This is a genomic window from Vibrio sp. ABG19 (genome assembly GCF_029962385.1).
GTDB lineage: Bacteria > Pseudomonadota > Gammaproteobacteria > Enterobacterales > Vibrionaceae > Vibrio > Vibrio ostreae.
In genome coordinates this window covers 1,092,722-1,149,046 of record NZ_CP071708.1, presented here as the reverse complement: position 1 = coordinate 1,149,046, position 56,325 = coordinate 1,092,722, and the positions used below count along the sequence as shown (strand labels likewise).

Annotated in this window: 52 protein-coding genes, 2 tRNA genes, 2 rRNA genes, 1 pseudogene and 1 riboswitch (2 of these 58 only partly in view); of the genes and pseudogenes, 40 read left to right on the top strand and 17 right to left on the bottom strand. The window is 52.1% G+C overall.

Annotated features, from left to right (window positions below):
• The 3 genes from yihI to hemN form a co-directional block, all read left to right on the top strand.
• Positions 1-324, top strand: partial view of a Der GTPase-activating protein YihI gene (gene yihI, locus J0X00_RS11500; RefSeq protein WP_136487310.1) — the 3' portion only. The gene continues 246 nt to the left of window position 1, outside the view; the window shows 324 of its 570 coding nt (coding positions 247-570); its start codon lies beyond the left edge, outside the window; it ends in the stop codon at positions 322-324.
• Positions 325-333: 9 nt separating this feature from the next.
• On the top strand, positions 334-822 hold the full coding sequence (locus J0X00_RS11495) for a DUF2489 domain-containing protein (RefSeq protein WP_282478077.1): 489 nt from the start codon (positions 334-336) through the stop codon (positions 820-822).
• 139 nt (positions 823-961) lie between these two features.
• The gene (gene hemN / locus J0X00_RS11490) at positions 962-2,350 is read left to right on the top strand and encodes an oxygen-independent coproporphyrinogen III oxidase (protein ID WP_218562594.1); all 1,389 of its coding nucleotides are present in this window, start codon (positions 962-964) and stop codon (positions 2,348-2,350) included.
• Positions 2,351-2,470: 120 nt separating this feature from the next.
• On the opposite strand, the gene J0X00_RS11485 is transcribed toward hemN, so the two are convergent.
• The 4 genes from J0X00_RS11485 to hemC are packed head-to-tail and all read right to left on the bottom strand — an operon-like array spanning position 2,471 to position 6,544.
• The gene (locus J0X00_RS11485) at positions 2,471-3,652 is read right to left on the bottom strand and encodes a heme biosynthesis HemY N-terminal domain-containing protein (protein WP_136487313.1); all 1,182 of its coding nucleotides are present in this window, start codon (positions 3,650-3,652) and stop codon (positions 2,471-2,473) included.
• On the bottom strand, positions 3,652-4,854 hold the full coding sequence (locus J0X00_RS11480; protein WP_282478076.1) for a uroporphyrinogen-III C-methyltransferase: 1,203 nt from the start codon (positions 4,852-4,854) through the stop codon (positions 3,652-3,654). The genes J0X00_RS11485 and J0X00_RS11480 overlap by 1 nt, the downstream gene beginning before the upstream one ends.
• 18 nt (positions 4,855-4,872) lie before the next feature.
• On the bottom strand, positions 4,873-5,601 hold the full coding sequence (locus J0X00_RS11475) for a uroporphyrinogen-III synthase (protein ID WP_282478075.1): 729 nt from the start codon (positions 5,599-5,601) through the stop codon (positions 4,873-4,875).
• Between the two features lie 4 nt (positions 5,602-5,605).
• Positions 5,606-6,544: a hydroxymethylbilane synthase gene (gene hemC, locus J0X00_RS11470; protein ID WP_136487316.1), complete on the bottom strand. Its 939-nt coding sequence runs from the start codon at positions 6,542-6,544 to the stop codon at positions 5,606-5,608.
• A gap of 352 nt (positions 6,545-6,896) precedes the next feature.
• On the opposite strand from hemC, the gene J0X00_RS11465 reads away from it, so the two are divergent.
• Positions 6,897-9,425, top strand: coding sequence for a class I adenylate cyclase (locus J0X00_RS11465; protein ID WP_136487360.1), 2,529 nt, complete (start codon positions 6,897-6,899; stop codon positions 9,423-9,425).
• 55 nt (positions 9,426-9,480) lie between these two features.
• Here the strand turns inward: J0X00_RS11465 and cyaY are convergent, their stop codons facing one another.
• Complete coding sequence (gene cyaY / locus J0X00_RS11460; protein WP_136487317.1) at positions 9,481-9,795, bottom strand: iron donor protein CyaY; 315 nt, start codon at positions 9,793-9,795, stop codon at positions 9,481-9,483.
• Between cyaY and J0X00_RS11455 the strand changes: the two genes are divergently transcribed.
• The 7 genes from J0X00_RS11455 (at position 9,775) to J0X00_RS11425 (ending at position 17,052) form a co-directional block, all read left to right on the top strand.
• A complete protein-coding gene (locus J0X00_RS11455) occupies positions 9,775-9,987 on the top strand; it encodes a lipoprotein (RefSeq protein ID WP_168797051.1) in 213 nt (70 codons plus the stop codon). The genes cyaY and J0X00_RS11455 overlap by 21 nt on opposite strands.
• A gap of 30 nt (positions 9,988-10,017) precedes the next feature.
• On the top strand, positions 10,018-11,271 hold the full coding sequence (gene lysA / locus J0X00_RS11450; protein WP_136487319.1) for a diaminopimelate decarboxylase: 1,254 nt from the start codon (positions 10,018-10,020) through the stop codon (positions 11,269-11,271).
• Between the two features lie 11 nt (positions 11,272-11,282).
• Complete coding sequence (gene dapF, locus J0X00_RS11445; protein WP_136487320.1) at positions 11,283-12,113, top strand: diaminopimelate epimerase; 831 nt, start codon at positions 11,283-11,285, stop codon at positions 12,111-12,113.
• A 12-nt stretch (positions 12,114-12,125) separates the two neighbouring features.
• A complete protein-coding gene (locus J0X00_RS11440; RefSeq protein WP_136487321.1) occupies positions 12,126-12,830 on the top strand; it encodes a DUF484 family protein in 705 nt (234 codons plus the stop codon).
• On the top strand, positions 12,802-13,731 hold the full coding sequence (gene xerC / locus J0X00_RS11435) for a tyrosine recombinase XerC (RefSeq protein WP_136487322.1): 930 nt from the start codon (positions 12,802-12,804) through the stop codon (positions 13,729-13,731). Before J0X00_RS11440 ends, xerC begins: the two co-directional genes overlap by 29 nt.
• Before the next feature lie 3 nt (positions 13,732-13,734).
• The gene (yigB, locus tag J0X00_RS11430) at positions 13,735-14,454 is read left to right on the top strand and encodes a 5-amino-6-(5-phospho-D-ribitylamino)uracil phosphatase YigB (protein ID WP_136487323.1); all 720 of its coding nucleotides are present in this window, start codon (positions 13,735-13,737) and stop codon (positions 14,452-14,454) included.
• A 108-nt stretch (positions 14,455-14,562) separates the two neighbouring features.
• On the top strand, positions 14,563-17,052 hold the full coding sequence (locus tag J0X00_RS11425; RefSeq protein WP_282478074.1) for an EAL domain-containing protein: 2,490 nt from the start codon (positions 14,563-14,565) through the stop codon (positions 17,050-17,052).
• Between the two features lie 78 nt (positions 17,053-17,130).
• On the opposite strand, the gene J0X00_RS11420 is transcribed toward J0X00_RS11425, so the two are convergent.
• On the bottom strand, positions 17,131-17,736 hold the full coding sequence (locus J0X00_RS11420) for a DTW domain-containing protein (RefSeq protein WP_282478073.1): 606 nt from the start codon (positions 17,734-17,736) through the stop codon (positions 17,131-17,133).
• Complete coding sequence (locus J0X00_RS11415) at positions 17,733-19,262, bottom strand: hypothetical protein (RefSeq protein ID WP_282478072.1); 1,530 nt, start codon at positions 19,260-19,262, stop codon at positions 17,733-17,735. The genes J0X00_RS11420 and J0X00_RS11415 overlap by 4 nt, the downstream gene beginning before the upstream one ends.
• Before the next feature lie 41 nt (positions 19,263-19,303).
• On the opposite strand from J0X00_RS11415, the gene J0X00_RS11410 reads away from it, so the two are divergent.
• Positions 19,304-19,768 (top strand): EVE domain-containing protein, encoded by a 465-nt coding sequence (locus J0X00_RS11410; protein ID WP_282478071.1) that lies wholly within the window; start codon positions 19,304-19,306, stop codon positions 19,766-19,768.
• Between the two features lie 124 nt (positions 19,769-19,892).
• On the opposite strand, the gene J0X00_RS11405 is transcribed toward J0X00_RS11410, so the two are convergent.
• The gene (locus J0X00_RS11405) at positions 19,893-20,720 is read right to left on the bottom strand and encodes a Cof-type HAD-IIB family hydrolase (RefSeq protein WP_282478070.1); all 828 of its coding nucleotides are present in this window, start codon (positions 20,718-20,720) and stop codon (positions 19,893-19,895) included.
• A 138-nt stretch (positions 20,721-20,858) separates the two neighbouring features.
• On the bottom strand, positions 20,859-21,845 hold the full coding sequence (locus J0X00_RS11400; protein ID WP_282478069.1) for an alpha/beta fold hydrolase: 987 nt from the start codon (positions 21,843-21,845) through the stop codon (positions 20,859-20,861).
• Between the two features lie 260 nt (positions 21,846-22,105).
• Between J0X00_RS11400 and J0X00_RS11395 the strand changes: the two genes are divergently transcribed.
• Both J0X00_RS11395 and J0X00_RS11390 read left to right on the top strand, forming a co-directional pair.
• Positions 22,106-22,441 (top strand): metalloregulator ArsR/SmtB family transcription factor, encoded by a 336-nt coding sequence (locus J0X00_RS11395; RefSeq protein WP_136487330.1) that lies wholly within the window; start codon positions 22,106-22,108, stop codon positions 22,439-22,441.
• Positions 22,442-22,563: 122 nt separating this feature from the next.
• A complete protein-coding gene (locus J0X00_RS11390) occupies positions 22,564-23,058 on the top strand; it encodes a dual specificity protein phosphatase family protein (RefSeq protein ID WP_136487331.1) in 495 nt (164 codons plus the stop codon).
• A gap of 238 nt (positions 23,059-23,296) precedes the next feature.
• On the opposite strand, the gene J0X00_RS11385 is transcribed toward J0X00_RS11390, so the two are convergent.
• The gene (locus J0X00_RS11385; protein WP_136487332.1) at positions 23,297-23,767 is read right to left on the bottom strand and encodes a Dps family protein; all 471 of its coding nucleotides are present in this window, start codon (positions 23,765-23,767) and stop codon (positions 23,297-23,299) included.
• Positions 23,768-23,992: 225 nt separating this feature from the next.
• Here J0X00_RS11385 and J0X00_RS11380 point away from each other — a divergent pair, with 225 nt between their 5' ends.
• The 5 genes from J0X00_RS11380 (at position 23,993) to J0X00_RS11360 (ending at position 28,077) form a co-directional block, all read left to right on the top strand.
• Positions 23,993-25,006: an acyltransferase family protein gene (locus J0X00_RS11380; RefSeq protein WP_282478068.1), complete on the top strand. Its 1,014-nt coding sequence runs from the start codon at positions 23,993-23,995 to the stop codon at positions 25,004-25,006.
• 158 nt (positions 25,007-25,164) lie between these two features.
• The gene (locus tag J0X00_RS11375) at positions 25,165-25,533 is read left to right on the top strand and encodes a DUF4145 domain-containing protein (RefSeq protein WP_136487334.1); all 369 of its coding nucleotides are present in this window, start codon (positions 25,165-25,167) and stop codon (positions 25,531-25,533) included.
• Positions 25,534-26,551: 1,018 nt separating this feature from the next.
• Entirely contained in the window at positions 26,552-27,091 is a 540-nt protein-coding gene (locus J0X00_RS11370) for a lysoplasmalogenase (RefSeq protein ID WP_282478289.1), read from the top strand.
• 69 nt (positions 27,092-27,160) lie between these two features.
• The gene (locus tag J0X00_RS11365; protein ID WP_136487335.1) at positions 27,161-27,397 is read left to right on the top strand and encodes a YecH family metal-binding protein; all 237 of its coding nucleotides are present in this window, start codon (positions 27,161-27,163) and stop codon (positions 27,395-27,397) included.
• Positions 27,398-27,489: 92 nt separating this feature from the next.
• The gene (locus tag J0X00_RS11360) at positions 27,490-28,077 is read left to right on the top strand and encodes a YhgN family NAAT transporter (RefSeq protein WP_136487336.1); all 588 of its coding nucleotides are present in this window, start codon (positions 27,490-27,492) and stop codon (positions 28,075-28,077) included.
• Positions 28,078-28,107: 30 nt separating this feature from the next.
• Here the strand turns inward: J0X00_RS11360 and J0X00_RS11355 are convergent, their stop codons facing one another.
• Positions 28,108-28,374 (bottom strand): DUF1145 domain-containing protein, encoded by a 267-nt coding sequence (locus tag J0X00_RS11355; protein ID WP_136487337.1) that lies wholly within the window; start codon positions 28,372-28,374, stop codon positions 28,108-28,110.
• On the bottom strand, positions 28,371-28,970 hold the full coding sequence (gene rsmD / locus J0X00_RS11350; RefSeq protein WP_282478067.1) for a 16S rRNA (guanine(966)-N(2))-methyltransferase RsmD: 600 nt from the start codon (positions 28,968-28,970) through the stop codon (positions 28,371-28,373). Before rsmD ends, J0X00_RS11355 begins: the two co-directional genes overlap by 4 nt.
• Positions 28,971-29,235: 265 nt before the next feature.
• Between rsmD and ftsY the strand changes: the two genes are divergently transcribed.
• From ftsY to glpG, 6 genes are all read left to right on the top strand, one after another.
• The gene (ftsY, locus tag J0X00_RS11345) at positions 29,236-30,441 is read left to right on the top strand and encodes a signal recognition particle-docking protein FtsY (RefSeq protein ID WP_282478066.1); all 1,206 of its coding nucleotides are present in this window, start codon (positions 29,236-29,238) and stop codon (positions 30,439-30,441) included.
• 63 nt (positions 30,442-30,504) lie between these two features.
• Positions 30,505-31,179 carry a cell division ATP-binding protein FtsE gene (gene ftsE / locus J0X00_RS11340; RefSeq protein ID WP_136487340.1) on the top strand — a complete coding sequence of 225 codons (675 nt, stop codon included), beginning with the start codon at positions 30,505-30,507 and terminating at the stop codon, positions 31,177-31,179.
• Positions 31,169-32,152, top strand: coding sequence for a permease-like cell division protein FtsX (gene ftsX / locus J0X00_RS11335; protein WP_136487341.1), 984 nt, complete (start codon positions 31,169-31,171; stop codon positions 32,150-32,152). Before ftsE ends, ftsX begins: the two co-directional genes overlap by 11 nt.
• A gap of 168 nt (positions 32,153-32,320) precedes the next feature.
• Positions 32,321-33,178 (top strand): RNA polymerase sigma factor RpoH, encoded by an 858-nt coding sequence (gene rpoH / locus J0X00_RS11330; RefSeq protein ID WP_136487342.1) that lies wholly within the window; start codon positions 32,321-32,323, stop codon positions 33,176-33,178.
• Between the two features lie 392 nt (positions 33,179-33,570).
• A complete protein-coding gene (gene glpE, locus J0X00_RS11325; RefSeq protein WP_136487343.1) occupies positions 33,571-33,891 on the top strand; it encodes a thiosulfate sulfurtransferase GlpE in 321 nt (106 codons plus the stop codon).
• 3 nt (positions 33,892-33,894) lie between these two features.
• Complete coding sequence (gene glpG, locus J0X00_RS11320) at positions 33,895-34,740, top strand: rhomboid family intramembrane serine protease GlpG (RefSeq protein ID WP_136487344.1); 846 nt, start codon at positions 33,895-33,897, stop codon at positions 34,738-34,740.
• 13 nt (positions 34,741-34,753) lie between these two features.
• Here glpG and J0X00_RS11315 read toward each other — a convergent pair whose 3' ends face one another.
• Positions 34,754-35,161, bottom strand: a complete 408-nt coding sequence (locus tag J0X00_RS11315; protein WP_282478065.1) for a flagellar basal body-associated protein FliL — start codon at positions 35,159-35,161, stop codon at positions 34,754-34,756.
• A gap of 165 nt (positions 35,162-35,326) precedes the next feature.
• On the opposite strand from J0X00_RS11315, the gene J0X00_RS11310 reads away from it, so the two are divergent.
• Together J0X00_RS11310 and ubiA are read left to right on the top strand one after the other, a co-directional pair.
• Positions 35,327-35,860, top strand: a complete 534-nt coding sequence (locus tag J0X00_RS11310; RefSeq protein WP_282478064.1) for a chorismate lyase — start codon at positions 35,327-35,329, stop codon at positions 35,858-35,860.
• A complete protein-coding gene (gene ubiA, locus J0X00_RS11305; RefSeq protein ID WP_136487347.1) occupies positions 35,861-36,715 on the top strand; it encodes a 4-hydroxybenzoate octaprenyltransferase in 855 nt (284 codons plus the stop codon).
• A 112-nt stretch (positions 36,716-36,827) separates the two neighbouring features.
• On the opposite strand, the gene plsB is transcribed toward ubiA, so the two are convergent.
• On the bottom strand, positions 36,828-39,251 hold the full coding sequence (plsB, locus tag J0X00_RS11300; protein WP_282478063.1) for a glycerol-3-phosphate 1-O-acyltransferase PlsB: 2,424 nt from the start codon (positions 39,249-39,251) through the stop codon (positions 36,828-36,830).
• Between the two features lie 217 nt (positions 39,252-39,468).
• Here plsB and J0X00_RS11295 point away from each other — a divergent pair, with 217 nt between their 5' ends.
• From J0X00_RS11295 to dinF, 4 genes are all read left to right on the top strand, one after another.
• Entirely contained in the window at positions 39,469-39,831 is a 363-nt protein-coding gene (locus tag J0X00_RS11295) for a diacylglycerol kinase (protein WP_136487349.1), read from the top strand.
• Between the two features lie 93 nt (positions 39,832-39,924).
• Positions 39,925-40,551 carry a transcriptional repressor LexA gene (gene lexA / locus J0X00_RS11290; protein WP_136487350.1) on the top strand — a complete coding sequence of 209 codons (627 nt, stop codon included), beginning with the start codon at positions 39,925-39,927 and terminating at the stop codon, positions 40,549-40,551.
• A 79-nt stretch (positions 40,552-40,630) separates the two neighbouring features.
• Positions 40,631-41,449 (top strand): class I SAM-dependent methyltransferase, encoded by an 819-nt coding sequence (locus J0X00_RS11285; protein ID WP_218562608.1) that lies wholly within the window; start codon positions 40,631-40,633, stop codon positions 41,447-41,449.
• Positions 41,450-41,600: 151 nt separating this feature from the next.
• A complete protein-coding gene (dinF, locus tag J0X00_RS11280; RefSeq protein WP_282478288.1) occupies positions 41,601-42,908 on the top strand; it encodes an MATE family efflux transporter DinF in 1,308 nt (435 codons plus the stop codon).
• A 74-nt stretch (positions 42,909-42,982) separates the two neighbouring features.
• Here the strand turns inward: dinF and sthA are convergent, their stop codons facing one another.
• The gene (sthA, locus tag J0X00_RS11275) at positions 42,983-44,383 is read right to left on the bottom strand and encodes a Si-specific NAD(P)(+) transhydrogenase (protein ID WP_136487352.1); all 1,401 of its coding nucleotides are present in this window, start codon (positions 44,381-44,383) and stop codon (positions 42,983-42,985) included.
• 287 nt (positions 44,384-44,670) lie between these two features.
• Between sthA and fabR the strand changes: the two genes are divergently transcribed.
• Both fabR and J0X00_RS11265 read left to right on the top strand, forming a co-directional pair.
• Positions 44,671-45,312: an HTH-type transcriptional repressor FabR gene (gene fabR / locus J0X00_RS11270; RefSeq protein WP_136487353.1), complete on the top strand. Its 642-nt coding sequence runs from the start codon at positions 44,671-44,673 to the stop codon at positions 45,310-45,312.
• A complete protein-coding gene (locus J0X00_RS11265; RefSeq protein WP_136487354.1) occupies positions 45,312-45,683 on the top strand; it encodes a YijD family membrane protein in 372 nt (123 codons plus the stop codon). Before fabR ends, J0X00_RS11265 begins: the two co-directional genes overlap by 1 nt.
• A gap of 72 nt (positions 45,684-45,755) precedes the next feature.
• Here the strand turns inward: J0X00_RS11265 and trmA are convergent, their stop codons facing one another.
• The gene (gene trmA / locus J0X00_RS11260; RefSeq protein WP_282478062.1) at positions 45,756-46,865 is read right to left on the bottom strand and encodes a tRNA (uridine(54)-C5)-methyltransferase TrmA; all 1,110 of its coding nucleotides are present in this window, start codon (positions 46,863-46,865) and stop codon (positions 45,756-45,758) included.
• Positions 46,866-47,052: 187 nt separating this feature from the next.
• Positions 47,053-47,248: riboswitch (cobalamin riboswitch) on the top strand.
• A 48-nt stretch (positions 47,249-47,296) separates the two neighbouring features.
• Here trmA and J0X00_RS11255 point away from each other — a divergent pair.
• The 3 genes and pseudogenes from J0X00_RS11255 (at position 47,297) to murI (ending at position 50,325) form a co-directional block, all read left to right on the top strand.
• Positions 47,297-49,135 carry a TonB-dependent receptor gene (locus J0X00_RS11255; RefSeq protein ID WP_282478061.1) on the top strand — a complete coding sequence of 613 codons (1,839 nt, stop codon included), beginning with the start codon at positions 47,297-47,299 and terminating at the stop codon, positions 49,133-49,135.
• Positions 49,136-49,291: 156 nt separating this feature from the next.
• Positions 49,292-49,468: pseudogene (locus J0X00_RS11250) on the top strand (hypothetical protein); the annotation flags it as partial.
• Between the two features lie 47 nt (positions 49,469-49,515).
• Complete coding sequence (gene murI / locus J0X00_RS11245) at positions 49,516-50,325, top strand: glutamate racemase (RefSeq protein WP_282478060.1); 810 nt, start codon at positions 49,516-49,518, stop codon at positions 50,323-50,325.
• Here murI and J0X00_RS11240 read toward each other — a convergent pair.
• Positions 50,279-50,740, bottom strand: a complete 462-nt coding sequence (locus tag J0X00_RS11240; RefSeq protein ID WP_136487359.1) for an RNA-binding protein — start codon at positions 50,738-50,740, stop codon at positions 50,279-50,281. The two genes, murI and J0X00_RS11240, sit on opposite strands and share 47 nt — an antisense overlap.
• Before the next feature lie 613 nt (positions 50,741-51,353).
• Here J0X00_RS11240 and J0X00_RS11235 point away from each other — a divergent pair.
• The 4 genes from J0X00_RS11235 to J0X00_RS11220 form a co-directional block, all read left to right on the top strand.
• A 16S ribosomal RNA gene (locus J0X00_RS11235) occupies positions 51,354-52,906 on the top strand.
• Between the two features lie 66 nt (positions 52,907-52,972).
• A tRNA-Ile gene (locus J0X00_RS11230) sits at positions 52,973-53,049 on the top strand.
• 42 nt (positions 53,050-53,091) lie between these two features.
• A tRNA-Ala gene (locus J0X00_RS11225) sits at positions 53,092-53,167 on the top strand.
• 330 nt (positions 53,168-53,497) lie between these two features.
• A 23S ribosomal RNA gene (locus J0X00_RS11220) occupies positions 53,498-56,325 on the top strand (it continues 62 nt past the right edge of the window).
• Together the 16S and 23S rRNA genes with 2 tRNA genes alongside form the textbook arrangement of a ribosomal RNA operon.

Below are 56,325 nucleotides of genomic sequence, written 5' to 3'. Positions count from 1 at the left end.
AAGAAACTGAACAAGCAGGAGCGTCGCGCCTCTGCTGAGCAGGAACTGGCGATGCTGGAAAATGATGCGCAGCTGAACGTGTTGCTGGACCGGATCGATAACGGCGAGAAGCTGGGGGCCGGTCTGCAGAAATACGTGGACCAGAAGCTGGATCGGATTGAAATCCTGATGAAGCAGCTCGGTCTGTTTGACGACAGCGAAGAGCTGGAACAAGAACAGCCAGTTGAGCCGGTCGCGAAAGCTAAAACCAAAGCTAAGGCGAAAACGGATGACGATCTGCTGTCGCAGTTCGAAAATCTCGATCTGGATGATTACAAAGACTAAGGTGGCACCATGAACGTAACCCTACTAGCGATAGCTGGCGCTGTGATTATTCTGGGCCTTGCGGCCTATGCGGGTTACCTTTTGTTGCAACTGAAAAAGCAAAAGGAGCTGCAGCAGCAGCACCAGGCTCTGGCGATCGAAAAGCGCAACGCGAATATTTTCGATAACGTCAACATTCTCTGTATGGCGGGGATTCAGGGCCAGTGTGATCTGTCGGAAATCAGCATCCGGGTGTATTGCATTATGGATTATGTCCAAGGTGATAACCGGGTTGATTTCGACCGCGAATTTCCGGCAATCGCCGAGCTGTACCATACGGTAAAAGATATGCCGCGTGGTGAAGCTCGTCAGCAAATGGTGAAGAAGGAGCGCATGCAGCACAACCTGATTCGCCAGAAAGCCGAAACCCGTCTCAACGATGCCATTGTTGAAGAGCTGAAGGCCCTGCAAAAACGTGTTCAGCCGCTGAATAATCAAATCGCGATTCAGATGGTATAAATGATACTCACTCGAAAGAGTGAGTGATCATGCTAGCAGTTTCGAATATTTTGTTCACAAATTCTACGTTTGCCACGCTGCACTCTGCTGTCGTGTGGCAAAATAGCTCGTCACAGCAGAAAATGGAAAGAGTCACACTATGTCGTCGTATGTCGTACCCAGCCAGCAGATCGTTTGGGATCAAGCCAGTTTAGACAAGTACAACTATTCAGGGCCACGCTACACCTCATACCCGACCGCGGTAGAGTTTCATGAAGCGTTTACTATTGCTGACTACGACATGGCGTGTACCCAGTATCCGGACCGCCCGTTGTCGCTCTATGTCCATATTCCGTTTTGTCACAAGCTCTGTTACTACTGCGGCTGTAACAAGGTCATTACCCGTCATGCGCATAAAGCGGATGAGTACCTGGACGTGCTTGAGCATGAAATCCTCCAGCGTGCGTCTCTGCTCGGTGGCCGTCACGTCACTCAGCTTCATTTCGGTGGTGGTACGCCCACTTTCCTGAGCAAAAAACAGATCAGCCGGCTGATGACTCTGCTGCGCGAAGAGTTTGATTTTACAGCGGATGCGGAAATCAGTATTGAGATTGACCCGCGTGAAATTGAGCTGGATGTCCTCGACCATCTGCGTGAGGAAGGCTTCAACCGGGTCAGTATCGGGGTGCAGGATTTCAATAAAGAAGTGCAGAAACTGGTCAACCGCGAGCAGGATGAGCAGTTTATTGTTGATCTGGTTGCGCGTGCCAAACAGCTGGGGTTCCGTTCCACTAATCTGGATTTGATTTACGGTTTGCCCAAGCAGACCCTGGCCAGCTTCAGTGCCACACTGCAGCAGGTACTGGCGATGCAGCCGGGCCGTTTGTCGGTCTTCAACTACGCCCATATGCCACAACTGTTTGCCGCGCAGCGTAAGATTAAAGACGCGGATTTGCCGCCCGCCGAAGAGAAGATGGCGATTCTGCAGTACACCATCAACACGCTGACCGAAGCCGGTTATCAGTTCATCGGTATGGACCACTTTGCGTTGCCGGATGACGAACTGGCGGTTGCACAGCGCAACGGTGTACTGCACCGTAATTTCCAGGGTTATACCACGCAGGGCGAATGTGACCTGGTTGGTTTTGGCGTCTCGGCAATTTCGATGATTGGCGATGCTTATGCTCAGAACCAGAAAGAGCTGAAAACATACTACGAGCAGGTCAATGACATGCGTCATGCGCTGTGGAAAGGGGTGGCTCTGGATAGTGACGACTTACTGCGCCGTGAAGTAATTAAGCAGCTGATCTGTAATTTCAGCCTCGATAAGCAGGCGATTGAGCGCGGCTTTAAGGTGCGCTTTGGCGATTATTTCCGTGAGGATCTGGCTCTGCTGCAAAGCTTTATTGATGATGGACTGGTCAGTGTTGATGAGCGTTTTATTCAGGTGACACCGCGTGGCCGCTTACTGATTCGCAATATCTGTATGTGCTTTGATAAATACCTGCGCAGCCGCGCTCGTCAGCAGCAGTTCTCGCGTGTGATTTAATCTCTCACCACGCTCAAAGTGTGGCGCGCTAAAACAGCAACATGATAAAAAACCAGCGTAGCAACGCTGGTTTTTTTTGTCTGTACTGTCGCAGCAGGCGGGGTGCCACCTGGCGGCGAATCAGGCCGATTCAAGCAGCGTCAAGGCCTTGCGCGTCACTTCATGCGCCGCTTTGGTCAGATGCTGTTTTTCCAGGGCATCGGCCAGATAAGCGTAATCGGAAATACTTGCGCGTTGTGACAGCGCCGTTTCCAGATGCTGCTGCGCCAGTTGCCACTGTTGCTCACGCAGATAGAGCTGGCCAAGTGCGCTGTGCGCTTCGGCATTGTTACCGTCACGCTGCAAGGCCTCCTGTAGCAGCACAATCGCCGGATGGCGGTCCGCGAGGTTGAGTTCTGCCAGCAGGCTGTACAGCTCCGCTGAGCGGTGCTTATGCAGGTTTTCCTTAATCAGGGTGAAGGCTTCATGGTCGGCTTTACGTTTAATCAGCTGCTGAATAAACGCCAGCACCAGTTGCGGCTCCGCCTGTTGTTTGCGGCTGAGTCCGTTCCAGTGGCTGATCAGCCCTTCGCTGCCTTGCTGGCTGGCAATGCTTTCCAGTAATCCCTGCTGAGCGGTGGTGGTCAGCGCATCGGCTTCCTGCTGGCTGATATGCTTGGTCTTGACCAGTTTCGGCAGCAGATCAAGCAGCGCTTGCCACTCCTTGCGCTGCAGATAGGTCTGCTTGAGCAGATTGAGCAGCACCGTATTATCCGGATATTGTTGTTGCAGCGCACTCAGCGTGCTTTGTGCCGCCTGCAATTCACCGTCACTGATCTGTTGCTTGGCGCGGGTCAGCTCGACCGCCAGAGTGGCATTGTCCTGTTGGGCGGCCAGCTCCAGATAGTGGTCGCGTTTGCTGCGATCACCCATACCGTTGGCGGCCTCCGATGCCACCAGGTAGCACAGCAGCGGCATGTCATGATGGTTGGCCCAGCGGGTGACTTTCTTCTCTGCCTGCTTCCAGTCGCCTTCCAGCAGCTTGATGATGGCTTCGTTTGTATAACGACGGGAACGCTTCATCTTACGCACACTGAACCAGTTCCAGGTGGATGAGCTGGCGTAAATCAGCTTCTTCACCACATACTCCAGGGCAAACAGACCGGCCAGGGCAGCAATCACTAAGATAACCAGGGTCGTGACGCTCATTTCAATCGTGTGTTCGGCTACTGAAATCAGCACGTAACCCTGCTGACCGGCATACTGGGTGCCGGCAAACAGGCCAGCGCCGAGCACAATGAACAGAAACAGTAATCTGACCATTATTTCTCCTCCGTCGTCATCGAGCTGATGGAGCGGCGCAGACGTTCACTGATCACGTCACTGAGTTGTTTCTGCGTTTCCAGTTTCACCGGATACTCGACCTGGACCTTCTGCTTGCCCAGTTGTTCAAGCGTGCTACTGAACGCCGTTACCTGGCTGTCATCAAGGTTAAAGAATGAGCCGGACCACTGGGCGGCGGTGGACAGAGCGGTGGTGTACATCTCCTGGTTTTCTGCGTATACCGCTTTGATGGCGGTCTCCAGCTTGGCTTTCAGATTTTCTTTGAGGTAAAAGTGCTGCTCCGGTGACAGCAGGGGCACCACATTACCATCGCGGGTGCGGAAAGTGATGAAGTTATCGGCGAAATCTTTCAGCGATGTCATCAGGTTCTGCTGCCAGTTGTTGATGTCTTGCGAGACCGTTGGTGGCTGTTGTTCAGCCGCGTGCGGCAGAATCGCGTTGGCGAGCGGCAGATGGTCAACCTGCTGCTGCAGACTGATCAGGCGCAGCACCAGACCGTCACGGTCCAGCAGCGGAATGGTCTTTAACTTGGTGATGTCGTTTGCCATTGCTTTACGCAGTGGCGTCAGGCTCGGGTCGTTAAGGGCAGCGATACGCTGGTCGGCACTTTCCATCAGCTGAGTGGCGCTTTCCACATCGTGCTCGAGGAACAGTTTACGCCCGGCCAGTTTGACCAGATAGTCGGCTTCGGCCAGCAGCCAGTCATTAGGACGACGGCCTTTCATGTCGGCGACGGCTACCTGCAGGCTTTCGATGGTTTTCTGCTGCTGGGTCAGCACCACTTCGGCGCGGTGAGTGACTTCATTGGCGTGCTCGACCGCTTGCTGCTTCGCATCGGCCAGTTTTTGATCGATGCTGGCGCGGGTCTGGGCCAGCTCGGTTTGCAGCGCTTTAATTTGCGCCTGGTACTGCGCCTGTTGTTGCTGGCTGTGCAGGGTCAGGCCGCCACCAAACAGAATCGCCAGGACAATCGCAATCGTGCCCAGTTTGACGCCGCGTTTGGCCTGTTTCTCGGTCACGCTTGCCTCACTGTCTGCCGGTTTCGCTGCGGCAGTTTCGCCGTCAGCGTTGGCTGCCTTGGCGCCGTTTGCGTCATGGGCTGAGGTTTGCATGCTGGAATCAGCAGCAGGTACGGATGACTGTTCAGGTTCCTGCTGTGGATTATCTTTTTTACTTGTCATTGCTAAGAGTCCTGTGTGTTAAGGCTGGAGAGCCGCCACTAAATCTTGGTTCGCCGCACTTCCTGTGGTCACGACATGGCTGAATCCCAGGCGCTGGGCATCGTGGGCGATTCGGTCACTGGGAACCAGTAATTTCAGACTCAGGGCCCAGATCAGGTCTGCCCCGGTCAGTTGCGAAACAAAAAACATCAGCTGATGACTGCTGGTGATGACCAGCGTGTCAACCTGCGCCTGTTGCCAGCGAGCCACGCTAGTTGGCGCGCTGAACGGCAAGTCTACACGCTGATACACTTCACGGTAACGTACCATGGCGCCACGAGCACACAGAGTGTCGTAAATCAATTCCCGGCCACCGTTGCCGCGCAGAATTTCGATCCGTTGACCTCGGACATGATGCAATTCCGGCAGAGCGAGCAGATGTTCGCTGTCGCTGATGTCCGGGTAGTGTACTGGTTGCGCACAGACTTTGCTTAAAAGCTGTGCAGTTTTTTGACCAACGGCAAGGTATCGGGGGGAGGCGGGCCATTTCAGTTGCTGAGCGTGGAGAAATTGCTGACTCAGTAACACCGCGTGCTGGCTGACAGCCAGCACGTAATCACAGTGCAGCAGGGCCTGTGGCAGTTGAGGTAAATCGGCACCGGCTTCGATCCCGATCAGGGGCTGGTGCAGGGCAGGGATACCGAGCGCTACCAGTTGCTGACACAGCTCCTTGCCCTGAGTGTCAGGGCGTGTCACCAGAACCGCCATCGCGTTACTCGTGCTCGGCGTACAGCTTGGTCAGAATATCGCGTGCGCCGTCGTCCAGCAGCCGGTTAGCAAGCTCGACTCCAAGGCGTTCTGCATCCTGACGCGGACCGCGGATTTCACCGCGCACAATCAGTGAGCCATCCGGTTCGCCGACCAGGGCGCGCAGCCACAGGTCATCGCCGTCAAGCAGAGCATAGCTGCCGATTGGCACCTGACAGCCGCCTTCCAGGGTCAGATTCATGGCGCGTTCACACAATACACGGTCAGTGGTGTCGGCGTGACTGAGCGGCGTTAGCAGTCTGCGCAGGCGTTCATCATCGAGACGGCATTCAATACCGACTGCGCCCTGGCCGACCGCCGGCAATGATTGCTCCGGCTCTATCAGGCTGCGGATGCGCTGTTCCAGTTTGAGGCGTTTCAGCCCGGCCGCGGCGAGAATAATGGCGTCATATTCACCGGCATCGAGTTTGCCGAGGCGGGTGCCGACATTGCCGCGCAGCTCTTTGATCACCAGATCCGGACGCGCTTCTTTGAGCTGACACTGGCGGCGCAGGCTGCAGGTACCGACCACGGCGCCTTGTGGCAGCTCATCGAGTGATGTGTATTGGTTTGACACGAACGCATCACGCGGGTCTTCACGTTCACAGATGGTGACCAGGCCGAGGCCTTCGGGGAAGTCGACCGGAACATCTTTCATCGAGTGCACGGCGAGATCGGCGCGTCCTTCGAGCATGGCCACTTCCAGCTCTTTGACGAACAACCCTTTACCACCGACTTTGGCCAGTGGGGTATCCAGAATAATGTCGCCGCGAGTCACCATGGTGACCAGTTCCACTTCCAGACCGGGATGGGCCGCCTGCAGTGCATCTTTGACGTAGTGGGCTTGCCACAGGGCGAGTGGACTCTGGCGCGTCGCGATTCGGATTGGGGTGGTAGAGGTCATGATATTCCCGTTTAACAGTCAACAATGGCCTCATCCTACCATTTCGGACAGAAATTTCTCACTACAAGATCACCGCCCGGCGGATTTGCTGCGCGCCGCTGTAACAGCGGTACAAAATTGTGTGATTAGGCTCTCGTTTATAAACTGAGCTATTATTACAAAGCACTGCTTAGCGTGGACACTATGCCGACTCTGAATTTGGCGCATTTTGTTTAATACGACTTTAGTGTTAACCACAGAGCAGATGCTTTACCAACACAAATTAAAGTGTTAAATTGATCACGTTTTGTTGGCTGTTTTGCGCAAAACACAATCAAATTGTGCATTTATGTTTCAATCAAGGGAACTGACCTTGCAGGCTTACACCAAGACCTTATTACAGAGATTAGATAAGCTGAACCGGCAACGCACTGAGCGGGCGCTGGCGCTTATGGATTTACAAGGTCAGCGTGTTTTTCATCTGATCCCGGCCCTGCTGCACTACAACCATCCTCTGATCCCCGGCTATTACGCTGACCAGGTTCCGTACGGTATTCACCAGTTTTCTCTGAATGACATTCAGCAACAGTTTGTGGACGATACCGAACTGACCCTTGGCCAGCCGCTGCTCAGCGCCGCCCAGCCAGAGATTTTAGGTCTCTATACAATGGGCAGTACTTCATCGATCGGTCAGAGTACCTCGAGCGATCTCGATATCTGGGTGTGTGTGGAGGCGGACATGGATTGCGACGCGCGTGACTGCCTGAGCAATAAATGTTTACTGATCACTGACTGGGCGAAAAGTCAGGGCGTGGAAGCCAACTTCTTTATCATGGATGAAGAGCGCTTTCGTCATAACCAGTCAGATGAGATGACCGGCGAAAACTGCGGTTCGTCCCAGCACTTACTGCTGCTGGATGAGTTCTACCGTTCGGCGGTACGTCTGGCCGGCAAACGCCTGCTGTGGCAAATTGTGCCACCGGAAATGGAAGAGTGCTACGACGAATACGTTAAGCAGCTGTGCAGCAACGATTATATTGATTGCAGCGAATGGATCGACTTTGGTCGCCTTAACCGGATTCCGGCCGAGGAGTACTTTGGTGCCAATTTATGGCAGCTGTATAAGAGTATCGATTCGCCGTATAAATCGGTACTGAAAGCCACTCTGCTTGAGGCGTATTCGTGGGAGTACCCGCATACCCAACTGCTCAGTATTGATACCAAGCGTCGCTTCTTCGCCCATGAGCCGGATCTGTACAGTATGGATGCCTATTATCTGATGCTGGCCAAGGTGACCTGTTACCTGGAGCGGATTGGTGATCACGCCCGTCTCGATTTGGTGCGGCGCTGTTTCTATCTTAAAACCCACGAAAAGCTATCCCGTGAACCGGGTGTCGGCTCGGTAGCCTGGCGCCGAGAAGCGCTGAGCGAGATGGTGCAGCACTGGCACTGGGATAAAGCGACGCTCGAAGAGCTCGACAATCGGCGTAACTGGAAAGTGGAGCAGGTCAAAGGGGTGCACCACGCGCTGCTGGATGCGCTGATGGTCAGTTACCGTAACCTGATTCAGTTTGCACGGCGCAATGATATTACCTCGGCCATCAGTCCGCAGGACATCTCGATTCTGGCGCGTAAGCTGTATGCTGCCTTTGAGGTGTTGCCGGGTAAAGTCACGTTACTCAATCCGCAGATTTCGCCGGACTTACATGAGCCCGACCTGACCTTTATCGAAGTCTGCCCGGACCGGACGAACAAGGCGGGCTGGTATCTGTATAAACAGCCGCTGGTGGCACATCAAATCATCGGTCAGCCCTACCTGGAGCACAATGAATATCTCAGTAAGTTGGTCGCGTGGGCGTTTTTCAACGGCCTGATCACTGAGTCGACCCGTTTGCACTCTGTGGTGCGTGAAGCTCATCTCGATATCGACAAGTTCTATCAGATGATGAGTGACTTGCGTAACACTTTCTCGCTGCACAAACGTCGTCCGACCATGGCAGCGCTGGCGAGTCCGTGTGAAATCAGCCAGCTGGCGATGTTCATTAATTTCGAGAATGACCCGACGGTGGAGCTGAGCGGCAAGTCGCTCAAAGTGGATCTGAAGAACGCTGACATCTTCAGTTTTGGTTGTGAGCAGCAGTGCCTGGTGGGCAGTGTTGATCTGGTCTACCGGAATTCGTGGCAGGAAGTGCGTACTCTGCATTTTAAAGGCGAGACCGCGATGCTGGATGCCCTGAAAACTGTGCTCGGCAAAATGCACCAGGATGCTTTGCCACCGGAGTCGGTGGACGTGTTCTGCTACAGCAAAAACCTGCGTGGGGTGATGCGCAATCTGGTTTATCAGTTACTGGCGGAATGTATCGATCTGCGCCTCAAACCGGTCGAGCAGGAAAAACGCCGCCGCTTCAAAGCGCTGCGTATCGGTACTCAGATGTACGGTCTGTTCTTCGAACGGCGCGGCGTGTCGGTGCAACGTCTGGAAAACTCGGTCGATTTCTACCGCAGTATTTCCACCAATAAGCTGAAAGGCTCACCGCTGCTGATGCTGGACAGGGATCAAGATTATCAGCTGCCGGATGTGGTTGACGGTTTTGCCAGTGAGGGGCTGGTGCAGTTCTTCTTTGAAGATACTGAAAAAGGCTTCAACATCTATGTGCTGGATGAAACCAACCGGGTGGAGATATACCACCAGTTCAGCGGTGAGAAAGATGACATGATTGCCAGCGTGAACAGCTTCTATACCTCAGTGCGGGATGATAACCAACTGGCAGCGAAACTGATTAATTTCAACCTGCCGCAGTATTATCAGATAGTGCATCCGGAAGAGGGCGCAAGTTACGTGGCGCCGTATCGTAACGATTCGGCGGTCTATTCCAGACCTTCCAAAGCGGTCAATGTCTGAACCCAGTACAGAAAATTGACGATAAAAAAGAGCACCTCAGGTGCTCTTTTGCGTTTCATTCCCAGTCGATACTTTCGCCGGCGTGTTTTTCACACTCCTGTTTGACCATGGTGAAAAATTCGCTGCCGGTTTTTGAGCAGATCCACTGTTCATCGTGCCACTGAAAATGAAAACCACCGGATTTGGACGCCAGCCAGATTTCTTTCATCGGTTCCTGACGGTTGATAATGATTTGGCTGCGGTCTTCAAATTCCAGTGTCATCACGTTGCCACTGGTCTCGTAGTCGATGTCCGCGCCGGAATCATCAATGGCTTCTTCAATGATTTGCATCTGGCTGTCCACCAGTTGATGAAATTCAGTCTCGTTCATCCTGTCTATCCTATTGCTTTTCCTGATTGTGGTGCGATTATAGGGGGCATTGATTCAATAAGCACGATATGCAAAATGAAAAAGTCCATCACCGCACTGTTTTTGTTGTCCGTTATGACGCTGGCAGGCTGCGGTCAAACAGGCCCGCTGTACATGCCTGATGATGCTCAAAAGAGCGAACAAAGTCAGTAAATTCAAACAATTAGATTAAGGGAAAGTATTTTGGATTACTTCAATTATCAGGATGATGGCCAACTTTGGGCGGAAAACGTTTCGCTGTCTCAATTGGCTGAGAATTACGGTACACCTCTGTATGTGTATTCTCGCGCGACTCTGGAGCGTCACTGGCACGCCTTTGACAAGTCGGTCGGCGATCATCCCCATCTAGTATGCTACGCAGTGAAAGCCAACTCGAACCTTGGGGTGCTCAACACTCTGGCTCGTCTTGGCTCAGGGTTTGATATCGTATCCGGCGGTGAACTGGAGCGCGTAATCGCAGCAGGTGGTGATCCGGCCAAAGTGGTTTTTTCCGGCGTGGGTAAAACCGCGGCAGAAATGAAGCGAGCGCTGGAGCTTAACATTAAGTGCTTTAATGTTGAGTCGGAGCCGGAGCTGGTTCGTCTTAACGCGGTTGCCGGTGAACTGGGCGTGAAAGCGCCGGTGTCACTGCGTATTAACCCGGACGTGGATGCCAAAACTCACCCTTATATCTCTACCGGTCTGCGTGATAACAAATTTGGTATCACGTTTGATCGCGCTGCGGACGTGTACCGTCTGGCTCAGGGTATGGATAACATCAGCGTGCACGGTATTGATTGCCATATCGGTTCACAGCTGACTGAAATCGACCCGTTTATTGATGCGACGGATCGCCTGCTGGCGCTGATCGACAGCCTGAAAGCGGAAGGTATCCACATTAAACACCTGGATGTCGGTGGTGGTCTCGGGGTTGTGTATCGTAACGAACTGCCACCTCAGCCATCAGAATACGCTAAAGCTCTGCTGGCACGACTGCAAAATCATCAGGATCTGGAACTGATTTTTGAACCGGGTCGGGCGATTGCGGCCAACGCCGGTGTTCTGCTGACCCGCGTGGAATTCCTTAAGCATACTGAGCACAAAAACTTCGCTATCATCGATGCAGCCATGAACGATCTGATGCGTCCGGCGCTGTACCAGGCGTGGCAGGATATCGTGCCGGTCGCACCGCGGGAAGGCTCTGCGCTGACCTATGACCTGGTGGGTCCTGTATGCGAAACCGGTGACTTCCTGGGTAAAGATCGTGCGCTGGTGCTTGAGCAGGGCGACCTGCTGGCAGTGCGTTCTGCCGGTGCGTATGGTTTTGTGATGTCGTCTAACTACAACACCCGTACGCGAGCGGCTGAGGTGATGGTGGATGGCGATAAAACCCATTTAGTGCGCCAGCGTGAAGAGCTGTCTAGTCTGTGGGCACTTGAGAGTCTTCTGCCGGAGTAAAGTGACGCATTATGCATTTCCATTTTTCTAAAATGCACGGTTTGGGTAATGACTTTATGGTCGTGGACTGCATTACCCAGAACGTCTTCTTCTCCCCTGATCTGATCCGCCGTCTGGCGGATCGTCATACCGGGGTGGGTTTTGACCAGCTGTTGGTGGTTGAAGCGCCTTATGATCCGGAAACGGATTTTCACTATCGAATTTTCAATGCCGATGGCAGCGAAGTCGAGCAGTGTGGTAACGGCGCGCGTTGTTTTGCCCGCTTTGTACGCATGAAGGGGCTGACCAATAAGTACAGCATCAGCGTCAGTACCAAGAAAGGCAAGATGGTGCTCAATGTCGAAGACGATGACCAGATCACCGTTAACATGGGAGTGCCGGAGTTCGAACCAAATAAGATTCCGTTCCGTGCTAAGCAGACTGAAAAGACCTACATTATGCGCGTTGGTGAGCAGACTCTGTTCTGTGGGGCGGTCAGCATGGGTAACCCGCATGTGGTGACCGTGGTCGATGATGTCAAAACCGCCAATGTGGAAACCCTGGGCCCGCTGCTGGAGTCGCATGAGCGTTTCCCTGAGCGGGTTAATGCCGGTTTTATGCAGGTCGTAAGCCGTAATGCGGTCAATCTGCGTGTCTATGAACGCGGTGCCGGGGAAACCCAGGCCTGTGGCAGCGGCGCTTGTGGCGCGGTTGCGGTCGGCATTGTTCAGGGCCTACTGGATGAAACCGTCACGGTCAGTTTACCGGGCGGCTCTCTGGTGATTAGCTGGAAAGGACCGGGTAAACCGCTGTTTATGACCGGCCCTGCAACCCATGTTTTTGACGGCCAGCTGTCTTGCTAACGAGGATTTGTTTTGTCACAACTGCAAGCCGATGCACTGACGGCTGAAGTCGTTGCCGAGTATCTGAAAGACCATCCCGATTTCTTCCAGCAGCGTCCTGATCTGGTTGATCAAATGGCCCTGCCGCATCAGCAGCTCGGGTCAGTGTCTCTGGTTCATGTTCAACTGGCGCGTCAGCGCCAGCGGATTGAAGAGCTGGAGGAGGAGATCACCACTCTGATGTCGCTGGCTGCGAATAATGATCGCACGTTTCATGAGTTTATGGACCTGCAGGAGCAGATTCTGCAATGTTCTCATCTGCATGCGGTATGCCGGGCGATAGAGACCAAAGCACAGCTGCTGGGGCTGAAAGCTTACGTCCGCCTGCTGGACCACCCTCATCCGCGCTATACTTGGTCTAAAGAGCAGTGGCAGCGTTTTTCTACCAACCATTTCAACGGCAAAAGCGCCTATCTGGGCCGCTTGCGTCAGGCTGATCGCCAGCTGCTGTTTGGTGAAGACACGTCCGCTCCCGAGATGGGGTCGTATGTCGTGTTGCCTTTGGTGCAGCGCAGTGCGCAGGGGGTACTGGCGTTTGCCAGCGAAGATGGCGGCCACTTCCAGCCTTGTATGGATACCTTGTTCCTGCGTCATCTGGCGCTGGTGCTGTCCCATCTGATCGAAATTTTACCCTGGCAGGTGAACGAGCATGACCGAATCAGTCACCCCACTGCCTGATAGTCTGATCAGGCCGCTGGAACGATTCTACGAATATTTGCGCAGCGAGAAAGGCCTCAGCCTGCACACGCAGCGCAATTATAAACAGCAACTTGGTGCCATGGCTGAGCATTTGTGCCAGTTGGGTGTCCGTCACTGGCAGCAGGTCGATGCCGGCTGGGTACGCCAGCTGGCCAGTAAAGGGATGCGTGATGGCATGAAAGCCAGCAGCCTGGCGACCCGCCTCTCTTCCCTGCGCAGTTTTTTCGACTTTCTCATCCTGCGTGGTGAGCTGAGTGCCAATCCGGCCAAAGGCGTATCGGCGCCGCGTAAGCAGCGTCCGCTGCCGAAAAATCTTGATGTCGATGAAATGGCGCAGCTGCTGGAAGTCGACGAAGATGACCCGTTGTCCATCCGTGACCGTGCGATGATGGAGCTGATGTACGGCGCCGGTTTGCGTCTGGCGGAACTGGTGGCGATTGATGTGCGCGATATCAGCCTGCGCAGCGGTGAAATCCGGGTGCTGGGTAAAGGCAACAAAGAGCGTAAAGTCCCGTTTGCCGGCCAGGCCAAAGAGTGGGTTGGCCGATGGCTTAAAGTACGCAGCGCGCTGCTCAAAGGTCCGGAACCGGCTCTGTTTATCTCCAAACTTGGGGGGCGGATTTCCCATCGCAGTGTGCAGAAACGTATGGCGGAGTGGGGGCAGAAACAATCGGTCGCCAGCCATATCAGCCCGCATAAACTGCGCCACTCGTTTGCCACTCATATGCTCGAATCGAGTAATAATCTGCGTGCCGTACAGGAGTTGCTCGGCCACGAAAATATTTCCACCACCCAGATCTATACCCACCTCGACTTTCAACATCTGGCTCAGGTATACGATCAGGCTCACCCACGCGCCCACAAAAAATCCAAGGAGTAACGGATGCTGATTTACCGCACACTGTCGCCGATTCAGGCAATGACCTTTGACCTCGATGATACGCTGTATGATAACCGTCCGGTTATCCGCCATCTGGAGCAGCAGGTGACCTTGTGGTTAGCGCGTGAACATCCGGTAACGGTGACGCGCAGTGCCGACTGGTGGCAGGCGGTGAAGCGTAAAGTGGTTGAACAGGATGCCTGGCTGAAAAATGACGTGTCATTATGGCGTTTGGTGCAGATCCGCACCGCATTGATGGAGCTGGGGTATCAGCGCCCAGCTGCGCAGCAGGCAGCCGAAGCCGCAATGGCTGAGGTGTTGCGGCTGCGCAATCTGGTGGATGTCCCGGCTGAAACTCACCAAGTGCTGAGCGAACTTGCCGCACGCATGCCGCTGGTGGCGATTACTAATGGTAACGTGGATGCGGAAAAAATCGGTTTGAGCGGCTATTTTAAACAAGTACTGCGTGCCGGTCCTGACGGATATGCTAAACCGCATGCGGATATGTTTAATCAGGCGCGGGAGTGTCTGGATTTACCGGCCAGAGCGATTTTGCACGTCGGAGACCACCCGGTGACGGATGTGCAGGGCGCGCGTCTCAATGGCTTTCAGGCCTGTTGGTATAACGATCAAGGTCTCAACCCGCGTGTAACGCCGAAAACAAAACTGTTACCGGATGTCGAAATCCATGCTTTGTCTCAACTAAAACAGTTAATTATCTGAATAAACATTGTTTTTTGTAAGTGTGATAATTAACTTATTTAGCAGTATCGATTATTGTTATGGGTTTGTGGGCTCACCTTTGTTCTCGTGATGAGTTAGTTGGATGATATGTTAACCGCGTCGCTTTTTATCCCTTTAGATCAGTCTCCGGATCAGAGGCTGGCTGATTTTTCATTCTCGGCGCAAGGTTCATTACTTATTCAGTTGTTTTCCTGCGAAAGCCCGAGCCAGGTTGAGTGCCTGGCACAACAGCTCAAGCGCAAGTTTCCTCAGGCCACCATTATTGGCTTCAGTAGTGGTCAGGTGATCGAACAGGGAGACATTCATCACCAGGGCACTTTGCTGCTGTTTACCGATTTCCATTCCACCCGCCTCAGCTGCGCCCTGACACGTTATTCCGATAATCCCTCCGGTGATACGCAAGTGCTGCTGGAACGCATCGCAATAGAAGCGGATACGTGCGCCATTTTGTGCTTCGCTGCTTATCTGGAAATGGGGCAGCGTTCCGAGCGGGTACGGGCATTTAATCATCTGGCTCCGGGCCTCACTGTTGCTGGTGGTGCGGCCAGTGAAACCGAACGCGGACGTTGGGTGTTACTCGATACCGAGACTTATCAGAACAGTATGGTGGCGGTGGCGCTGCACAGTTCGCAGCTGGAGCTGATCACGCAGGCTTACATCGAGTGGAACCCGATCGGGCGTCATTTCCGCGTCACCGAAGCGCAGGGGAATACTGTCTATCGTCTTAACGGCGAGCCAATCCAGGCAATCTACAACCGCTATCTCGGTGATGGTCAGTCAGTAGCGCTGGAAATGCTGCATAATTTTCCGTTGATTAAAGGCGATCTTGAGCAGCAGGATGTGTATGTGCCGCTCTATGAGCAGGACTCGGGTCTGGTGTTCAGTAAGCCGCTCGCGGTCGGGGATGAAGTACGGTTTAGTTTCGATCACCCGTCGATGACGCTGGAGCAGGTTTATCTCGGCGCGCAGCAGTTACGCAGTTTCCAGCCACAGCAAATCTGGGTTTACAACTGTATCTCACGGCTCGATTTTATCGAGGATAATCAGGAACTGTTACCACTGCAGGCGGTGGCTGAGACCCATGGCAGCTACTGCATGGGTGAGCTGTGGCATGATGGTCAGTTGCTGCGTTCGATGAGTCACAGTCTGACTTACATCGCGCTGCGGGAAGGAGCTAAGCCTGCCGCCGAGCCTGAACCATTTAGCTTCGGCCATCATGATGTGATTGCACCGTTGTTCAGTCTGATCCGTAATTCGCTCAGTGATTTGGATGAGGTTAACCACAACTTATCGCAAAAAATCCAGCGTCAGGCGACGATGATGACCGCCAGCTACCGGATGGATCCGCGTACCGGTTTGCCGAACCGGGTGGTCCTGCGTGAGAAATTACTGCGTATGAGCGACGGCGATCATCTGCTGGTGCTCAAACTGACCAACTTTAATCAAATCAACGAGAAGTATGGTTACCGGGTTGGTGACAAACTGCTGCAGGATCTGAGCAGTCACTTTCAGCATTATTTGCAGCAGCATCTGCCGGGGCGCAGCGAGCTGTTTGCGATCGGGGTCGGCGAGTGGGCCACGATATTCGCCAGTGCCGCCGATGCCGACTTTATTCATCTGACTTTTTCAAAGTTTGTTGATCAGCTTGAGCATGTCAACTTCGAACCGTTCGGCCTGCCGGAAGTGGATTATGTTTCCGTATCCCTGTGTGCTGGCCTGGTCAGCCGGCGCGATTTTGCTGACAAAACCGCTGATGATCTGCTATTGCGCGCGATAGAAGCTCGCCGCGATGCGTATAAGCACAATCGCCATTTCTATAATGCCAACCGCCTGCGGGCACAGGATGAAGTACGCCAGGAACGGCTGGGATGGCTGTCCTGTGTCAGCCGCGCAGTGTTGAATGACAATGTGCTGGTGTACGCGCAGCCACTCTACCATGCTCACAGTCATCAGCTGGCTTCTTATGAGTGTCTGGTGCGGATTGAAGATGAAGGTGAAGTGATTTTACCGGGGCGCTTTTTACCGATTATCGAGGGTACCCACCTCTATAACCGTCTCAGCCGGCAGATGATTAGTCGTACTTTTGAGCTGATGCGTCATCGCAGTGAAGGATTTTCGATCAACCTGTCTCCGCAGGACTTCATGAGTGAACGCACCCTTATCCATCTGGAAGAGGCGATCAAATCGCTGCCCAATCCACAGCGGGTCGGACTGGAAGTGCTGGAAACCGAACAGATTACCGACTACGGTCATATGATTGATGTCTGTAATCAGTTCCGTGCCCTGGGCGCCAGTATCATTGTTGATGATTTCGGTTCCGGTTATTCCAATATCGATGAAATCGTTAAGCTTGAGCCGCAGGTGATTAAGCTCGACGGTAGCCTGATCCGCAACATCGACCAGGATGTGAAACAGCGCCGTATCGCCCAGCAGCTGGTTAAGTTGTGCCAGGTGCTGAATGCCAAAACTGTGGCTGAGTTTGTTCACAACCAGGACGTGTGTCGTATCAGTGAAGAGATGGGCGTCGACTTTCTGCAGGGCTTCTATCTGGGAGCGCCCGAGCGGCTGAAGAAATAGGTGCCTGAGCGGTACTGTCTGCTGACCTGGGCGCAAGAGCGGCAAGAGAAGCCGCTCATCCTGCGATGCAACCCTGGATTAATTCCCGCCGCCTGACCAGCGGTGGCCGCTTTTGTCGGCCTGAAACACCTGCATAAACTCAGTGAAAAAACGCATCAGCTGAGCGGCATTGTCCGCTTCATCCAGCAGCTGCAGCAACTCACAGCCCACTTCCAGTGTACACAGATGTCCGTCACTTTGATTGCGGCGCAGCTGATAAGCCGACTGCTGCTGCGGCATCAGCTGCATGCGCGGCAGAGTGTCCAGCCACGGACTTTTCCGCACCATTTTTTTCGCTTCCTGCCAGGTGCCGTCCAGCACAATAAAGTGGGGCTGCTGTGCGGTGCGGCGCGCCTGATGCAATACCTGCTGCGGGCTCAGACTCTGTTCATCCGGGTAAACCAGCACTGAATACAGGTTCGGATCAGCGATTCTTTGCTGCAGGCCGGACGAAGGTTCGACCCGGCTCCAGCCAAAGTCCTGGCAGCCGGGGACGGCGGCTCGTAACCAACGTCCGGTATTGGTATCACGCTGGTACTCACTCTCGTGCATCAGCAGTGATAACTGCAACTGGCTGCGCAGTTGCGGAATGCGATCGCAGAGACATTGATGCCGCAGTCCGCAGTTGGTGCAGGCACCACTCACAACGCCACACCGGACTGATGTGGCGACAGACCGTCAGCAAACAGGGTGACACTGCTGCTGTCTTTGCTGTTGGCCGGCTGGGCGGCACTCGGGTTGAGCGGATAGCTGATGCCATTGTACTGCAGGCGGTGTACTGCGGCGTTAGCGCCGCCGCCGCGCACCGGCAGCAATAGATCTTGCCAGCCATGAGAACTGCTGTCGGCGACCTGGAACGGGGTATTGATCAGGGTAATACGGCTGTTAAAACGCCATTCCTGCTGTTGGTGCTGAAATACCAGCAGGGTACAACCGCCGGAGCCGCACCAGTCCAGCTGAACCAGCAGTTCGGGCTTGGCATCACCGTTTAAGTCGTATTTCAGCCAGCGATAGTGACTGCCTTCGGTCGCGGTGTCATGCAGGGCGAAGTAGCGTCTTACGGCCTGGTCGACGTCCTCTTCAAAGCGGTCACTGGATACCAGTTGCGTAGTGTGGTCAATGACCTGCTTATCGGATCGCAGTGAAGCGTTATCTGCGGAGTACAGCACCAGGCCGCCATCGTTGATCGGATAAACCAGACTACCGACTTGTTCATGGGTGGCGGTGAGACGGTTCCCCTCGCGGGTGAAAATCCGTTGTGACAACAGATACTGCTGCTGGTGGCGGGTCATCACGACCTGGACCTGCTGGCCGCTCAGTTGCTGCCAGTAGCCGCTTTCAACCGTATCGGCACTGCCGTCAGAGTAGTGGTAGCGCGTGGTGGCGCTGTGGTCGCCATTGAGATTGAGTGTCACACTGAATCCGTTACTGTGTGTCGCGCTGGCAAAATAGGTGCCGGTCCAGCCCAGTGTGGCATCCTGGTTGCCAAGGGTAGCGCAGCCACGGTACTCACCGCCGTTCAGTTCCAGTTCGGCCTGCCAGCTATACAGGGTATCGCTCATATTATCTGAACAGGTGCCCCGGGTCAGACTGAGCTCACCGCCGTCAAACTGGTAATGACGGACTTGTTCGCTGATATCACGCTCTTCAATCGTAAAGGTCTGTTTTTCTCCGCCGACAGGCTGGAAGGTTAGCCCCTGGCTGCTGAAACTCATCGACCAGAAAGGTTCCGTGCCGAAGGCGCGGGTCGGGGTGGAGACCAAATCGCAGCGATCCGGGTTTTCTGCACTGAGGCGGTTTATCTGCTGCACGACAAAGCGCGCGGTGTAATCGCCGTTGTAACCGGTCTGGCTGGGGGGCGCCAGGTAACCAATCATTTCCCCATACATGATCTGATACGGCGACTGATTGAGCGCCATGGCTTGCTGACTCATCTCCTCGGGTAGATCAAGCCACAGTTGCTGCTGGCTGCCGCACGGGGTGAAGGAGCGCACCTGATGACCGAGTACGACCTGGCCGCGCAGCACAAAACGCTGCGGATGAATAGAGTCGGGCCGGGTCAGGCTGGCCTGCGGTGCCGGCTTGTCAGCCGGTTGGCCGGAAGGTGTGCCGGCACAGGCTTGCAGCAGGGCGGCGGTCAGGATTGCGGCTGGGATTGTCAGCGCCTTCATGTTATATCTTCCTTGTGACAGAACATTAAACGGATTTCATTATGGCATACTGGCTATTCAAAACAGAACCAGACACTTTTTCTATTGACACTCTGCGGACAAAAAAGGTTTCCTGCTGGGACGGTGTGCGCAATTACCAGGCACGGAATATGTTGCGTGATGAGGTTAAAATCGGTGATTTGGTGCTGATTTATCATTCATCGTGCAAGAATGTCGGCGTGGTCGGGATAGCCAGAGTGGTGCGTGAAGCGTATCCGGACCATTTTGCATTTGACCCGGAGAGTGACGGTTTTGACCCCAAATCTTCACCAGATAACCCGCGCTGGGTGATGGTGGATATTGAGTTTGTGCGTAAAACCGAGCGCCTTATCTCACTGGCCGTGCTTAAGGCGATGCCTGAACTGAGCGAATTACCGCTGGTTAAGCGTGGTAATCGCTTATCGGTGATGCCGGTCAGTGAGTCTGAGTGGCAGGCGATTTTAACCAAAGAGGCCTGGCCCAAATAGACATTTCCCCCCCAGGAATGACCCGGTTAAGCGACGCCGTTAAAGCAAAACAGGCAGCCCGGGCTGCCTGTTGATGTGGAATAACTGGTCGCGGGTCATACCGCCTTGGGTTCAGCGGCCGTGGTTACAGCAGATGCTGCTGCAGGTAGTGCGCCACGGCATCATCGGCATGGCTGCCAATCACTTCATTGTCAGGCAGAGCGCGGAAGACTTTTTCATGCGCCGTACCCATCACCAGACCTTTGCCTGCCATGGCCAGCATTTCGGCATCATTCATACCGTCGCCGAATGCGATGCAGTGGTCCAGGGTCAGCCCCAGAGATTCAGCCACTGCCTGCAGTGCATGGCCCTTAGACACACCGGCAGACATCACTTCCAGACACCAAGGCGTTGAAAAAGCTACATTGAGCTCATCACCAAATTGCTGATTGATGAGTGTTTCGAATCGAGTCAGCAGTTCATGATCGCGTTCTTCATGGGTGAAGAAGATTTTGGCAATGCCGTCGGTCGGTGCGTTATCGGCATCAAACTGTTGCGACGCAAAGCCCGATTCTTCGTGGAACTGACGCAGCAGTTCATTCTCACGACTCAGCAGCCAGTCATCGTTGCGGTACAGGTGGATATACAGTCCCGGCTCGTTTTTCACCAGGTCGATGATCGCCTGCACCCGGTGCGGCGGGACATTCTTGCTGTACATTTCACGGTTGTCCTGGTCGTGAACCCGGGCACCGTTCGAAGTAATCATGTAGGCCGGGATACCGGCGATCTCGCGGATTCCAGCGACATCAATGTGGTGACGACCAGTGGCAAAAATGAACGTGTAGCCTTGCTGATGAAGCTGTTGCAGGGTCTGCTTGGCAAACGGGCTCAGCTGGTGGTTCGGCGCCAGCAGCGTGCCATCCAGATCGGAAGCGACGATGCGAAACGGGGATGGATTACGTTCAGTAGTCATATAACTCTCTTGATCACAGTGGAAACAGGTCGAAGACGGTGCGCGCTTCTGGTCATCCAGTTTACGCGATGCGAAAGAGGAAAAAGAGGGTAAAACTAAGCGGACAAAATTTCCTCTATTTGTCCGCTCCTGTCGCTGCTAACCAGCGTGTGTCTGTTCGGCTTTGGCGAAATGAGCCAGCATGGCATCGAGAGCCTGATTGCGATACGGGTCTCGTTCAAACAGCACTTCATGCCGGGCTCCGGCGATGACCTCAATGCTGCTGGCCGGATTGGTGCGCGCCAGTTTGGTGATAAAACGGACCTGGGCTGCATTGCTGACAATCGTGTCTGCTTCGGCTTGCAGTACTAAGGTCGGGATGCGGATCTGCCGCGTCAGCTGGATACACTGTTTGGCGGCCATCAGACCCTGCCATACCCAGCGTGTGCTCGGGCCGCCCAGCTTAAGTTCGGGTTTTTGTTCGTACAGCTCGCGAAACCAGCGATAGCGTACCTCACTTTGGGTCAGCGGGTTGATTTCAAAAGGTTTCGCATAGTAGGCGCTGTAGCCCGGCGCATAAGTCGGCTTACGGTAGAGAGCGGTCATGAACTGGGTCAGCGGCATGGCGACCGGGCGCAGTTGCCACGGCATGCTGACACCAAACATCGGCGCACTCAGTGCCATGGCACTGAAATCATGATGGGGATGCGTCTGGACGTAGCGGGTAACCACGGCGCCCCCCATTGAATGCCCCAACAGAAAACGCTGCTGGTAACGGTGCAGATCCCACATGGCCACTAATCCGGACAAATCCTGCACATAGTCATCAAACTCGCCGACAAAGCCCATTTCCCGCTCTTCAATCAGGCGGTCCGACAGCCCCTGGCCACGATGGTCATAGGCATAAATGTCGTAACCCAGCTGAAACAGATCATAAAACAGCTCCTGATACTTCCAGGCTGACTCGATACGCCCATTTACGACGACAATCACTTTATCGTGTGCGGGATCGGTCAGTGAACACCAGAAGAGTCGGGTGTTATCAAACGAGCGGTAGTAACCTTCATTGCGTGTTTGCCATAAATCAGCGACAGGGTGGTGGATTGCATACTCAAAGTTTGACTCTTGCGTATAGGTTGAGGCCATAACACTTGCTCAGTTACATCTTCTGGTTGGTGGGCGGAAACAGGTTTTACTGCGGTTAGAATAAGCGAGTTGCGAGGAAATGCAATGGCTATACAATCCGGGGTGGAGCAGAGAGCGTAGGCCCGTTGATGGCGGCACGCCAGTCATGCCCTCCACCGTTCCGATTAAATGAATTTTTTGTGATGAGCAGGTGACGCGCATTGACGCGTGTTTTTTTATACTTAGGATATGCGGATATTCGCATGTATTTGAGGTGAGTGATGCTACCGCACCAATTTTTTAAACTGCTGGCCGATGAGACCCGTCTGCGCTGCCTGTTGCTGATCGCACGTGAGCGGCGCTTGTGCGTCTGTGAACTGACTTATGCGCTGCAGGAAAGTCAGCCTAAAATTTCCCGCCACCTGGCTCAGTTGCGGCAAAGTGGGGTTCTGCTGGATGAACGTCAGGGACAATGGGTGTTTTACCGTTTGTCACCGGCGCTGCCAGCCTGGTTGCAGACAGTGATTGACGGTTTGCAGCAGGCCGACAATCTGCAGCAGCAATATGTACGAGACAGTGAACGGCTGCAGGATATGGCGGAGCGTCCTTGCTGTTAATCAGTTTAGAATAATAAGTCGTTGGTAAGGTTAGGGAGAACAATAATGAACCAGACAGGGAAAAAGCCCCCGCTCGCACAGTCGGGATATGGCGTGTTGGCGCCGTTTGCGGAGGGGCGAGTATGACCCATCCAATCTGGGAGCTGGCGGTGGAAAAGGCGGCGTTGGTGCTGATGCCGTGTCCGGGCACCCGGCAGGTCACCTTATTAGATAGCCTGAAACAACTTAAACAAAGTGGTGTGACCGTGATCGTCAGTGCGATAACCCGTGAAGAAATGACCGCAAAACAGGTCGAATCGCTGGGTCAGACCGCGCAGGGTTTAGGGCTGGGCTGGATCCATTTGCCGATTGAAGACAACAGTGTGCCCAGCGCGTTGTTTACTGAACATTGGCCGACGGTGAGCGTGCAGCTGCGTGCTGCACTCAAACGAGGCAATAAAGTGGCGTTGCACTGTATGGGAGGCTCCGGCCGCACCGGACTGCTGGCGGCGCATGTCTTACTCGATTGTGGTTGGCCGCTGACACAGTGTATCAGTGACATTCAGGCGCTGCGCCCCGCTGCCTTTTCAAGTGCACAGCAGCGAGCGTACATTGAGCAGGTGGCGACAAGTCGTTAATCGGGTTTTGGGGCTACCATGATCCAAAAGCTAGTCAGGCAGTACCAAGGTAAAGGTAGTGCCTGACTTTCGGGCGGCAAACATAGGTTCTGGCGGCAAACATAGGTTGTTCAGGCCATATCAGGCGACTGGCCACCCGTCTTTGGGTGTCTTGGGCTTGAGCAGGGTGGCCAGCCTTAATCGTCACCTCACCGCCTGCCTGAGGCGGTGAGTGGTGCCGGTGCGTTATCGGACGTGATTACTGTAGCCAGGCGTTAAGCATCCAGAGTAGTTTTTCCTGCTCGCGGATATAGTCACTCATCAGCGCCGCTGTCCCTTCGTCTTCGTTTTCCGCCGCCAGCGCTAACACATGGCGTTGCTGGCTGATAAGGCTGGAAAAGCCTGCGACCAGACCCGTCATCGTGCTGACACCATCTGTCGCATTAGTGTGTTCGCGAATATCACTCGCGGCCAGGTAGTCGCTGAAACTGTGCATCGGCTGTGAGCCGAGGGTCAGTACCCGTTCTGCCAGTTCATCAATCTTGACCTGCAGGTCGCTGTAAATCTCTTCAAATTTAGCGTGCAGTTCAAAGAACTCTTTACCCTTGATATTCCAGTGATAACCGCGGGTATTCATGTAGAACACCTGGTAGTTGGCCAGCAGGTGATTGAGCGCCTGCGCCAGTTGCTGACTTTGGGTGTTATTCAGGCCAATAAGAGTCGTCGTCATAACGCTTACCTCGTCTGGTTAAATGCATGGGATGTCTGTGACACCGTTGGAAAAAGAGTACCGCTCTGGTGGCGAAAAGAACAACCGGTTGTGTGCATCGTTGCAATAGGTACAGGCTATTGACTGAGTGCTCTTTTCATCACTTAACCGAGAAACAACACCAGGCTTACAATTGGCGGGTCATTCGTTTTATAGTGGTGGCTTAATTTATGAAGAGCATTGCGTATGACCAAACGAGTGATTTTTTTCGATTTATTGCGCTGCGTGGCGGCAGCGGCGGTAATCGCGATTCATGTTCTGGCGCCTTATCGCTTTGAACTGGGTGAGATTCCGTTTTCACAGTGGGCGACGGCAATCAGTGTCAACGGCATGACCCGTTGGGCTGTTCCGGTGTTTATTTTGATCTCCGGTGCTTTGTTGCTGAGTGATGCCCGACCTTTTGAGCTTAGTTATTATGTACGGCGTCGTTTAGGAAAAGTGCTGGTTCCGTTTTTGATCTGGTCGCTGTTCTATGCCTGGTTATCGGGCTGGAGTGCGACCGGTTTTGATGGCAGTACGGCCTGGGAGGTGTTGCAATACAGCCCGCAGCATGAAACCTACTATCATTTGGGCTTCTTCTATTATTTCATCCCGCTGTATCTGCTGATTCCATTGTTACAGTGGCTGGTGAAACGCGTTGATGATGTGGCCATTTATGCGCTGGTCGCGGTGTGGATGTTTACCTCAGTGCTGTTCCTGTATGGTTTCGATGGTGCATGGAGTAATCAGTACTGGTTATACAGTGGCTATCTGCCACTCGGTTACCTGCTGTATAAAAAGCTGCCGATCAATCGCTATGTCGTACTGGGTGCTGTGGTGCTCGGTGTTGCGGCATTGTATATGACGGTGTCGACCGTGATTTCTGAAAGTCTGCATTATCAGGCTTATACGATTTGGCGCTGGTTCTCGTATAAAACCCTCAATACCATACTCGCGGCCAGCATGATCTTTATTCTGTGCCGGGCTTATGCTGACCGGCTCTCCGCCGGAGCACAGCGCGTGGTGGGCTTTATCAGCCAGCACAGCCTGGGGATCTATCTGCTTCATCCGCTGTTTTTGTGGCCAATGAAGGCATTTGGTTGGCATCAGGGGCATCCGGGTTGGGTGATCCCGCTGTGGGTAGTGGTTGCCGGGGCCGCATCTCTAGCACTGAGCTGGTTGTTATCACGCAGTGCTAAGACCCGTTGGTTACTGCCCTGAATGGTGGAATGTGACGACATTTTACGCCTGGCGTCACATTTCCTTATCAGGAATGCAGATGAAGCTGGAAGTGCGGGTAAGCCCGCCTTATCTATAACTTAACGGGATTGTCAGCCGCAGCACGTCCTGCCGCTATCGATGGAGTAAGGGAGTTACTGATGTCCGATGTTGAACAGGTTGTAGTACGTACTCGTAAACTTGAGGAGCTGTTGCGTCAGCAATACCATGCTCATGGTGATGGGTTACATCAGTTGATCAGCAGTTGTGAAGAACGTTTGCCGCACGACGTGATTGTCAAATTACGTTATGTTGCCACGGTGGAGGACAAAGCCGATGGCGAGGCTGGGTTTCAGTTGCAAGATCGCAAAGCATTTCTTGCGGTATGTCGCGAGTGTGAAAAAGAACTGACTCCGCGCAGCGGGCGTTTTATCTGGCGCGTGGCATTGATGCTGATGATGCTGATGACTCTGGCCGCGTTGGTGGTGTATTACATCCACTGGGAGGAGCTGTCACAGCATTTGCGCTGAACGCTTATCCGCTATATTGCTTTTTGCAATCAAACGGCTTGTTTTTACAATGAAAAAAGGACGCTTGCGCGTCCTTTTTTGTTTCTGTTCAGATGATCAGTACATCATCGGCAGTGTCATCAAACCAATGATTACTGCGATCATTACTAATCCCTGTTTTTGAGATGAAGAAATCATAACACTGCTCCTTTCGCCGTTGTCTCATCTTGTGTAATCAGAATAACACTAGTTTGTCGGCTTAATCAATACCATTTGTATAAACATCTTGAAATTACCAATCTTGTTCGCAAATACTGCCCATAAATGGTGAGTTTTATGTGTTGTTTTGGTGCGTTCATCAATTAATCGATGTGGGTGTTGGTTGTGCAAGTTTTTATTTAAATATATGTTTTTATTGGTTTTAATATTTCATTGATATGGGTGTTAATATGACTTTGTCATGTTTTTGCTGGTTAGGGGTGTGGTGCTTGTAAAATTTTAGCTAATTATCATTTTATAAGAATAATATTTTATCTGATGAGAGTTAATCTCATTTGATTCTGGTTTGTCCAGTGATTTTTCGTCATCAAGTTGGTGAACTGATAAAAAAGTTAGTCTGGTTTGGTGTAGCAGCTTTTAATCTTGTTTTTTAATATAAATCATTGTTTTTTTATTTTAATGTTTGTTTATTTTTTCTTTATATCTATGAGTATTTGGCTGTTATTGGTTTTATTTCGAGGTTTAAAACAATGTTTTTATTATCTGGAGGTGGCTGGCTCGGTTTTCTCGCGCTTGTTGAGCGATAACTAGACAGCTCCCCGTGAGTGGTTGAGTAACCCTGCTGACAGCGTGATGTGAATCGCTATCAAGATCGAACTTTTGTGGTTCGCTTCTGGACATCAACTCTGACATGCCTACACTTGGCGGCAGAATGAAAATCAGGTCTGGCATGCAGCGTCAGGAGGCTGGGTGTTAACGGGGGGTTATTCGTATTTCTGCATTGGAAAACAACAAATTAAAGCATGCTTTACTGCTGAGAATGCTAAGTCTGACCTTGCTGTTATTGATTACTCTCGAGCAGTATTCAGGGTTGAATACGCCTCTGGCCTGGGTCGTGACCGGTTTGGCTGCGGCTGTGGCGGCCGATGGTTTGCGTCTGATGGCAGCGAAACCACGAGCCAGCTTTATTGCTTTTCTTCTCGCTCAGCTGTGCTACAGCGCAGCTTTCTGGGTGCAGAATAGCGCAGCAATGGTGTGGTGGCTGCCTGCGTTGCTGATCGCGACAGCGATTGTCGGATTCTTTCTTGTTCTGCCGCAACTGGAGCGACGAATTGTGCCGGTCAGTCTGATGGGGCTGACGTTACTGCAGCTGATCTGGGCGGGCGGACAAATCTGGCTGACTACACATACTTTAGCCTCCCTGGTCGGGGTGTTAGCCAGTCTGACCATGGCGGCTTCTGCCGTGCTACTGGCCATTAATACCTATCGCCGGATGTTGCCCGGCGGCCAGCCTCTGGTTTCGCTGACCTGCCTGCTGTCCCAGGCGCTGATTGTCGTCTCTGTGCTGCTGTTGCCCTGAGCCAAATCAAAGTACTCTCTCGCCGGGCGAGTTAAAGTTAAGGCTTTACTGATGACGATGAGAGACACCATGAGTACAGAGATTCACGCCCATAAAGTGCTGGAGTTAATCAAACAGCAGCCAATGACCGAACCGGAATTGCGTGCCGCGGCGTTACGCGCATTTGGCGCCCAGGCTCAGTTTCGAACCTGTAAACGCAGTGGTTTTGATCTCGACAGCTTACTGTTCTTTTTTCAGCAGCAGCAAAAAGTGTTGGTGACCGATGGAGTGTGGTATTTCAACCCGGCGCGTATTTGTCAGCATTAATCCTGGTTCGGGATTAGATTGACCCCGATATGCATCGAAATCGATAAGCGGCGCTGATATACTGCGCAAAATTTTCGATTGATTGAGGTGTTATGGAAATTCTATCGGCTGCAACCATGCTGTTTTTGATCATGGATCCGCTGGGCAATTTACCCGTTGTTTTGTCTATCCTTAAACACCTCGAACCCAAACGCCGCCGCATTGTATTGATTCGTGAATTGCTGTTTGCGTTGGTGATTCTGATGCTGTTCCTGTTTGCCGGCAAATCCATCCTCACTTTTCTGCATGTCGAACCGGAAACGCTGAGTATTTCCGGTGGCGTGATCCTGTTTATCATTGCGATAAAAATGATTTTTCCCAGCGCGGGCAGTATTACCGGCCTGGCTGCCGGGGAAGAGCCGTTCATTGTTCCTATGGCAATCCCTATGATTGCTGGTCCGTCGGTGATTGCGGCGCTGCTGCTGCTGTCGACTCAGTATCCGCATCAGTTGATGGAGCTGTCTGCCGCGGTGCTGATTGCCTGGTCCGGGACGTTTCTGGTCCTGATGTTCTACGGATTCTTCCACCGGGTATTGGGCGAGCGCGGCCTCAAAGCGGTGGAACGCCTGATGGGGTTACTGCTGGTGATGGTGTCGACTCAGATGTTCCTCAACGGCATCAAAAGCTACATGGAAATGTAAGCATAAAAAAACCGCCTGACGGCGGTTTTTTTACATCATGTGTTTGCGGCGAATATCGAGCAGGGCGAAAATGCCAAACACCAGGATTGACCATTTTTCTCCGCGGCTCATGTTGATCTTGTCGCCGAAGGCTCCGATAAAGATCAGCGCTTGCAGGCCATGCATCATCAGCAGGAAAGCCGTCATGATGTACAGGGCAATGGCAGCTTTGCCCGGAAACGGCATCACGATGTTGATCAGCAGAATCAGCCAGACAAAGCCGATGGCCATTTTGGCCAGCGTCAGTAAGATTTTCATGCATTCGTCCTTTCAAACAGGCGGTAGCAGACCTGGCCGGCGGTTTTTTCCCGGTACAGTTCCCAGTTGGGCGGCAGATCCGCCATCGCTAACTCTTTTTCACACTCAATATAAATCATCGCGTTGTCGGCAAGCCATCCATTTTGCTCCAGTAATGCCACGCTTTCTTGTAACAAACCTTGACGGAACGGCGGATCGATAAACACCACATCATAGGCCCGGCCGCTCTGACGCAAAAAGGCCAGTGAGTCGGTGTGAATCGCTTCAATGTTGGTCGCTTTCAGGCTGGCGATGTTGGTTTTGAGCTGGCTAAACGCCTGGCTATTCATCTCCAGCATGGTGACTTTGTCGGCCTGACGTGAGGCAGATTCAAACCCCAGTCCGCCCGAACCGGCAAACAGGTCGAGACATTTGGCATGAGGGATGTCCTGAGCCAGCCAGTTAAACAGGGTTTCTTTGACCCTGTCTGTGGTCGGGCGCAGGCCTTCGGCGTCATGGACCGGAAGTTTTCTCCCGCGCCACAGACCGCTGATGATTCGCACTTGACCACCTGGGGCCTGTTTTTGTGATGGGTTTTGCTGACGACGTCTTGGCATAGATTTTTTGACCGCGAATTAAGTGTTACTATAGCCAGTCTGTATGCGTTTTTACTGGCATCACAGAGGATTGGCTCTCAGAATCAGGGCAAAGTGTAGCAAGCAAGCGTAAAAGTTTTCACTGCTTTGTCACTTTTCTTTGCCGAAAAGAGCAAATTAGTAGTCTCAGCTCAGTATACCCAAGTGACCTTGCCTGGCCTGGCGCACAGGTGGTGCGTGAGATGACTTAGGTATGATTTGTTAAATAAATCCAGGATAACCCCAGATGACGGAAAAGAAGAAGCGTGGCTTACTGTCATGGCTTGGCTTTGGTGATGAAGAACCAGGGCAGAAACCAGCAACCGAAAACGAACTTGAGCAGCAACCCGATGTAGAGCCATCCCAGCCGGAGGTTGAAGAGCCGCCGCAAGAGCCACAGGCTACGCGAGCAGAAGCAGAAGCAGAAGCAGAAGAAACATCTGAGCTGCCGGCTGAGCAAGAGATTGAACCTGAGATTGAGCCTGAACCTGAGATTGTACAACCGGCTGTGGTTGAACAAGAAAAGCCGACCGAAAGCTTTTTCGCCCGCCTGAAACGCAGTCTGAGCCGCACCAAAGCCAACATAGGTGCAGGTTTCTTCGGCCTGTTTAAAGGCAAGAAGATTGACGACGATCTGTTTGAAGAGCTGGAAGAGCAACTGCTGGTGGCCGATGTCGGTATGGACACCACCTTGAAGATCATCCAGAACCTGACCGAGAAATCGACCCGTCAGCAGCTGCGTGATGGTGAAGCCCTGTACGGACTGCTGAAAGAAGAGATGGGTGAAATCCTGTCTCAGGTTGAGCAGCCGCTGCAAGTCGACAGTTCAAAAACGCCGTACGTGATCCTGATGGTCGGTGTAAATGGCGTGGGTAAAACCACCACCATTGGTAAGCTGGCCAAACAGTTTCAGTCAGAAGGCAAGAAAGTCATGCTGGCTGCCGGCGATACTTTCCGCGCTGCTGCGGTTGAGCAGCTGCAGGTCTGGGGTCAGCGTAACAATGTGCCGGTGATTGCGCAGCATACGGGTGCCGACAGTGCGTCGGTTATCTACGATGCGATTGAAGCGGCCAAAGCGCGCGGTGTTGATGTGGTGATTGCTGATACGGCCGGGCGTCTGCAGAACAAAGCCAATCTGATGGAAGAGCTGCGTAAGATTGTCCGCGTGATGAAGAAGATTGATGAGTCGGCACCGCATGAAATCATGCTGACGCTGGATGCTGGTACCGGCCAGAACGCGATCAGCCAGGCCAAACTGTTCAGTGACGTGGCACCATTGACCGGGATTACTCTGACCAAACTGGATGGCACAGCGAAAGGTGGTGTGATCTTTGCGCTTGCGGATCAGTTCCAGATCCCGATCCGCTACATTGGTGTGGGCGAGGGCATCGACGATTTACGTCCGTTTGCCAGCCAGGAATTTATTGACGCGCTGTTCAGCCGCGAAGAGTAAACCGAATGGAGCGCAGCGCCCGTGTTACTGGCACTGCGCTCTGTATTCACAGGGGAAGGATGCGTGATTAAGTTTCAACAAGTAAGTAAAGCCTACCGTGGCGGACGTCAGGCGCTGCAGAAAGTCGATTTTCATTTGCGCCGGGGCGAAATGGCCTTTCTCGGTGGACATTCCGGAGCGGGGAAAAGCACGCTGCTCAAGCTGATTTGTGCGATTGAGCGGCCGAATGACGGCAAAATCAGTTTCAACGGGCACGATATTACCCGTATTCCCAGCAAAGACATTCCTTTCCTGCGCCGCAATATCGGTATTGTGTTTCAGGAGCATCGTTTGCTGATGGATCGCAGTGTCTATGAAAACGTGGCGCTGCCGATGCGGATAGAATCGATCGCGGAAAGTGAGATTAAACGCCGGGTTAATGCGGCGCTGGATAAAACCGGCCTGCTGGATAAAGCTCGCAGCCTGCCGACTCAGCTGTCCGGTGGTGAACAGCAGCGGGTGGGCATTGCCCGAGCGGTGGTTAACCGTCCGACCTTACTGCTGGCTGATGAGCCAACCGGTAACCTGGATCCGGAGCTATCCAACCGTATCCTGCGTCTGTTCGAAGAATTCAACCGCGCCGGAGTGACAATTCTGCTGGCGACGCACGATATTAATCTGGTCAATTCCCGGCCTCAGTATCGTCATCTGGAGCTTAACCAGGGCTTTTTGAGCGAGGTAGAAGATTATGGCCATTAAGCCAAAGGGTAACACTGCTAATGCGCGCAAGCCTGCGGTCGGACGGGATAAGAAACGCGCCAAAACCGATAGCTTTTTTACGGTACATCGTAAACAGGCCAAAGCCTCGTTTTCGGCGTTATGGCAGCGTCCGCTCGGTAATCTGCTTACCCTGGCAGTGATCTCAATGGCATTAGCGCTGCCGGCCAGCCTCTATTTACTCAGCAAGAACATCGCGTCGGTGGCGGATAACGTTGCCAGCCCGTCACAAATCAGTATCTATTTACGTGAGAGCACGCCGGAAGCGCGCATCATGGTGCTCAAAGATCAGGTGGAAAGCCGTACTGATGTGGCCAAGGTTGATTATATCTCTTCACAGCAAGGGCTGGATGAGCTCAGCCAGTATGCCGGATTCGATCAGGCGATCAGCCTGCTGGATGAATATGCGCTGCCTGGTGTGCTGGTGATTACCCCGGCGGTAGAAGACAAAGCGCGCATTACGGCGATTGCCCGTTCACTGCATGGTGAAGAAGACGTGACCGATGTTCGTCTGGATGAAGACTGGCTGACCCGTCTGGATGCGATTCGTAACCTGACCACTATCGTTGTGGTTTGCTTGTCGCTGCTGATGCTGGCTTCGGTATTTCTGATCGTCGGTAACACGCTGCGCTTCAATGTCCAGGCCAATAAAGACGAAATCCAGACCATGAAGCTGATCGGCGCGACCGACAGCTATATCCTGCGTCCTTATCTGTATTCCGGGATGTGGTTCGGTTTTCTCGGAGCGATGACCGCCTGGCTGATGACGGCACTGATCACTATTTTACTCAATGGTGCGGTGGAAGAGTTAGCCCGTCTGTATGACAGTCGTTTTCGTCTGATTGGCCTGAGCTGGGATGAATCTTTGCTGCTGCTGATGCTGGGTACACTGCTCGGTTGTGTGGCTGCGCGGGTATCTGCGCGTCGCCATTTACGCGAGATTGAACCAGTTTAATTGCCGGTGGTCATATTACTGCAAAGTTGTTTTGTCACCCTGGGGGAGTCACTTGTCACTCTCGGCAGTTTGTGCATAATGACCAATCGACCCTTGATCCTTGTTCATTTTGAGTTCAATATTGACGGGTTAAACTGTATTCCAGATCAGAGATTGATGAGGATTTGAATGACTAACCAAGCGTATCCAATGGCTCTCGTTTCACAGGACAGCTTAGACAGCTACATTCGTTCCGTAAACAGCTATCCAATGCTGACGGCTGACGAAGAGCGTGAAATGGCTGAGCGTTTACACTACTCCGGTGAGATCGAAGCGGCGAAAGGGCTGATCCTGTCGCATCTTCGCTTTGTTGTTCATGTTGCTCGCGGCTACTCCGGTTATGGTCTGCCAATGGCAGACCTGGTACAGGAAGGTAATATCGGCCTGATGAAAGCGGTTAAACGCTTTAACCCGGAAATGGGCGTCAGACTGGTCTCCTTTGCGGTGCACTGGATTAAAGCGGAAATTCACGAATACGTCCTGCGTAACTGGCGTATCGTCAAAATTGCCACCACCAAAGCGCAGCGTAAGTTGTTCTTCAATTTACGTAAGTCGAAAAAACGCCTTGGCTGGTTTAATAACGGCGAAGTCGAAACAGTAGCTAAAGAGCTGGGTGTCGATCCGGCTGAAGTGCGTGAGATGGAATCCCGTCTGGCGGCACAAGATGCCACGTTTGAAATGTCCGCTGATGATGATGACAATCCGAATGCTTACACTGCGCCGGTGTTGTATCTTGAGGACAAGCAGTCGGATCTGGCTGACAATGTCGAAGCGCAGAACTGGGAAGCCCACACCACGCAACGCCTGACACAGGCGATGTCGACCCTTGATGAGCGCAGCCAGCACATTGTGCGCTCGCGCTGGCTGGACGATCAGAAAGCCACGCTGCAGGAGCTGGCAGAAATGTATAACGTTTCTGCCGAACGTATCCGCCAGCTGGAAAAGAATGCGATGAAAAAGCTTAAAGACGCCGTGGGTGAGTTCTAAACCTCACGACGACCTGACAGTCAAAACCGAGATCTCCGGATCTCGGTTTTTTTATGCCTGATCGAAAAGTAAGATCGCCTTGGTTTACTTACCTTGTGGATAACTCTGTGACAAAATTATTTACTGACTGTCATCAAGCAGGGTAAATCAAGGCCTGAACGCTGTTTTATATTTGGGGATATGTTTATCTTTACACACAGAAAAATAAGGATCATCACAAGATGTTGTGGATCGAACTTTCTCAAACCACTTTATCAACGCAATCCACAGAATTATCCACAAATGACGAATATTTGATCACTGGTGGATAACCTTACTGGTGTCGTGTACTTGTTGAGCACTGGATAGGTTACAATGTGTGCCGGTAAATAATGCTCAACAGAGAACTTAACATGGACCAATTTCAGCACATCGACGTTGCTGGCGCCCAGGCGCTGATCGAACAACATAATGCCAAGCTTCTGGACATTCGTGATCCCCAGTCATTTGCCGTCGCGCATGCCAAAGATGCCTATCACCTGACCAACGACACTATCGTTGCCTTTATGGATCAGACCGAGTTTGATGAACCTGTCTTAGTGATGTGCTATCACGGCATCAGCAGTCAGGGCGCGGCTCAATACCTGGTTAACCAGGGATTCGAACAGGTGTATAGTGTAGACGGCGGTTTTGAGGCCTGGCACCGGGCTAACCTTCCTATCGAAGCGAGCTGATTTATGATTAAACTGATCTCCCTGAACAATCCGCGCATGGCGCAGGCTTTTATTGATTACATGGCATCGCGCCACATTGATATTCAGATGATGCCAGAGGAGGGAGGCCAGTTTGCGCTGTGGCTGACAGATGAACAGCACCTGATAGAGGCGGAAGCAGAACTGCAACATTTCCTGCACAACCCCAATCACAGTAAATATCAGGCGGCATCCTGGGCGCTGGCCGAATCACGCCAGTCCCGCTTTGTTTATCGCTCGCCTAGCATGCTCACCATGCTGCGTTCTAAAGCCGGTCCGGTTACTTTAGGTACCATGCTGTTGTGTGCTGCGATTTTCGCGCTGTCACTGCTGGGAATGGGAAATCAGATCTTTGCGGCACTGCACTTTCCTGCTCACGGCGGACAGCAGTGGCAGCTCTGGCGCTGGTTCAGTCATGCATTGCTGCATTTCTCGGTGCTGCACATTGCCTTTAACCTGCTGTGGTGGTGGCAACTGGGTGGTGACATTGAAAAGCGGCTCGGCAGTGGCAAGCTAGTGCAGATATTTCTGCTGTCGGCGGCCCTGTCCGGAGCCGGGCAATACTGGGTAGAGGGGGCGAACTTCGGTGGTTTGTCCGGAGTGGTGTACGCATTGGTCGGCTATCTTTGGATGCTGAGCGTACGGGCGCCGCATCTCGGACTGACGATGCCCAAAGCGCTGATCGGCTTTATGCTGGTCTGGCTGGTGCTGGGCTTCGTACAGCCTTTTATGGCTATCGCTAATTCTGCCCATCTGGCAGGCCTGGTTACCGGCGTCATTCTTGGTTTACATGATGCCGGACGTTTGCAATCTAAAGGTGCGGATGCCTGAGCCGCCGCCCGGATTACTGATAAATATACTTAGTGAACAGCAGATCAGCGATCAGCTTGCGACCGGTTTCCGGTAGCAGCACACTGTTGAGGTCGTCGACCAGGGTTTTACGCAGATCTTCGCGTCCCGCCAGAGATTTAATCGTGTCTTCACTCTGTTTACCCAGCAGCTCGACGACCGCGTCGCGGATCAGCGGCTGATGGCGTTCAACCAGCGGCAGGTCGGCACTGTTGGCCACCATAATATCGATGCGTACCTGGATATAGCCGAGCTTTTTACCCTGAGTAAAAAAGTTGGTGGTCAGATCCGGCTCAAGCGTGAAGTAAGCCAGTTTGGGCGTCTCTTCATCACTGGCATAAACTGCACCAGGTAAGACAAGGCTGGCGGCCAGTATGGCGTGGACTAGGTAACGTTTAAGCATATTTGTGCCTGTTCTTTCTTCTGTTCCTGATACTCGAAGCGCCAGACTCTTGTTACAATAGCGCATCATTAGACAACAAATGCTGCATAGGGTCGGACTGGTTTGGGAATGAGCTTGCATTCGATCTCTATTGTATGACGAATAAGCGTCATATTGAATACTAGTATGAATCAAACAACTGCGTTTTATCTGGCCGCATTGCGCCAGGTCAGCTGGCAACAGCCTGAACAATTTATTTATCCTGACGAGAATGCCAAAACCTGGTTACTTGAGCTGGGCTCGTTGTCACATCTGATGGCAGCACACTGTGAGCATTTCAGTGTCAAATTACTCCACAACCAGTTTACTGCTGCCGCTGAGTTGCATGCCGATGAGATGCAGCTCTTGAGTGAAGAGCAGTGTCTGCTGCGTCAGGTGGTATTACAGGGCGATGCGGTGCCATGGGCTCTGGGCAGTACGTTAATTCCACTTTCCTCCATGCAGCAACGTGACTGGCAGCAGCAGGGCGATACCCCGCTCGGCGAGACGATATTCAGTTGTGAAACTGTGAAACGTGATGCTTTGCAGGTCGGATGGGCCGAGACATCCCATGGTAAATTACTCGCGCGCCGCTCCCGTTTATGGATGCAGCATAAACCCATGTTAGTGGCAGAACTGTTTTTGCCCGATTCACCGATTTACTCCAAGGAGAGAGTGTAAATGAATGCAGAAAAAGCCCGCGCATTGTGGCAGTTAATGCGTATGGATCGTCCGATTGGCTCATTGCTGCTGATGTGGCCGACTATTTGGGCACTGATTCTGGCCGCACGCGGTATGCCGGATTGGAACGTATTGCTGGTGTTTGTTATCGGAGTATTTGCGATGCGCTCGGCCGGCTGTGTGATCAATGATTTTGCTGACCGTAAGGTAGACGGACACGTTAAACGTACCGCCTCGCGTCCGTTGCCATCCGGCAAAGTGACCGCCCGGGAGGCGATGATCCTGTTCATTTCCCTGTCTGTACTCTCGTTTCTGCTGGTTCTGACCATGAATCCGCTGACGATTAAGCTCTCGTTTGCCGGGCTGGTGCTGGCTTTCATCTATCCGTTTATGAAGCGTTATACCCATTTACCGCAGTTCTTTTTGGGGCTGGCTTTCAGTTGGTCGATTCCGATGGCCTGGGCCGCGCAGGCGAATGAACTGCCACCTGTGGTGTGGTTTGTGTTTGTTATTAATCTGCTGTGGACGGTGGCTTATGATACTCAGTACGCCATGGTGGATCGCGATGATGATCTGCTGATCGGAATTAAGTCGACCGCTATTCTGTTTGGTCGTTTTGACAAGCTGATCATCGGGGTATTGCAACTGCTGACCGTCGCTATGCTGATTGCGTTGGGGATCAGTGAGCAACTGGGTGGCAGTTACTACTGGGGCGTTTTGATTGCCAGTGGGCTGTTTGCTTACCAGCAGCGTTTGATTCGCCACCGTGAGCGGATGCCGTGCTTTCAGGCGTTCCTCAACAACAACTATGTCGGCATGGCGATAGCGGTCGCGATCTTTATTTCACTGATGTAACCCGATAAAAAAGGCATCCATGCGGATGCCTTTTTTATACCCTGTTCCCGTCCCCTCTGTCCTGTATGGGAACAGGGGGCGGGAAGGGGTGAATAGGACGGCTGCTGCGTCGTTACTCTGCCTGACAGATACTTTCCGAAATAGTTAAGCGTACTTCAGAGTGCAGCATCGCATTGACCATACGTGACAGATGACGAATCTGCTCCTGATTGTTGTTACCCTCGGCATCGACATAGCCTTGTTGCTTGAGGGTGACAAACAGCGCGGCAAACACACCTTTGTCGAAAAATTCCGGCGCATTGATCCCGTGCAGACGGCCCAGACGCTGTGCGATCTCCTGACTCTTGGCCTCCAGATCAGCTTTGGCCAGATGCGGGCATGCGACCAGCAGGTTGAGCGCAATCGCATAGCGCTGCAGGGTTTCCGAGATGGTGCGTCCCAGCAGCATCAGTACCTGAGTGTTAGCCTGATTAATGGTTGCAACCCCATCTTCTACCGTCAGTAACTGCTGGCTTTCCAGCTCGGCCAGATACTGATCCACCCTTTCATCCAGCTGATCAGGGGCAATACTCAGGAACAGCTCCTGTTGCAAAAACGGATACACCTTGGCGACACAGGTCTTGATCTGGCTGACCGGCATCTGCTGCTGGCGAATCAGCATCTGCGCAATCAGCGACGGCAATGCCAGCAGATGAATGATGTTATTGCGGTAGTAGGTCATTAAAATCGACTGGTTACGATCCAGGGAAACAATGTCGCCCATGGTATCGCTTTCGACCACAAACTTATCCAGTGACTCAGCATGCTCGACCAGACTCTGGGCACTTTCATCCGGAATGGTGAAGGTGGCCGAGTAGGGCACATTGCGCAGCAGAGACAGGTAGCAGTCAATCTGTTTGATCAGCTTATCACGCGCCAGCGCGCGCTGACGTGAGGCCAGCAGTGCCGTCGCGCACAGGGTCATGGCATTGGCCGCCGCGGCATCGTTGATATGGGTCATCATCTTAGTGGCCAGCGTATTGACCACCGGATTCATCCATTGCGGCTTGCTGCTGCCCATGGGGTCGATGTCCTGGGTCCACTGCGGTACCTGTTCATTAAGAAAGGCATTCAGCGGAATCGGTTCACCGAAGTTAACGTAACCCTGGCCGAAATTGCGCAGTTTGCGGATGGTACGCAGCACCAGGCTGGCATTCTCTTTCTCTTTGCGTTTGCCGCGCAGCTCTTTGGCGTAAGTGCCTACTTCCATCACATGTTCGTAGCCGATGTAGACCGGAACCAGAGTGACCGGACGATTGAGACCGCGCAGCATGGCCTGAATGGTCATCGCCAGCATGCCGGTTTTAGCCTGCAGCAGGCGACCGGTACGCGAGCGTCCGCCTTCGCTGAAGTACTCGACCGAGTAGCCTTTACTGAACAGCTCGGCCAGATACTCGCGGAAAATGGTCGAATAGAGCTTATTGCCTTTAAAGCTGCGGCGGATAAAGAACGCACCGCCACGGCGGAAAATTGGCCCAGCCGGGAAGAAATTGAGGTTGATACCGGCGGCAATGTGCGGCGGAACCAGACCTTCATGATAGAGCACGTACGACAGCAGCAAATAATCCATATGGCTGCGATGACAAGGGACATAGACAATTTCGTGCCCGTCCTGTGCCAGGCGGCGCACGGTCGCGGCGTTGTTGATATTCAGCCCCTGATAGATGCGATTCCACAGCCAGCCCAGCAGACGATCGCCTTTTTTCACCAGTGAGTAGGAGAAATCCGCGGCAATTTCATCCAGAATCGCGTGGGCTTCTTTACGCGCTTTTTCCAGCGAAATATTTTTCGCCGCCGCTTCATCATGGATCGCTTTTTCGATCGCCGGTGAATCCATCAGGCGCTCAAACAGCCGCTGACGTTGTGGCAGGTTAGGGCCTGAGGCCGCCAGTTTCTGGCGTGAGAAGTGAATGCGGGCAACCCGGGCCAGCTTGTGAGCAATCGACGCGTCGGTGCCGTGTTCGTCTGCCATATAGCGCAGTGAGACGACCGGGCTGAAGCGCAGCAGGCAGTCGCGGCCTGAGCTGAGTACGGCTTTGGCTTTCTGGGCACCATTCAGAGCCAGCAGATAAGGGCGTTCACGACCTTCCTGACCGGGTTTCCGCCCCCACAATACACTGGCCGGAATGACCTGAACATCCAGTTGCTGATCGCTGTGGTGCAACTTAAGCAGTTCCGAGAAGGTATCAATCGAGTCGCTCGGCACGTGGTTATCATCCTGCAGCAGCGCCGGACGTGATGAGATGAACACGTAGCGGTTCAGGGTCTGGCCGTTGATCTCCAGCGGCTGCAGCGGATCGGGTAAACCGGCTTTCAGTGCGAGGGTCTGCAGAGTCAGCAAATCGACATTGGAGCGAAATGGTAGTGCGTAGACAATCGGCTTGTTAATATCTATATCCAGATCCTCAATCGGATTGGATGGAATGGCGGTTCCTTTAACCAGCATCGAGAGCGGCAGTTTTAACAGGGAACGCGATAACGAGTGTCCAGAAGACATAAGGTTCAGAGCCTCAAATATGGATACATGACCAGAGTATCAAGCTGTACTTTGCGCTGTGATTCATTGAAATGAAACAAGATGCGCAGACAGTAAAATACGTTGCAGTCGGTGTCTTTTTTGAGCTGCAAGAATACCAGAAACTGGTCAAACCTTTTAATATAATTGGGCTTATTTACGTCATTTCTGAGTGAAATGTTGGGAACAGGAACATAAAGTGCAAAAAAAGAATCCGCAGGGATTAAAACGTATCCTCAAGGCCAGTCGCTATTCATACCAGGGAATTGGGGCCGCGTTTAAAAATGAAGCGGCCTTTCGTGAAGAGATTATTCTGGCGTGTGTCTTGATTCCGCTTGCGGTGTGGCTCGATGTCAGCCAACTGGAACGGGTACTGATGATCGCCACAGTGTTATTGGTCATGGTGGTTGAGTTGCTCAACAGTGCGATTGAAGCTGTGGTGGACCGCATCGGCCCCGAACACCATGAACTGGCGGGACGCGCCAAAGACATGGGATCGGCCGCGGTATTTATCACCATGCTGCTCTGTGGCTATGTCTGGATAGAGGCCCTGTTTATCTGAACAGCGCTTTATCTAAAAAACAAGCAATTGGCTTTCCATTTCACCAATTACTGGATATACTCACAGTCAACTGTATAAAAAGACAGGTGACTTATGAAGCCGTTAACGCCACGCCAACAAGAAGTGTTTGATCTGATTAAAAGTAAGATCGAAGAAACCGGAATGCCACCTACTCGGGCGGAAATCGCTCGTGAACTGGGTTTTCGCTCAGCCAATGCAGCCGAAGAACACCTCAAAGCACTGGCACGCAAGCAAGTGATTGAGATCGTTCCGGGTGCCTCACGCGGCATTCGTATTCTGCTTGGAGCGGCCAACGATGAAGCCGATGAAATCGGATTACCGCTGATTGGCCGTGTTGCCGCGGGTGAACCGATTCTGGCTCAGGAGCATGTAGAGACTCATTATCAGGTCGATCCTGGCATGTTTCGTCCGCAGGCTGACTTTCTGCTGCGGGTGCAAGGCGAAAGCATGAAGAACATCGGTATTATGGATGGTGATCTGCTGGCAGTGCATAAAACTCAGGACGTGCGTAATGGTCAGGTCGTGGTGGCGCGGGTCGAAGAGGATGTAACGGTAAAACGTCTTGAGCGTAACGGCGCGAAAGTGCTACTGCACGCAGAAAACGAAGCGTTTGCCCCAATCGAAGTCGACCTCACCTGTCAGGAAATGACTATCGAAGGTATCGCAGTCGGTATTATCCGCAATACTGACTGGATGTGAGGTTAGTTGAGATTTATTCTCAATAACTTGCCAATCTAATTGATATTCATTATCATCTTTCTTGTGTCACACAAGGAAGATGATAATGCGCCCGAATCAATCCCCTGCAACACGACGCTACCCGATACCGGCTAACCTGATGCAACCGCTGTGGTTACGTAGCCGTGAGAGCCTGGTCGATAATGGTCTGGTTTATGACCCGATTGCCGCGTCCGCCTGTCAGCGCTGTCAGCTGGCGCCGGAATGTTTATCCGGCGATATCGATCAAAAACAGTTACTGCATGCCACGCTGACCCAATTGTGCGATCAGCAGGTACGAGCTTTCCTGCAATCTCATCCTGATGGCTGGATTGTCAATGTCGGTGCCGGCCTGGACACCCGTTTTTACCGGGTGGATAACGGGCGCTGCCACTGGATTGAACTCGATGTGACGGAGAATCTGCTCTGGCGACAAAAACTGTTTCACCGTAGCGAGCGCTACCAGCATGACTGCGGCAGTGTCAGCGATCTCTCCTGGCTCGATTGTCTGCCAGTCCCCGAATATGCCCCGATTCTGATAGTGTGTGAACATGCGTTGCTGGATTGTCAGGCCGATCAGGTTGCGCGTTTTATCCGCGCCCTGGGGCTTAACTTTGTTAATGCCAGTGCTTGTTTGGTGCTGGCCGGCGATAAAGCCGCCAGCCGGTTGGGGCAGAGCATGGGATCCGGCCAATATCAGCATGGTTTCAGCGATGCCGCCCATGCGGTACTTAACTGTTTACCCTGGGCACGCAGCGTGCGGTTGTATTCCCCCCTGGATCAGCACTGCGGGCGCTGGAAGTTCTGGCAGCGGGTGGTGAGTAAGCTGGGCGGTTATAAGCACAGATTTACTCCGATTGTCACTTCGCTCCGCTGGTAATTGATTTCGTTAAGCGCGGGTAACTGGCCTGGCTGAGCGCGCAATCGGGCGGTTGGCGTAGCCGCTGCCGGTTAACTCAGATACACTTTGCGTTCTATTGTCAGAGGGTAAAGTGGTGCAATCTTTTTTTCATATCTTAGCCAATCCGGCCATGCACCGTAAGGTGCTGTGGCTGGCGATTCCTATGGTGCTTTCCAATATTACCATTCCATTGCTTGGCCTGGTCGATGCGGCCGTGATCGGTCATCTTCAGCATGCCTGGTATCTGGGCGGTGTTGCTCTGGGCAGTACGGTTATCAGTGTCTGTTTCTGGTTACTCGGCTTTTTGCGGATGTCGACCACAGGTCTGACGGCTCAGGCGCTGGGGGCCGATAATGGCTTTAACCTCGCCCGGGTGTGGCTGCAGGGTATGCTGATGGCGCTGGGTTTTGCTTTGGTGTTCTTGTTAGGGCACCGCTATCTGGCTGAGCTGGTGTTCGGCCTGAGTAGTGCCAGTGAGCAGGTTAAGCAGGCCGCTCAGGACTACTTTGTGGTGCGTGCCTGGAGTGCGCCGGCGTCTCTGGCTAACTATGTGCTGCTTGGCTGGTTGCTCGGCACCCAGAATGCACGCGCACCGATGTGGATGGTGATCATCACCAACACGGTTAATATTGTACTCGACCTGCTGTTTGTGATCGGATTTGGCTGGCAGGTGCAGGGGGCGGCGCTGGCGTCAGTGATCGCAGATTACAGTGGTATGTTGTTCGGCCTGTGGTGTGTGTGGCGCTACTGGCTGCGTGAGCAACTGCCGGCGTTAGCGGAGGTATTGCGTGTCTCTACTCAGGATCTTGGCCGCTTTGTGCGCCTGAACCGCGATATTTTCCTGCGTTCACTCTGTCTGCAAGCGGCTTTTAGTTTTATGACCTTTCAGGGGGCCGCGTTTGGCGATCAGACCGTGGCCGCTAATGCGGTGCTGATGAGTTTTGTCATGATCATCTCTTACGGTATGGACGGCTTCGCTTATGCGATGGAAGCCATGGTCGGTAAAGCGATGGGAGCGAAGAGTGAGCAGCAGCTCAAGGCGGCCATGGTCGGCAGTGCATTCTGGAGTGTGATCATCTGTGTGGTCCTGACGCTGGTTTTTGCTTACAGCGGTTCAACCCTGATCGGTTTAATTACCGATATACCAGCAGTACAGGCGACCGCGTATCAATATTTACCCTGGTTAGTCGCCATGCCGCTGACATCCATGTGGTGTTTTCTGCTGGATGGCGTGTTTATCGGCGCGACCAAAGGACGCGAGATGCGCAACTGTATGTTTGTGGCCGGCTTGACCTATTTTGTTCTGTTTTTTGCGTTTTCAGATTGGGGCAATCATGCTTTATGGCTGGCGATGCTGGGTTTTATGGCGATGCGCGGTGTGTCTCTTGGTGTACTGTTGGTGAAGCGATGGCGCAGCGGGACTTTCCTGGCGGCCTGAATCCGGGATGAATGCTCTGAACAAAAAACGCAGCACGAGGCTGCGTTTTTTATGTCGGATTGATTTAAGCCCATTCAGAACAGGCGATTCAAACCATTCAACGCGGCGACCCGGTAAGCTTCCGCCATGGTCGGGTAGTTGAAGGTAGTGTTAACGAAATACTCAATGGTATTGGCTTCACCTTTCTGCTCCATGATCGCCTGACCGATATGGATGATTTCCGCGGCACGTTCACCAAAGCAGTGAATGCCGAGAATTTCTCTGGTTTCACGATGGAACAGGATTTTCAGACTGCCCACATCCATGCCGGCAATTTGTGCGCGTGCCAGATGTTTAAACGAGGAGCGGCCGACTTCATACGGGACTTTGGCGGCGGTCAGTTCCTGCTCGGTACGACCCACTGAGCTGATTTCCGGAATGGTGTAAATACCGGTCGGAATATCCTCAATCAGTTTGTTGGTTGCGCTGCCCTGGGTAATCGCCTGGGCGGTAAAGCGGCCCTGATCGTAGGCGGCACTGGCCAGGCTAGGGTAGCCGATAACATCACCGACCGCATAGATATGGTCGACGTCAGTCTGGTAGTTGCCGTTAACTTTCAACTGGCCGCGCGAGTCCGGACTCAGGCCGACTACTTCCAGGTTCAGTTTGTCGGTATTACCGGTGCGACCATTGGCATACAGGATACAGTCAGCTTTCATCTTCTTGCCCGACTTGAGATGGACAATCACGCCATCTTCGGTACCTTCAATTTTCTCATAGGTTTCATCGTTGCGGATGATCACACCGCTGTTCCAGAAGTGATAGGACAGAGCATCGGAGATTTCATTGTCGAGGAAAGCCAGAAGTCGGTCTCGGGTATTAATTAAGTCGGTTTTCACCCCCAACCCGCGAAAAATTGAGGCATACTCACAACCAATCACACCGGCTCCATATATGATGATGTGTCTTGGGTCATGTTTCAGGCTCAGAATCGAATCGCTGTCGTAAATACGCGAGTGATCGAAATCAACATCAGCCGGGCGATAAGGACGTGAACCGGTGGCGATAATAAACTTATCGGCAGTGTAAAGGTCAACCGTGTTGTCACTCTTGGTCACCGCGACGGTATGAGCATCGACAAAATGGGCGCTACCAAAAATCAGTGAGCACTCATTGCGGTCATAAAAGCCCTGGCGCAGACGGGTCTGTTTATCAATCACGGATTTTGCATGGCCAAGAATATTGGAGAAGGTCGCATGCAGGCTGGTGTTGTTTTTGCAAAAGAGCGGGTTACTGTTGAATTCAATGATCCGGCTAACCGCATGACGTAACGCCTTGGAAGGTATGGTTCCCCAGTGGGTACATCCGCCGCCGACACCGTTTTCTTTCTCTATGATGGCGACATTCATTCCCGCTTTGGTGAGCCCCATAGCGGCCCCTTCACCGCCCGGGCCGCTACCGATTACAATGACGTCAAAGTGGTTAGGTTGTGCCATAGGATTTCCTTGTTATATTCACTTAACATTGCTGTAGCGATATTTTAACTGATTCTGTCGTGTGGTAAATCGCGTTCCCATCACAGAGTGCAGAGGATCACGCTATAAACGGCAAAAATTTAGGTGATTAACTCTAGAGTGATGGATAACGGCCAGCGCTTAGCGTGATGACGCAGTCGCGAAATTGTCTGTTGCTTCAAACAGACGCATTTTGCCCCTTAGACAAGTTTCACATTCGCGTTATAGTATGAGCCAACATTTCGGGTCAGGCAGAGAACTAACGCAGTATGAAATCCACGGGTATTCGTGCACAGCAAAAAGAGAAAACGCGTCGTTCACTGATAGATGCTGCATTCAGCCAACTGAGTGCGGATCGGAGTTTTTCCAATCTGAGCTTGCGGGAAGTTGCCCGCGAAGCCGGGATTGCTCCGACGTCCTTTTATCGCCATTTTAAAGATATGGATGAGCTCGGGCTCACCATGGTGGATGAAGGTGGTTTATTGCTGCGGCAGTTGATGCGTCAGGCGCGTCAGCGGATCGTCAAAGAAGGCAGCGTAATCCGTACCTCGGTAGAGACCTTTATGGAATTCATTGAAAGCAGCCCGAACGTGTTTCGTTTATTACTCCGCGAACGTTCCGGCACGTCATTTGAATTTCGTGCCGCAGTGGCTCGAGAAATTGAGCACTTTTCTGCGGAATTAACTGAATATCTGGTGAATACTGGTATGAACAGGGAAGAGGCCACAACTCAGGCCGAAGCTTCTGTGACTCTGGTATTCAGCTCCGGTGCTCAGGCACTGGATTTAGACCGGCGCTCACGCGATGAATTGGCGGAGCGCCTTATCATGCAGTTGCGAATGATTGCCAAGGGTGCATTCTGGTATCGCAAAGAACGTGAACGTAATCGACTCAAAGGCGGGATAGATTAATGTCGAAGGATAGCAGCAAAACCAAACAAGGTTCAGAACGGAAAACTCTGGTATTGGCGGTCGTGGCCGGTATGTGCGGAGACGCACTTTTGTCCTGGTTGACCATGAGTGAAATTTCTTTTTCTATTTTTCCGGTGATTGCACTGGTGTTGTCAGTACAGGCGTTGTACCAGGAGTACCTCAGCCACCCGGTGTCAGAGGATATTCCTCTGGTCGGCCTGGCGTGTTTCTTTGTCGGTGCATTTGGTCATAATGCGTTTGTCAAAGCACAGTACCCGGATTCTGGCTCTAACTTCTTTGCCATTATTGTGGCGTTGTTACTGCTGGTGTGGATTGGCAGAAAACTGGGTTACCTGGGCCGCGCTTCTTAACCGGGATTCCGGTTGCACAAGATCGAAAGTAAAAAACGAGCCATGTGGCTCGTTTTTTGTTGGCAGTAAGGCTTACGCTTTGCGCTCAAGCAGTACGCCCGCTTCCATATGGTGGGTGTAAGGAAACTGGTCAAACAGGGCAAAACGGGTCACGTTGTGGGTTTGACCGAGGATATCCAAGTTCTCTTTCAGTGTTTCCGGATTGCAGGAGATGTACAGGATACGTTGGTAGCCTTGCACCATTTTACAGGTATCGACATCCATACCAGAGCGTGGCGGGTCGACAAAAATGGTGTTGCAGTTGTAGCTTTTCAGGTCCACACCGGCATCTTTCAGGCGGTTGAACTCACGTTTGCCTTCCATCGCCTGGGTAAAGTCTTCCGCCGACATGCGAATGATCTGCACGTTGTCGATGTGGTTGGCGGCAATGTTGTATTGTGCCGATTCAACAGACGGCTTGGCCAGCTCGGTTGCCAGAACACGCTCGAAGTTCTGCGCCAGAGCCAGGGAGAAGTTACCGTTACCACAGTACAGCTCCAGCAGATCACCCTGACTGTCCTGAGTACAGTCGACCGCCCATTCCAGCATTTTTTCTGCCACTTTACCGTTAGGCTGGGTAAAGCTGTTCTCTACCTGCTGATAAATGTATGGCTGGCCGTTGACGTGCAGTTTCTCCACCACATAGTCACGGTCCATCACGATTTTCATCTTACGCGCACGGCCAATCAGGTTAAGATTAAAGCCTTCATCATTCAGGCGCTGTTTCAGCTTGTCAGCCGCTGCTTTCCACTCTTCATCCAACTGACGGTGGTAAAGCAGTGAGACCAGTACTTCGCCGCTCAGGGTTGAGAGGAAATCCACCTGGAACAGTTTACGGCGCAGGGGGTCATTGTCTTTCATCGCATCAATCAGTAACGGCATCAAATCGTTAATCAGACGACTGGCGGCCGGGAACTGGTCAACGCGGTATTTTTCGCGCGTTTCCTGGTTGAACATGATGTAGTACATGTCGTCGCCTTCGTGCCAGACGCGGAATTCTGCACGCATACGGTAATGCTGCTGCGGAGACTCGAACACTTCCAATTCCGGCACCTGGTAAGCCTGGAACATATCGGTCAGGCGCGAGACCTTTTCTTCCAGCTGTGCTTGGTATTGGTTCGGGTTTACATCAAGAGTCGCCATGGTTTTACCTTTTTGTGGTGCAGTGAAATAGAAAGTACTTTCAATAAAAGAGCGCAGATTTTATTCAATCCCGCGCGCTTGTCCAGTCTTGTCCCCGATTCGTTGTGTTTTGCTCTCATCACAACATCGGAATGGTTAAAAATATAGTTGAAGTTAATCTCAGCTAGACAATTCATTGATGGGTGCATACTATCACGCCCAAGCTGGTGTTTTTAGCAACCTAGACGTCTAAAAACTGAAAAGGGAATCTGGTGCGAATCCAGAACTGACGCGCAGCGGTAAGAGAGAACGAAAACTCAAAGGACACTGCATAAGTGGGAAGTCGAGTAAGTAGGTGACAGTGCTCTCAAGTCCGAAGACCTGCCAGCAACTGAGCGAAGTAGTGGAATCCAGTGATGCTCAGTCGGTTTAACGCGATTTAGGACAATATAATGAATAAATCCCTTCTGGCGATGGCAGTTGCATCGCTGCTTCCTTACGCCCCTGTGTCTCTGGCGCAGGACACTGCTGCAGATGAAACTGTCGTCGTGACGGCGAACCGGGTTGAACAGCCCCAGTCTTCAGTTCTGGCATCAGTGAGTATTATTACCCGCAAAGATATAGAAGCCATGCAAGCGGATAGCGCCCTGGAAGTGTTGCGCACCTTACCTGGTGTAGAGATTAACTCTCTGGGCGGTAAAGGTCAGGAAACGTCTATCTATTTACGAGGTACTGCAACGCAGCATACTTTAGTGCTTGTTGATGGTGTTAGAGTGAACTCTGCGACTTCCGGCGGTGCTTCAATTGGACTGATTCCCGCTTTTGCGATTGAAAAGATAGAAGTGATTCGTGGGCCTAGGGCTGCTATCTATGGCTCTGATGCTCTGGGTGGTGTGATTAGCATTACTACTGCCGGGAAAGGAAAGTCATTGCACAAAGCGACCGTTGGCTACGGTGAGAACAACCATAAGTTGTTAGGATGGCACTCGTCTGGCCAACTTAACGAACAAACCCATGGTTCGTTTATTGCTGCGAAGGAAAAGAGCGATGGTTATCGTGTGTACCAACGTGCTCCAAGCGAAGATGAACACGGTTATGATTCAACCAGCTTTTTTGGTAGCGTGACCCATCAGATCAATGAGCAGTGGAGTGTGGATGGCAGTGCTTATAAGCAGGAGTCAGATAACGAATACGCAGGTCAGTACGGTGGTCCAAAGCAAGAGAGCAATAACGACTTTTACAGCCTGCTTGGTGGCGTGAATTTTCAAGGCGACAACTACCATTCTAAACTGACAGTTTCGACCGCACGTAACGAAGCGTGGGATGGCGATGCAGATGGCGCCTCGGGGAAAAGTGCTCTGTTTACTCGTCGTAACAATGTGACCTGGCTGAACACGCTGACTCCGATTGATGAAGTCGCGCTGAATATTGGTCTGGATTACACCAAAGAGAAAGCTCATCGTGGTGGTACTAGCACCACGGACTACGATGATACCAGTAAGGATAACAAAGCGGCATTTCTGACTTCCCTGATTGGTGTTGATGAATTTACCGCTGAGGCAAGCGTGCGTCATGATGATGACAGCTCTTTTGGCGGACACTCTACCTGGAGCCTGGGGCTTGGATATCAGCTGTTGGATGATCTTCAGGTCGTGGCAAATTCAGGTACTGGCTTTAAGGCGCCAACATTTAATGATTTGTACTGGCCTGGTCAGGGTAACCCGGAGCTAGAACCTGAAGAGTCGGTCTCCCATGAACTGGGTTTACGTGGCTATTCAGACTGGGTTGACTGGGAAGTGTCGGTTTATAAAACAGACATCGATAACCTGATTGAATGGGCGCCAGTCGGCGCTGGTGGCGCTTGGATCCCATCTAACGTTGCTAAAGCTCAAATCAAAGGTTTGGAAGTTGCTGCCAGTTTTGACACTTGGTCCGTAGAACATAAAGTGTCGGCGGAATGGAAAGATCCGATCAATAAAGAAACCCATGAGCAGTTGGCTCGTCGTGGTAAGCAAAACTTTAGCTGGCGCATGAATTACTACATCGCTAAGTTTGATCTGTCGATGGTTGCTAATTATGTTGGTGATCGCAGAGATAACAATAACGATAAGATGGAATCATATACCACCGTTGATCTGGCCACACGTTATCACTTTACCGACCATTTTAGTCTGGGTGTCAAAGTCAGCAACGCCTTTAACGAGTCATATGTAACGGGCGTAGGTTCTAGCGGCTATTACTATCTGGCAGATGGTCGTAATGTGTTTGCCAACGCTGAGTACCAGTTCTAACCAAGTGAAGCCGCCTTCGGGCGGTTTTTGCTTTCTTGGGGATGTTCAAAATGCGGGAGCCATCATGAAAAATGTCGTGCTGAGTTGGTCAGCGGGTAAAGATTACACCTTAACTCTGCTCAGATTACAGGAGAGTGCCGAACCTGAGCTATTGCCCCTTGTGGTGAGAACGGTGAATTTCATATCCTCGTGACCTGGGCTCCGGTCTTTCGCGGCCGGATTGAGCTCACGCTCACTTCTGTGCTGTGTGGTGAGCGTTTTTGTCATCAGCGTTATCTTGCGCGCATTTACCTGGATGGGCAGGAGTTGCCTAATCCGGAAGAGGGAGTATGATCAGGGCGTTTATTATCTTCCTAATGATGTGACCATCAGGGTACCACGTGTCTGATCATCCCCAATACAAAGCACTTATATTTGATTCCGGTGTCGGCGGTTTGTCGGTCTACCGTGAAATACAGGCGCGTCTGCCTCAACTCAGTTATACCTACCTGTTTGATAATGCCGCATACCCATATGGTGAACTGGCGCAGGATACACTTCTGCATCGGGTGGAAGCTTTGGTGACTGGGTTAGTCGAGCGGCAGGGGTTCGATATTGTCATTATCGCCTGTAATACCGCGAGCACCATTGTATTACCTGTTCTTCGGTCCAGATTGAATATTCCTGTGGTCGGTGTGGTACCAGCGATAAAGCCGGCATCTGTACTGGCGCATAAGGCCGTGGGCTTAATCGCAACGCCTGCGACTATTACCCGCCAGTATACTCACGATCTGATCCGTGATTTTGCATTGAATAAAAGTGTCGAGCTTTTGGGATCAACCCGGCTGGTGGATATGGCTGAAGAAAAGTTGCGAGGTCAACCTGTCGATTTGGAGGAGTTGGCCACAATCTTGAGTCCGCTTCATAATCAGATTGATGTAGCGGTATTGGGATGCACTCATTTCCCACTTATCAAGGCAGAGATCCAGACAGTGTTGGGAGAGGAGGTCATCTTGGTGGACTCCGGCCAAGCGATCGCTCGTCGGGTAGAAGAGTTATTGGAGATTAGTGCTGGTGAGCAGCAGGAGAGTGCGCACAACATCTTCTCCAGCGCACCTCCCTGGCAGGAAGATGCGTTGAATCGAACGCTGGCGCAACTCGGCTTTAGTCCTGTTCGCCCATACCCTCTTCAGGGTGTTTTGGATCATTAGCAATTCGTACTTTCAGAGTACGCTGCATATAATCCTTTTCGTTTAAAGCATCAATGGCGGTTTGCGCATGGCCAGCTGCCATTACCACAAAACCAAATCCGCGACGCTTACCTGTTCGTTTGTCTTTCATCAGACGAACTGCGAACACTTCACCATGTTGAGCAAACAGATCACGGACGTGAGATTCGTTTGCTTTATATGGCAGATTACCTACATACAAAGTTTTGGTTGCCGTTGAAGATTCATCCTGAGATTTGAATGGCGACGATGTGGAAGTAAAAAGTTTAAAGATAATTGCTGCTGCCACAACACCAAGCACAAAGCTCACGGAAGGGTGAGTTGATACCTGAGAGAAAATGATAGCGCCTAAAACAATAAGGACGACTATCCATAACATCGATTTTTTTGAGTTCATATTGGAATACTACTTTTCAGCATAAAAATAAGATGCGTGCCTAGATTAACAAAATAGACACATGAATCTTACGTATATGCTTCGTTTTTTTCCAACCAATTGCTGTGACCCCCCTCAAATGTTGGAATTTTATTCGATAAACAGCCATTTGGTGGCTTTTTAAGCGAACGGGAAATTATTTGCAAAAAGTGCTTGTCATAATTCCAGACCTCCCTATAATGCCGCCTCACCGACACGGAGTGAGACAAATATCACAAAGTGATTAGCGGTAAAGAGTTAAGAAAGTTTGAAAATAACGATTGACTCTGAAAAAGTTTAGCGTATTATACGCACCCCTGGCAACGGCGCTTAAAGCGAAAGTTTTGCTGGTGGAAATGCTCTTTAACAATATAAACCTATCAATCTGTGTGGGCACTCGTTGATGATAATCGAAGATGATTCTAAAGAATCAACTTAGGTATCAATGAACTGAGTGACCAATTTGAATGAGCAATCATTCGAGCACAGTCAATTCATTACCATTCTGTTGGAATGGTAATAGCTTTGAATTACTAAGGTAATTTGAAGTCAGTATTCATTGAGCCTCCCCTAATTATTTAGGGAATCAAATCTTAAATTGAAGAGTTTGATCATGGCTCAGATTGAACGCTGGCGGCAGGCCTAACACATGCAAGTCGAGCGGCAGCGACTTAACTGAACCTTCGGGGAACGTTAAGGGCGGCGAGCGGCGGACGGGTGAGTAATGCCTGGGAAATTGCCCTGATGTGGGGGATAACCATTGGAAACGATGGCTAATACCGCATGATGCCTTCGGGCCAAAGAGGGGGACCTTCGGGCCTCTCGCGTCAGGATATGCCCAGGTGGGATTAGCTAGTTGGTGAGGTAAGGGCTCACCAAGGCGACGATCCCTAGCTGGTCTGAGAGGATGATCAGCCACACTGGAACTGAGACACGGTCCAGACTCCTACGGGAGGCAGCAGTGGGGAATATTGCACAATGGGCGCAAGCCTGATGCAGCCATGCCGCGTGTATGAAGAAGGCCTTCGGGTTGTAAAGTACTTTCAGCAGTGAGGAAGGCGGGTGCGTTAATAGCGCATTCGTTTGACGTTAGCTGCAGAAGAAGCACCGGCTAACTCCGTGCCAGCAGCCGCGGTAATACGGAGGGTGCGAGCGTTAATCGGAATTACTGGGCGTAAAGCGCATGCAGGTGGTTTGTTAAGTCAGATGTGAAAGCCCGGGGCTCAACCTCGGAATTGCATTTGAAACTGGCAGGCTAGAGTACTGTAGAGGGGGGTAGAATTTCAGGTGTAGCGGTGAAATGCGTAGAGATCTGAAGGAATACCGGTGGCGAAGGCGGCCCCCTGGACAGATACTGACACTCAGATGCGAAAGCGTGGGGAGCAAACAGGATTAGATACCCTGGTAGTCCACGCCGTCAACGATGTCTACTTGGAGGTTGTGGCCTTGAGCCGTGGCTTTCGGAGCTAACGCGTTAAGTAGACCGCCTGGGGAGTACGGTCGCAAGATTAAAACTCAAATGAATTGACGGGGGCCCGCACAAGCGGTGGAGCATGTGGTTTAATTCGATGCAACGCGAAGAACCTTACCTACTCTTGACATCCTCAGAAGAGACTGGAGACAGTCTTGTGCCTTCGGGAACTGAGAGACAGGTGCTGCATGGCTGTCGTCAGCTCGTGTTGTGAAATGTTGGGTTAAGTCCCGCAACGAGCGCAACCCTTATCCTTGTTTGCCAGCGAGTAAAGTCGGGAACTCCAGGGAGACTGCCGGTGATAAACCGGAGGAAGGTGGGGACGACGTCAAGTCATCATGGCCCTTACGAGTAGGGCTACACACGTGCTACAATGGCGCATACAGAGGGCGGCCAACTTGCGAAAGTGAGCGAATCCCAAAAAGTGCGTCGTAGTCCGGATTGGAGTCTGCAACTCGACTCCATGAAGTCGGAATCGCTAGTAATCGTGGATCAGAATGCCACGGTGAATACGTTCCCGGGCCTTGTACACACCGCCCGTCACACCATGGGAGTGGGCTGCAAAAGAAGCAGGTAGTTTAACCTTCGGGAGGACGCTTGCCACTTTGTGGTTCATGACTGGGGTGAAGTCGTAACAAGGTAGCGCTAGGGGAACCTGGCGCTGGATCACCTCCTTATACGAATGATTATTGCGATGAGTGTTCACACAGATTGATGGTTTATACGATTTAAGAGACGATACTGGGTCTGTAGCTCAGGTGGTTAGAGCGTTCGCCTGATAAGCGAGAGGTCGGTGGTTCGAGTCCACTCAGACCCACCAATCTTCCTCCCAGGAGATTGGCACACAGTATCAACACCTGATGGGGCTATAGCTCAGCTGGGAGAGCGCCTGCCTTGCACGCAGGAGGTCAGCAGTTCGATCCTGCTTAGCTCCACCATCTTTAAGCGCATTCCTTCATAAAGAAGAAATCAGTGCTCTTAAACATGGTTCATCTCATTAGAGATACGAATCTTGCTCTTTAACAATTTGGAAAGCTGACAAAATAATCTTTTGTTTATTCGTAAACGAAATATTATTTGTAAAGTTCTCAATGTATTCCGAAATGGAATACACCAACAACACATTCAAGTGTGCTTGGTAGAAACTTGTTTTCAAGTTTCAAAATTGAGTCCGGCAAAATCGAAAAGTCTCTCGCTCATTCAAATAATGAGAGACAACGAAACCTTGGTGACTTGGTTCATCAACTCGAAACTCCTTCGGGTTGTATGGTTAAGTGACTAAGCGTACACGGTGGATGCCTTGGCAGTCAGAGGCGATGAAGGACGTACTAACTTGCGATAAGCGTAGATGAGGCAGTAAGAGCCACTTGAGTCTACGATTTCCGAATGGGGAAACCCACCTGCATAAGCAGGTATCATTAACTGAATACATAGGTTAATGAAGCGAACCGGGGGAACTGAAACATCTAAGTACCCCGAGGAAAAGAAATCAATTGAGATTCCGAAAGTAGCGGCGAGCGAAATTGGATTAGCCCTTAAGCTTTATATGCGTCAGGTGAAGGTTCTGGAAAGGACCGCGAAACAGGGTGATAGCCCCGTAGCCGACAGCGTATGTTCAGTGAAATCGAGTAGGGCGGGACACGTGTTATCCTGTCTGAACATGGGGGGACCATCCTCCAAGGCTAAATACTCCTGACTGACCGATAGTGAACCAGTACCGTGAGGGAAAGGCGAAAAGAACCCCTGTGAGGGGAGTGAAATAGAACCTGAAACCGTGTACGTACAAGCAGTAGGAGCACCTTCGTGGTGTGACTGCGTACCTTTTGTATAATGGGTCAGCGACTTATATTCAGTGGCAAGGTTAACCAATTAGGGGAGCCGTAGGGAAACCGAGTCTTAACTGGGCGCACAGTCTCTGGATATAGACCCGAAACCGAGTGATCTAGCCATGGGCAGGTTGAAGATTGAGTAACATCAATTGGAGGACCGAACCGACTAATGTTGAAAAATTAGCGGATGACTTGTGGCTAGGGGTGAAAGGCCAATCAAACTCGGAGATAGCTGGTTCTCCCCGAAAGCTATTTAGGTAGCGCCTCGGACGAATACTACTGGGGGTAGAGCACTGTTAAGGCTAGGGGGTCATCCCGACTTACCAACCCTTTGCAAACTCCGAATACCAGTAAGTACTATCCGGGAGACACACGGCGGGTGCTAACGTCCGTCGTGGAGAGGGAAACAACCCAGACCGCCAGCTAAGGTCCCAAATTACAGCTAAGTGGGAAACGATGTGGGAAGGCTCAGACAGCTAGGATGTTGGCTTAGAAGCAGCCATCATTTAAAGAAAGCGTAATAGCTCACTAGTCGAGTCGGCCTGCGCGGAAGATGTAACGGGGCTAAGCTGTAAACCGAAGCTGCGGCAATGCGATTTATCGTATTGGGTAGGGGAGCGTTCTGTAAGCCGTTGAAGGTGTGCTGTAAGGCATGCTGGAGGTATCAGAAGTGCGAATGCTGACATGAGTAACGATAAAGGGGGTGAAAAACCTCCTCGCCGGAAGACCAAGGGTTCCTGTCCAACGTTAATCGGGGCAGGGTAAGTCGACCCCTAAGGCGAGGCCGAAAGGCGTAGTCGATGGGAAACGGGTTAATATTCCCGTACTTCTTACAATTGCGATGGGGGGACGGAGAAGGCTAGGTGGGCCTGGCGACGGTTGTCCAGGTTCAAGTGCGTAGGCTTGAGAGTTAGGTAAATCCGGCTCTCTGTAAGGCTGAGACACGATGTCGAGTCACTACGGTGATGAAGTCATTGATGCCATGCTTCCAGGAAAAGCCTCTAAGCTTCAGATTGTAAGGAATCGTACCCCAAACCGACACAGGTGGTCGGGTAGAGAATACCAAGGCGCTTGAGAGAACTCGGGTGAAGGAACTAGGCAAAATGGTACCGTAACTTCGGGAGAAGGTACGCTTCTGACGGTGAAGTCCCTCGCGGATGGAGCTATTGGAAGTCGCAGATACCAGGTGGCTGCAACTGTTTATTAAAAACACAGCACTGTGCAAAATCGTAAGATGACGTATACGGTGTGACGCCTGCCCGGTGCCGGAAGGTTAATTGATGGGGTTAGACTTCGGTCGACGCTCTTGATCGAAGCCCCGGTAAACGGCGGCCGTAACTATAACGGTCCTAAGGTAGCGAAATTCCTTGTCGGGTAAGTTCCGACCTGCACGAATGGCGTAATGATGGCCACGCTGTCTCCACCCGAGACTCAGTGAAATTGAAATCGCTGTGAAGATGCAGTGTACCCGCGGCTAGACGGAAAGACCCCGTGAACCTTTACTACAGCTTGGCACTGAACATTGAACCTACATGTGTAGGATAGGTGGGAGGCTTTGAAGACGTGACGCCAGTTGCGTTGGAGCCGTCCTTGAAATACCACCCTTGTATGTTTGATGTTCTAACTCTGGACCGTTATCCGGTTCGAGGACAGTGCCTGGTGGGTAGTTTGACTGGGGCGGTCTCCTCCCAAAGAGTAACGGAGGAGCACGAAGGTGGGCTAATCACGGTTGGACATCGTGAGGTTAGTGCAATGGCATAAGCCCGCTTGACTGCGAGAATGACAATTCGAGCAGGTGCGAAAGCAGGTCATAGTGATCCGGTGGTTCTGAATGGAAGGGCCATCGCTCAACGGATAAAAGGTACTCCGGGGATAACAGGCTGATACCGCCCAAGAGTTCATATCGACGGCGGTGTTTGGCACCTCGATGTCGGCTCATCACATCCTGGGGCTGAAGTCGGTCCCAAGGGTATGGCTGTTCGCCATTTAAAGTGGTACGCGAGCTGGGTTTAGAACGTCGTGAGACAGTTCGGTCCCTATCTGCCGTGGGCGTTGGAAGATTGAAGGGGGCTGCTCCTAGTACGAGAGGACCGGAGTGGACGAACCTCTGGTGTTCGGGTTGTGTCGCCAGACGCATTGCCCGGTAGCTAAGTTCGGAATCGATAACCGCTGAAAGCATCTAAGCGGGAAGCGAGCCCTGAGATGAGTCTTCCCTGACACTTTAAGTGTCCTAAAGGGTTGTTCGAGACTAGAACGTTGATAGGCAG

Excerpts from the sequence above, each read along its gene's own strand:
- J0X00_RS11495 (WP_282478077.1), top strand. The coding sequence starts at position 334 with ATGAACGTAACCCTACTAGCGATAGCTGGCGCTGTGATTATTCTGGGC.
- hemN (WP_218562594.1), top strand. The coding sequence starts at position 962 with ATGTCGTCGTATGTCGTACCCAGCCAGCAGATCGTTTGGGATCAAGCC.
- J0X00_RS11485 (WP_136487313.1), bottom strand. The coding sequence starts at position 3,652 with ATGGTCAGATTACTGTTTCTGTTCATTGTGCTCGGCGCTGGCCTGTTT.
- J0X00_RS11480 (WP_282478076.1), bottom strand. The coding sequence starts at position 4,854 with ATGACAAGTAAAAAAGATAATCCACAGCAGGAACCTGAACAGTCATCC.
- J0X00_RS11475 (WP_282478075.1), bottom strand. The coding sequence starts at position 5,601 with ATGGCGGTTCTGGTGACACGCCCTGACACTCAGGGCAAGGAGCTGTGT.
- hemC (WP_136487316.1), bottom strand. The coding sequence starts at position 6,544 with ATGACCTCTACCACCCCAATCCGAATCGCGACGCGCCAGAGTCCACTC.
- J0X00_RS11455 (WP_168797051.1), top strand. The coding sequence starts at position 9,775 with ATGAAATTCAGTCTCGTTCATCCTGTCTATCCTATTGCTTTTCCTGAT.
- cyaY (WP_136487317.1), bottom strand. The coding sequence starts at position 9,795 with ATGAACGAGACTGAATTTCATCAACTGGTGGACAGCCAGATGCAAATC.
- dapF (WP_136487320.1), top strand. The coding sequence starts at position 11,283 with ATGCATTTCCATTTTTCTAAAATGCACGGTTTGGGTAATGACTTTATG.
- xerC (WP_136487322.1), top strand. The coding sequence starts at position 12,802 with ATGACCGAATCAGTCACCCCACTGCCTGATAGTCTGATCAGGCCGCTG.
- yigB (WP_136487323.1), top strand. The coding sequence starts at position 13,735 with ATGCTGATTTACCGCACACTGTCGCCGATTCAGGCAATGACCTTTGAC.
- J0X00_RS11425 (WP_282478074.1), top strand. The coding sequence starts at position 14,563 with ATGTTAACCGCGTCGCTTTTTATCCCTTTAGATCAGTCTCCGGATCAG.
- J0X00_RS11415 (WP_282478072.1), bottom strand. The coding sequence starts at position 19,262 with ATGAAGGCGCTGACAATCCCAGCCGCAATCCTGACCGCCGCCCTGCTG.
- J0X00_RS11410 (WP_282478071.1), top strand. The coding sequence starts at position 19,304 with ATGGCATACTGGCTATTCAAAACAGAACCAGACACTTTTTCTATTGAC.
- J0X00_RS11405 (WP_282478070.1), bottom strand. The coding sequence starts at position 20,720 with ATGACTACTGAACGTAATCCATCCCCGTTTCGCATCGTCGCTTCCGAT.
- J0X00_RS11400 (WP_282478069.1), bottom strand. The coding sequence starts at position 21,845 with ATGGCCTCAACCTATACGCAAGAGTCAAACTTTGAGTATGCAATCCAC.
- J0X00_RS11395 (WP_136487330.1), top strand. The coding sequence starts at position 22,106 with ATGCTACCGCACCAATTTTTTAAACTGCTGGCCGATGAGACCCGTCTG.
- J0X00_RS11390 (WP_136487331.1), top strand. The coding sequence starts at position 22,564 with ATGACCCATCCAATCTGGGAGCTGGCGGTGGAAAAGGCGGCGTTGGTG.
- J0X00_RS11385 (WP_136487332.1), bottom strand. The coding sequence starts at position 23,767 with ATGACGACGACTCTTATTGGCCTGAATAACACCCAAAGTCAGCAACTG.
- J0X00_RS11380 (WP_282478068.1), top strand. The coding sequence starts at position 23,993 with ATGACCAAACGAGTGATTTTTTTCGATTTATTGCGCTGCGTGGCGGCA.
- J0X00_RS11375 (WP_136487334.1), top strand. The coding sequence starts at position 25,165 with ATGTCCGATGTTGAACAGGTTGTAGTACGTACTCGTAAACTTGAGGAG.
- J0X00_RS11370 (WP_282478289.1), top strand. The coding sequence starts at position 26,552 with ATGCTAAGTCTGACCTTGCTGTTATTGATTACTCTCGAGCAGTATTCA.
- J0X00_RS11365 (WP_136487335.1), top strand. The coding sequence starts at position 27,161 with ATGAGTACAGAGATTCACGCCCATAAAGTGCTGGAGTTAATCAAACAG.
- J0X00_RS11360 (WP_136487336.1), top strand. The coding sequence starts at position 27,490 with ATGGAAATTCTATCGGCTGCAACCATGCTGTTTTTGATCATGGATCCG.
- J0X00_RS11355 (WP_136487337.1), bottom strand. The coding sequence starts at position 28,374 with ATGAAAATCTTACTGACGCTGGCCAAAATGGCCATCGGCTTTGTCTGG.
- rsmD (WP_282478067.1), bottom strand. The coding sequence starts at position 28,970 with ATGCCAAGACGTCGTCAGCAAAACCCATCACAAAAACAGGCCCCAGGT.
- ftsY (WP_282478066.1), top strand. The coding sequence starts at position 29,236 with ATGACGGAAAAGAAGAAGCGTGGCTTACTGTCATGGCTTGGCTTTGGT.
- ftsX (WP_136487341.1), top strand. The coding sequence starts at position 31,169 with ATGGCCATTAAGCCAAAGGGTAACACTGCTAATGCGCGCAAGCCTGCG.
- rpoH (WP_136487342.1), top strand. The coding sequence starts at position 32,321 with ATGACTAACCAAGCGTATCCAATGGCTCTCGTTTCACAGGACAGCTTA.
- glpE (WP_136487343.1), top strand. The coding sequence starts at position 33,571 with ATGGACCAATTTCAGCACATCGACGTTGCTGGCGCCCAGGCGCTGATC.
- glpG (WP_136487344.1), top strand. The coding sequence starts at position 33,895 with ATGATTAAACTGATCTCCCTGAACAATCCGCGCATGGCGCAGGCTTTT.
- J0X00_RS11315 (WP_282478065.1), bottom strand. The coding sequence starts at position 35,161 with ATGCTTAAACGTTACCTAGTCCACGCCATACTGGCCGCCAGCCTTGTC.
- J0X00_RS11310 (WP_282478064.1), top strand. The coding sequence starts at position 35,327 with ATGAATCAAACAACTGCGTTTTATCTGGCCGCATTGCGCCAGGTCAGC.
- ubiA (WP_136487347.1), top strand. The coding sequence starts at position 35,861 with ATGAATGCAGAAAAAGCCCGCGCATTGTGGCAGTTAATGCGTATGGAT.
- plsB (WP_282478063.1), bottom strand. The coding sequence starts at position 39,251 with ATGTCTTCTGGACACTCGTTATCGCGTTCCCTGTTAAAACTGCCGCTC.
- lexA (WP_136487350.1), top strand. The coding sequence starts at position 39,925 with ATGAAGCCGTTAACGCCACGCCAACAAGAAGTGTTTGATCTGATTAAA.
- J0X00_RS11285 (WP_218562608.1), top strand. The coding sequence starts at position 40,631 with ATGATAATGCGCCCGAATCAATCCCCTGCAACACGACGCTACCCGATA.
- dinF (WP_282478288.1), top strand. The coding sequence starts at position 41,601 with ATGCACCGTAAGGTGCTGTGGCTGGCGATTCCTATGGTGCTTTCCAAT.
- sthA (WP_136487352.1), bottom strand. The coding sequence starts at position 44,383 with ATGGCACAACCTAACCACTTTGACGTCATTGTAATCGGTAGCGGCCCG.
- fabR (WP_136487353.1), top strand. The coding sequence starts at position 44,671 with ATGAAATCCACGGGTATTCGTGCACAGCAAAAAGAGAAAACGCGTCGT.
- J0X00_RS11265 (WP_136487354.1), top strand. The coding sequence starts at position 45,312 with ATGTCGAAGGATAGCAGCAAAACCAAACAAGGTTCAGAACGGAAAACT.
- trmA (WP_282478062.1), bottom strand. The coding sequence starts at position 46,865 with ATGGCGACTCTTGATGTAAACCCGAACCAATACCAAGCACAGCTGGAA.
- J0X00_RS11255 (WP_282478061.1), top strand. The coding sequence starts at position 47,297 with ATGAATAAATCCCTTCTGGCGATGGCAGTTGCATCGCTGCTTCCTTAC.
- J0X00_RS11240 (WP_136487359.1), bottom strand. The coding sequence starts at position 50,740 with ATGAACTCAAAAAAATCGATGTTATGGATAGTCGTCCTTATTGTTTTA.